The 49180-nt window shown below is 45.7% G+C and carries 35 protein-coding genes and 2 pseudogenes; 19 read left to right on the forward strand and 18 right to left on the reverse strand.

What is annotated here, in order from left to right:
- From RIE73_RS36760 to RIE73_RS36800, 9 genes and pseudogenes are all read left to right on the forward strand, one after another.
- Nucleotides 1–203, forward strand: a 203-nt coding sequence (locus RIE73_RS36760; protein WP_446405871.1) for a zinc ribbon domain-containing protein, incomplete at its 5' end; no start/stop codon positions are given.
- Between the two features lie 233 nt (nucleotides 204–436).
- Nucleotides 437–1489, forward strand: a complete 1053-nt coding sequence (locus RIE73_RS36765; protein WP_446405872.1) for a DnaJ C-terminal domain-containing protein — start codon at nucleotides 437–439, stop codon at nucleotides 1487–1489.
- 743 nt (nucleotides 1490–2232) lie between these two features.
- Nucleotides 2233–6531 (forward strand): GAF domain-containing protein, encoded by a 4299-nt coding sequence (locus RIE73_RS36770; RefSeq protein WP_446405873.1) that lies wholly within the window; start codon nucleotides 2233–2235, stop codon nucleotides 6529–6531.
- 373 nt (nucleotides 6532–6904) lie between these two features.
- Nucleotides 6905–8572 (forward strand): annotated as a pseudogene (locus tag RIE73_RS36775) (dynamin family protein); the annotation flags it as partial.
- Entirely contained in the window at nucleotides 8508–8795 is a 288-nt protein-coding gene (locus tag RIE73_RS36780; RefSeq protein WP_446405874.1) for a KGK domain-containing protein, read from the forward strand. The pseudogene RIE73_RS36775 and the gene RIE73_RS36780, both read left to right, overlap by 65 nt.
- A 97-nt stretch (nucleotides 8796–8892) precedes the next feature.
- Entirely contained in the window at nucleotides 8893–9369 is a 477-nt protein-coding gene (locus RIE73_RS36785; protein WP_446405875.1) for a KGK domain-containing protein, read from the forward strand.
- A 147-nt stretch (nucleotides 9370–9516) separates the two neighbouring features.
- Nucleotides 9517–9720, forward strand: a complete 204-nt coding sequence (locus RIE73_RS36790; RefSeq protein ID WP_446405876.1) for a hypothetical protein — start codon at nucleotides 9517–9519, stop codon at nucleotides 9718–9720.
- The gene (locus tag RIE73_RS36795; protein WP_446405877.1) at nucleotides 9717–9962 is read left to right on the forward strand and encodes an HNH endonuclease; all 246 of its coding nucleotides are present in this window, start codon (nucleotides 9717–9719) and stop codon (nucleotides 9960–9962) included. Before RIE73_RS36790 ends, RIE73_RS36795 begins: the two co-directional genes overlap by 4 nt.
- A gap of 458 nt (nucleotides 9963–10420) precedes the next feature.
- A pseudogene (locus RIE73_RS36800) lies at nucleotides 10421–13592 on the forward strand (response regulator).
- 349 nt (nucleotides 13593–13941) lie between these two features.
- Here RIE73_RS36800 and RIE73_RS36805 read toward each other — a convergent pair.
- The 3 genes from RIE73_RS36805 to RIE73_RS36815 form a co-directional block, all read right to left on the reverse strand.
- Nucleotides 13942–14142: a hypothetical protein gene (locus RIE73_RS36805; protein ID WP_446405878.1), complete on the reverse strand. Its 201-nt coding sequence runs from the start codon at nucleotides 14140–14142 to the stop codon at nucleotides 13942–13944.
- A gap of 82 nt (nucleotides 14143–14224) precedes the next feature.
- Nucleotides 14225–14830, reverse strand: coding sequence for a cytochrome b/b6 domain-containing protein (locus RIE73_RS36810; protein ID WP_446405879.1), 606 nt, complete (start codon nucleotides 14828–14830; stop codon nucleotides 14225–14227).
- A 682-nt stretch (nucleotides 14831–15512) separates the two neighbouring features.
- A complete protein-coding gene (locus RIE73_RS36815; protein ID WP_446405880.1) occupies nucleotides 15513–16253 on the reverse strand; it encodes an LmeA family phospholipid-binding protein in 741 nt (246 codons plus the stop codon).
- A gap of 198 nt (nucleotides 16254–16451) precedes the next feature.
- Between RIE73_RS36815 and RIE73_RS36820 the strand changes: the two genes are divergently transcribed.
- The gene (locus RIE73_RS36820) at nucleotides 16452–17786 is read left to right on the forward strand and encodes a glutamine synthetase family protein (protein WP_446405881.1); all 1335 of its coding nucleotides are present in this window, start codon (nucleotides 16452–16454) and stop codon (nucleotides 17784–17786) included.
- Between the two features lie 62 nt (nucleotides 17787–17848).
- Here the strand turns inward: RIE73_RS36820 and RIE73_RS36825 are convergent, their stop codons facing one another.
- The 5 genes from RIE73_RS36825 to RIE73_RS36845 all read right to left on the reverse strand — a co-directional run bounded on the left by RIE73_RS36825 (nucleotide 17849) and on the right by RIE73_RS36845 (nucleotide 24183).
- On the reverse strand, nucleotides 17849–17965 hold the full coding sequence (locus RIE73_RS36825) for a photosystem II protein Y (RefSeq protein WP_446405882.1): 117 nt from the start codon (nucleotides 17963–17965) through the stop codon (nucleotides 17849–17851).
- 254 nt (nucleotides 17966–18219) lie between these two features.
- The gene (pth, locus tag RIE73_RS36830) at nucleotides 18220–18840 is read right to left on the reverse strand and encodes an aminoacyl-tRNA hydrolase (RefSeq protein ID WP_446405883.1); all 621 of its coding nucleotides are present in this window, start codon (nucleotides 18838–18840) and stop codon (nucleotides 18220–18222) included.
- A gap of 195 nt (nucleotides 18841–19035) precedes the next feature.
- Nucleotides 19036–19263, reverse strand: coding sequence for a DUF2811 domain-containing protein (locus RIE73_RS36835; protein ID WP_446405884.1), 228 nt, complete (start codon nucleotides 19261–19263; stop codon nucleotides 19036–19038).
- 725 nt (nucleotides 19264–19988) lie between these two features.
- Nucleotides 19989–21665, reverse strand: coding sequence for an HD domain-containing phosphohydrolase (locus RIE73_RS36840; protein ID WP_446405885.1), 1677 nt, complete (start codon nucleotides 21663–21665; stop codon nucleotides 19989–19991).
- 985 nt (nucleotides 21666–22650) lie between these two features.
- Complete coding sequence (locus RIE73_RS36845) at nucleotides 22651–24183, reverse strand: DNA phosphorothioation-associated putative methyltransferase (RefSeq protein ID WP_446405886.1); 1533 nt, start codon at nucleotides 24181–24183, stop codon at nucleotides 22651–22653.
- Nucleotides 24184–24288: 105 nt separating this feature from the next.
- Between RIE73_RS36845 and RIE73_RS36850 the strand changes: the two genes are divergently transcribed.
- Nucleotides 24289–25260 carry an NAD-dependent epimerase/dehydratase family protein gene (locus RIE73_RS36850; RefSeq protein WP_446405887.1) on the forward strand — a complete coding sequence of 324 codons (972 nt, stop codon included), beginning with the start codon at nucleotides 24289–24291 and terminating at the stop codon, nucleotides 25258–25260.
- Between the two features lie 126 nt (nucleotides 25261–25386).
- Here the strand turns inward: RIE73_RS36850 and RIE73_RS36855 are convergent, their stop codons facing one another.
- From RIE73_RS36855 to RIE73_RS36870, 4 genes are all read right to left on the reverse strand, one after another.
- Entirely contained in the window at nucleotides 25387–27123 is a 1737-nt protein-coding gene (locus RIE73_RS36855) for a glycoside hydrolase family 9 protein (protein ID WP_446405888.1), read from the reverse strand.
- A gap of 303 nt (nucleotides 27124–27426) precedes the next feature.
- A complete protein-coding gene (locus tag RIE73_RS36860) occupies nucleotides 27427–29316 on the reverse strand; it encodes a glycoside hydrolase family 9 protein (RefSeq protein WP_446405889.1) in 1890 nt (629 codons plus the stop codon).
- Between the two features lie 462 nt (nucleotides 29317–29778).
- Nucleotides 29779–30267: a hypothetical protein gene (locus RIE73_RS36865; RefSeq protein WP_446405890.1), complete on the reverse strand. Its 489-nt coding sequence runs from the start codon at nucleotides 30265–30267 to the stop codon at nucleotides 29779–29781.
- Nucleotides 30268–30536: 269 nt separating this feature from the next.
- A complete protein-coding gene (locus RIE73_RS36870) occupies nucleotides 30537–30803 on the reverse strand; it encodes a hypothetical protein (RefSeq protein ID WP_446405891.1) in 267 nt (88 codons plus the stop codon).
- A gap of 156 nt (nucleotides 30804–30959) precedes the next feature.
- Between RIE73_RS36870 and RIE73_RS36875 the strand changes: the two genes are divergently transcribed.
- A complete protein-coding gene (locus RIE73_RS36875; RefSeq protein ID WP_446405892.1) occupies nucleotides 30960–33083 on the forward strand; it encodes an NAD(P)/FAD-dependent oxidoreductase in 2124 nt (707 codons plus the stop codon).
- Between the two features lie 76 nt (nucleotides 33084–33159).
- Nucleotides 33160–33300, forward strand: a complete 141-nt coding sequence (locus RIE73_RS36880) for a hypothetical protein (protein ID WP_446405893.1) — start codon at nucleotides 33160–33162, stop codon at nucleotides 33298–33300.
- Here RIE73_RS36880 and RIE73_RS36885 read toward each other — a convergent pair whose 3' ends face one another.
- Complete coding sequence (locus tag RIE73_RS36885; protein WP_446405894.1) at nucleotides 33301–34545, reverse strand: 2,3-bisphosphoglycerate-independent phosphoglycerate mutase; 1245 nt, start codon at nucleotides 34543–34545, stop codon at nucleotides 33301–33303.
- Between the two features lie 467 nt (nucleotides 34546–35012).
- Between RIE73_RS36885 and RIE73_RS36890 the strand changes: the two genes are divergently transcribed.
- From RIE73_RS36890 to metK, 4 genes are all read left to right on the forward strand, one after another.
- On the forward strand, nucleotides 35013–35735 hold the full coding sequence (locus RIE73_RS36890; RefSeq protein ID WP_446405895.1) for a hypothetical protein: 723 nt from the start codon (nucleotides 35013–35015) through the stop codon (nucleotides 35733–35735).
- A 216-nt stretch (nucleotides 35736–35951) separates the two neighbouring features.
- The gene (locus RIE73_RS36895) at nucleotides 35952–36521 is read left to right on the forward strand and encodes a hypothetical protein (protein WP_446405896.1); all 570 of its coding nucleotides are present in this window, start codon (nucleotides 35952–35954) and stop codon (nucleotides 36519–36521) included.
- Nucleotides 36522–36887: 366 nt separating this feature from the next.
- Nucleotides 36888–39902, forward strand: a complete 3015-nt coding sequence (locus tag RIE73_RS36900; RefSeq protein WP_446405897.1) for an HAD-IC family P-type ATPase — start codon at nucleotides 36888–36890, stop codon at nucleotides 39900–39902.
- A gap of 126 nt (nucleotides 39903–40028) precedes the next feature.
- Nucleotides 40029–41219: a methionine adenosyltransferase gene (gene metK / locus RIE73_RS36905; protein ID WP_446405898.1), complete on the forward strand. Its 1191-nt coding sequence runs from the start codon at nucleotides 40029–40031 to the stop codon at nucleotides 41217–41219.
- Nucleotides 41220–41277: 58 nt separating this feature from the next.
- On the opposite strand, the gene RIE73_RS36910 is transcribed toward metK, so the two are convergent.
- Together RIE73_RS36910 and RIE73_RS36915 are read right to left on the reverse strand one after the other, a co-directional pair.
- Nucleotides 41278–42117: a hypothetical protein gene (locus RIE73_RS36910; protein ID WP_446405899.1), complete on the reverse strand. Its 840-nt coding sequence runs from the start codon at nucleotides 42115–42117 to the stop codon at nucleotides 41278–41280.
- Nucleotides 42118–42334: 217 nt separating this feature from the next.
- On the reverse strand, nucleotides 42335–42778 hold the full coding sequence (locus tag RIE73_RS36915; RefSeq protein ID WP_446405900.1) for a hypothetical protein: 444 nt from the start codon (nucleotides 42776–42778) through the stop codon (nucleotides 42335–42337).
- Nucleotides 42779–43092: 314 nt separating this feature from the next.
- Here RIE73_RS36915 and RIE73_RS36920 point away from each other — a divergent pair, with 314 nt between their 5' ends.
- Nucleotides 43093–43335, forward strand: a complete 243-nt coding sequence (locus RIE73_RS36920) for a helix-turn-helix domain-containing protein (protein WP_446405901.1) — start codon at nucleotides 43093–43095, stop codon at nucleotides 43333–43335.
- Nucleotides 43336–43367: 32 nt separating this feature from the next.
- Here the strand turns inward: RIE73_RS36920 and RIE73_RS36925 are convergent, their stop codons facing one another.
- From RIE73_RS36925 to RIE73_RS36935, 3 genes are all read right to left on the reverse strand, one after another.
- Nucleotides 43368–43967 (reverse strand): DNA cytosine methyltransferase, encoded by a 600-nt coding sequence (locus RIE73_RS36925; RefSeq protein ID WP_446405905.1) that lies wholly within the window; start codon nucleotides 43965–43967, stop codon nucleotides 43368–43370.
- Between the two features lie 164 nt (nucleotides 43968–44131).
- Nucleotides 44132–45718 carry a serine hydrolase gene (locus RIE73_RS36930; protein WP_446405902.1) on the reverse strand — a complete coding sequence of 529 codons (1587 nt, stop codon included), beginning with the start codon at nucleotides 45716–45718 and terminating at the stop codon, nucleotides 44132–44134.
- Nucleotides 45719–45925: 207 nt separating this feature from the next.
- Nucleotides 45926–46729: an RNA methyltransferase gene (locus RIE73_RS36935; protein WP_446405903.1), complete on the reverse strand. Its 804-nt coding sequence runs from the start codon at nucleotides 46727–46729 to the stop codon at nucleotides 45926–45928.
- A gap of 626 nt (nucleotides 46730–47355) precedes the next feature.
- On the opposite strand from RIE73_RS36935, the gene RIE73_RS36940 reads away from it, so the two are divergent.
- Nucleotides 47356–49180: putative Ig domain-containing protein (locus RIE73_RS36940; protein ID WP_446405904.1), on the forward strand; the 1825-nt coding region annotated here is incomplete at its 3' end.

The following is a 49180-nucleotide window of genomic DNA, read 5'->3' on the forward strand; positions in this document are numbered from 1 at the left end:
TGTCTCAACGAACCCATGTTTGTGGTAACTGTGGGTATGTTGAGGACAGGGATATCGCAGCTAGTTTAAACATTCTGCAAAAAGGATTAAGTACGGTGGGGCACACCGGAACTTACGCTTGGGGAGATTTGCCCTCTTGGACGGTTGGAGCAATCCTGTCGTCTAACGGCGAGTCGGGGAACCAAGAATCTCCGTGTCTTTAGACCGGAGAGTGTCAACTGCTAACCACACGGAGTTAGATTGTGTGGATATAGCGGCATGATAGAAAAAATGCCGCTGCTTCTGTATTGGAAGCATCAGGTGTGGAAATTGCGATCGCGTGAGTGAGAAAGATCCGAACTTAAACCGACACTGAGGTTTGTTACTCTAGCTTTGAGGTAGAGACCTATTAGCCCAGTTTATCGATTAAATCCTTGGAGTAGAGGAGAAACCCTTCATGGCTGCAACTGACTTTAAAGACTACTATGCCGTCCTAGGAGTGAGCAAGACGGCTAGTGCTGATGAAATTAAAAAGAGTTTTCGCCGTCTGGCGCGGAAATACCACCCAGACATGAACCCGGGTGACAAACAAGCCGAGGCTCGATTTAAAGAAGTGAATGAAGCCTACGAAGTCTTGTCTGACCCCGAAAAACGCAAGAAATACGATCAGTTTGGTCAGTACTGGAAGCAAGCCGGACAAGGTGGATACCCTGGAGCCGGGGGTGCTAATGTTGATTTCGGTAATTTTGACTTTGGTCAATACGGTAGTTTTGACGAGTTTATTAATGAACTTCTAGGACGCTTCAATACAGCCGCAACCGGGACGCCTGGAGGAAGTCGAGGAAATCGTCGAACCTACACTTATCGCTCTACTCCAGGCGGTGCAACGGGTGCTGGCTTTAATGACTTTACCAGTGGCTTTGGTGGCTTTAATGATTTCGCTGGCTATGAAAGTGGCAAAACCGCCGCAGCTGGGGCGGATCGGGAAGCAACAATTACCTTAAGCTGGTCTGATGCCTTCCGAGGTACGCAAAAACGGATTAATTTGGGCAGTGAAGTCATCGAAGTACGGATTCCGCCCGGTGCTAAACCAGGAAGTCGGATTCGGGTTCGAGGTAAGGGTCAAGTGAGCCAATACAACCAGCAACGGGGTGATTTGTACTTAATTGTAGACCTGAAACCTCATGGCTTTTTCCAGTTTGAGGGTGATAACCTTCTGTGTGAAGTACCAGTGATGCCCGATGAGGCTGTATTAGGTGCCACGATTGAGGTGCCGACTCCTGATGGTAAAGTGAGTGTTAATGTGCCAGCCGGGATTCGCTCAGGTCAATCCTTACGGTTGCGCGGCAAAGGCTGGACTCAACCGAAAGGTGGACGCGGTGATCAACTGGTGCGGATTGTCATCGCTACACCAAAAGATATCACGGCAGTTGAGCGGGAGTACTACGAAAAAATTCGGGCAAGCCGTCATTTCGATCCCCGCAGCTATTTGTCTCAAGTCAGTCTTTAGAGCGGTAGGGGGAGTGGTAAGTTTTGAGTTTACTCATTTCGCCCCACTTCGCTCATGCTAACATCTCCCCCATCTGCGGAGTTCCCTCAATCCAGGATGACTGTTTAGGCAGACATGATACAATAGAAGGTTTTAGCCTACAGGGATGCAGGGGCATCCCATTGGGGTTTTTGTAAAGACAAATAAACTTAACTGGATAGTAAATCAAAATACGTAACGGATTTATAACGTTTTCTAAAGTTATTCGTGGATTCTGTCACAGTCGTGGGAATTTGTATTAGCTTATGATTAGATAGTCCAGAAACTTGATGCATTGTCAGATCATGTCTAATTGAACCTGTGAATGAGAAAGGGATGCAGGAATCTGGAGAGACGGAAATAAACCGTGTTTTTTTTAGCAACGTTTAGACATGATATGATCCCTAAGTTCAGTGCGTCTGGGAAAAAGAAACCGTAGAGATGAAAGGCGAGCGATAACCAGTCAGAACAATCGCTGCGCCTGAGTTTCTCTGAAGACAGGGAAAAAGGTTTCAGGGTTAGTCTGGAATTTGATTTGACGTGAATGAATGAGGCTAACTCTTGTCTAAATCTCCCGTTAAAGTTAAATATTTTTTACAAGCATTGCTCTAACTCTGAAAAATAAATAATAATTTGAGAGTTATGATCGAGAAAATGCCTCAACTGATTATCGAATTGGCATTAGTAAACTTATGAAAAGGTTCGAGTTAAAAAAGTCCCAATGGATGAACATTGCCAAAAATAATTATCAGCCTGGGAAATTATCATGGACAGGCAATAGTCCGGATCAACTAAAATGGATGCGGATATTGTATGAAACACTTCCCTGCATCTATTTCACCCATAATTTTGATGGGGTAATTTTGGATGTAAGTCAGTTCGGTGCAGCCTATTTGGGGTATGATTTTTGGGAGCTAGTCCAAAAGCCAATTCATCGGCTTTTTGATCCAGAAAGCAAACACCAGTATCACGCCCTATTGTCTCATCTAAGCCAGCATCCAACTGAAATCCATCGCTGGGAAACTCGATTGATTGGTAAAGATGGTAGGATGATCTGGGTTAAAGCAAGAATCCGTTTGATCCCGATAACTGGCTTAAATTCGGTCATTAGCCTCGTTTGTGAAGAAATGAGGGCGGCTAAGTCAGAAGAAATGGCGGCGTCAATGTCACCTGAGTTGCCCCAAACTACTCTAAGCCAGAATAATGAGACAGTTTTAATCACCAATGACAATGGTGATTTTACCTATATCTGCCCCAATGTCACCTCTATTTTTGGCTATTCTTTATCTGAAGTCCGCGCTCTAGGTAATATTACTCAACTTTTGGGAAACCAGCCCGTGAATTGGCAAGCGTTAGCCGCTACGGGAACTATTCGTAATATTGAGATAAACATTACTGATCAGGCAGGCAAACCCCGTACTTTATGGGTTAATGTTAAGCAGGTTTCGATTCAGGGAGGGACAATACTTTATCGCTTGCGTGATACCACAAATCGGCAATCGATTGAAGATAAACGCCAGCTAGAGGTGGATCGGTTAGTACCTAGCGTCGCTGAGCCGACAATAGAACAACTGAGTGATAATGAATATACCCAAGACATTCTGCAAGAGAGTGAAGCCCGATTCCGCACCATGGCAGATAATGCCCCGGTACTGTTATGGATGTCTGGTACAGATGGGTTATGTACGTTTTTTAATCAGGGTTGGTTAAAATTTACTGGACGCACTCTGGAACAAGAACTGGGTAATGGTTGGGCTGAAGGGGTGCATCCTGACGACTTGTCATCCTGTTTAGAGACGTATCAGCAGGCGTTTAATGCTCGTCAAGCGTTTCGCATGGAATATCGCTTGCGACGAGCCGATGGAGACTATCGCTGGATTTTAGATACAGGAACACCTCGATTTACTCCCGGTGGTCAGTTTTTGGGGTATATCGGCTCGTGCATCGATATTACCGATCGCAAACAAACTGAAACCGCCGTACAACAGCAATATCTGCGAGAACGGTTAATTGGGGCGATCGCGCAACGGATTCACTATTCCTTAGACTTAGACGAGATTCTCAATACCACCGTCGCGGAAGTACGGCAGATTTTGGCGTGCGATCGCGTGCTGGTTTTTCGCCTCCATGGAGATGGGAGTGGTGTGGTAGAGGTTGAATCCGTGGGCGTAAGCTGGAAACCCATTTCCGGAACCATTATCAACGATCGCTACTTTGCCGAAGACTATATCCACCTCTACCAAAAAGGGCGGGTTCAATCCGTCGCAGATATCTATAATGCTGGATTAACCGACTGTCATATTGAATTACTGGCTCAATTTCAAGTTAGAGCCAACTTAGTCGTTCCCATCGTTCATGAGGAACGCTTGTGGGGATTACTGGTGGCTCAACAGTGCCAAACCCCCCGCCAATGGCAACCCTGGGAAATCGAATTACTGCAAACCCTTTCCACCCATACCGCTATTGCCATTCAACAATCAGAACTCTATCAGCAAGCCCAAACTGAAATCCACCAACGCCAAAAAGCAGAAGGAACCCTGCGACAACAGGTTCAGCGAGAACAGTTAGTCGGGGCGATTACTCAACGCATCCGTCAATCGCTGAACTTAGAGGACATTCTTGAACGTACTGTGGCGGAAGTGCGCCAGGTGCTGCAAACCGATCGGGTGATTATTTTACGCTTCAATCCCGACTGGAGTGGTGAGGTGGTGGTCGAATCCGTCGATCCGCGCTGGTGTTCGATTTTAGGCAACCACATCTACGATCCCTGTTTTGAGAAAACCTACCTCTCACGCTACCAACAAGGTCGAGTCAGAACCCTGGATGATATCTATGCAGCCAATCTGAGCCAATGTTATATTGACGTACTCGCCAAATTCCAGGTACGAGCTAACCTGGTTGTACCAATTGTCCACAGTGAAAAACCCCTACCTACTCCACAATCCCAACTCGATGTCCAAACCCCCAGCCAAAGCCCAACCCGCTTATGGGGACTACTGATTGCCCATCACTGTAGCGCCCCCCGACAATGGCAATCCTTTGAGATTGACTTACTCGACGGGCTCGCCTCTCAGGTAGCTATTGCCATTCAACAAAGCCAACTCTACGAACAGGCAAAATCTCTGTTCTGGCGAGAGCGAGTGATCAATCAAGTGACTCAAGCCATCCGCCGTTCGTTGGATGTAACCACGGTTTTTGAGACAGCCGTTCAAGAGATTGGCGAACTGTTACCCGTGGATCAGGCGGAAATTGTCCAATATTTGCCAGAACGCCAGTCTTGGTTATCCGTAGCAGACTATCGCCGCTCTCCCTCGGATCAGAGTACGCTGGGACAGGAAATTCCCGATCAAAGTCATCCCCTAGCCGAACGGCTCAAGCAATTAGAAATTATTACGCAGGATAGGAGTCCATTTAACCAAGACGTTCCGGGGGCTTGGTTATGGGTGCCCTTGCAGTTTAATTCCCAGATAATCGGGAGTTTAAGCTTAGGCAAAACCCGTCATCCCGATTCCTGGCAAGACTCCGAGGTCGAATTAATCGCCGCCATTGCCGACCAAGTGGCGATCGCGATCGGTCACAGTAAACTGTACCATCAGGCTCAGTATCACCTCAAACGAGAACAAGTGATTAATCACCTGACTCATGAGATTCGTTGTTCCCTAGACTTAGAGACAATTTTTTCCACCGCCACCCAGGAAATTGAGAACCTGTTGCAAGTTGATCGCGCTCTAATTTGCCACTATATACCCGATCTCAAGCTGTGGTTGAATGTGGCAGAGTCGTGTCACCGTGAATGTTTACCAAAAGCCTTGGGTGTAGAGATTCCCGATGAAAATAACCCAATCGCGGAACGACTCAAAGGCTTAGAAGTGGTGCGGATTAATGATAGCCGGTGTTTTGTAGACGCCACCAATACAGCCATCGCGCAACAGTTTCCGGGAGCGTGGTTGTTGGTTCCTCTGCACTGTGGTAACTCCGTTTGGGGCGCTCTAGGGCTGATGATGGACAATCGAGCCTACGATTGGCAAGACGCCGAGGTGGAGTTAATTTGTACCATCGCCGAGCAATTAGCGATCGCACTGCAACAAGCTGAACTCTACGAACAAAGTTGCAAAGCCCAAGCCAAAGCCTTAACCCACGCCCAACAGCTTGAGCAAACCGTCGTCCAACTCCAGAAAACCCAAGCGCAGTTGGTGCAAAGTGAGAAAATGTCCAGCTTAGGACAGTTAGTCGCGGGAGTTGCCCATGAAATTAATAATCCGGTGAACTTTATTTATGGTAATTTAGTTCATGCTAGTGACTATGCTGCCGATCTATTGGGGTTAATCGAACTCTATCAACAGCAATATCCCCAAGTCACCCCCGAAATCCAGTCCGAAATGGACGCGATCGATCTGGAATTTTTGGTGGAAGACTTACCCAAACTGCTAGATTCAATGAAAGTGGGAGCCGAGCGGATTTGTGAAATTGTCTACTCCCTGCGGAATTTTTCCCGTATCGCTGAAGCGGAAATGAAAGCCGTCGATATTCATGAGGGCATTAATAGTACCCTGATGATTCTGCGAAATCGAGTCAAAGCACGAGGCGAGAATCCGGGAATTCAGATTATTAAAAACTATGGTGATCTGCCCAAGATTGAATGTTACGCTGGACAGATTAATCAAGTATTTATGAATTTGTTAGTCAATGCCATTGATGCCATTGATGAGCAAAACAAAAAGCGGTCACTGGACGATATCAAAACCAATCCTAGCACAATTCGAGTTCAGACCGAACTCTTAGAAAACCAAGAGGTAGCAATCCGAATTATCGATAATGGACCCGGAATGACCAAGCAGGTTCAGCAACAACTATTCCATCCCTTCTTTACGACTAAACCAGTGGGAGAAGGCACAGGTTTAGGATTATCGATTAGCTATCAAATCGTCGTTGAAAAACATAGCGGTCAGCTTTTCTGTCACAGTCAGTTAGGGCAGGGAACCGAGTTTGTGGTTCAGATTCCAGTGCGTCAATTCCGGAAATAAGTGAAAGAAACCCGCTGGTTTAGAGAATAGCTATATCGGCTTTTTACAAATTGGAAATGCCCCAAGTGTGAGTTTACGGGTCATATCATGTCCGGTTGAATACCCATACCTACTTAGAGTAACTCGGATCAGATGATAGGCTCCTTAGTTATCAATGATGGTATATTCACTAGGTTTGAGCCATTCTTTTTTAAGTCAATTGAATCGCTTAGATTCAATTAAAATCAGAGTTGGTCAATTCTGTTTCTGGAAAATTTTCCACCCATGCTATATCTGCTGTGTACATATTCTGTTCACTTTGTCAATGCGTAAGGTCTAAATTAAACTGGCGATACAATCAAACTAAACACCTTTTCGCTCAATCGCTACCATCATGACATCCACGCCAGCTCAATGTGAAAACCTGCAAGCCCAAGTAGACAGTCTTCTGCAATTACTACATCAAGAGCCATCATTACGCGCATCCCCGGATATCACGTCTGTGCAAGCCTCTCTACAAAAAGCCATTTCTCCCACATTTGAGATTGTCTTTGCAGGTGCATTTAGTGCGGGGAAATCGATGCTAATTAATGCACTATTAGAACGAGAACTACTTTATAGCGCTGAGGGACACGCCACAGGTACAGAATGTTATATCGCTTATGCGGACACAGATCAAGAACGAGTGGTGCTAACATTTTTGAGTGAAGCAGAGATTCGGGAACAGGCGGTAGCTTTATGTCAGAAGTTGGGATTATCCGCCGCCGCAAAAGCCGCGAATCATATTCAGCAGCCGGATGAAATTAACACGTTGCGTCAAGGATGTCAAGAGATTATTCAACAGGAAGGCGGAGAAAGTAAGTCAGAACGCGCCAAACAAGCAAAGGCATTGGACTTGCTAATGGCAGGGTTTTTAGCAAACCGCGATCGCATCCATTCTACCAGCCATGCGACGTATTCGATGGAGCAGTTTGATTTTTCTAATCTTAAACAAGCAGCGGGTTATGCGCGTCGGGGAAGTAATAGTGCGGTTCTCAAGCGGATTGAATATTATTGCCATCATCCCTTGTTAAAGGATGGTAATGTTTTAATTGATATGCCAGGAATTGATGCACCTGTTAAGCAAGATGCCCAGTTAACCTATACCAAGATAGAAAATTCAGACACCTCCGCCGTGGTTTGTGTATTGAAACCCGCCTTAGCCGGGGATATGACAACGGAGGAAACGCAACTACTGGAGACGATTCGCAGTAATCCAGGAATTCGCGATCGCGTCTTTTATATTTTCAATCGTATTGATGAAACCTGGTATAACAGCCAATTGCGACAGCGACTCGATGATTTAATTCGTCGCCAATTCTGGGATACACCCAAAGTTCACAAAACCAGCGGATTACTGGGATTTTATGGCAGTCAGATTAAGCATACCACAGAACGCGATCGCTTTGGCTTAGATTCTATTTTAGCCGAGGCTGTCAGAGGGACGGGTATTCAAGAGGAAACGCCACAATTCGTGAATGAATTTAATCGGTATTGTGGTTCGGGTAAGTTTGTGGGAAGTGAATTTAAACCTTCTGTCCGAGGGTATGAAACGCCAGCAGAGAACTATGTGCGGATTCTTAGTGAATGGGGACTACCACTGATTGAGAAACTGATTCAAGATAGTGGGATTGAAGAGTTTCGCACATCCATTACGCGCTATCTTACCGAGGAAAAGCGTCCACAGTTATTTGCCAATCTAGCGGATGACTTACAACCCTTATGTATTAATCTCAAGAAACATTATCTGGGAATTCAGCGAGATTTAGACAGTCAACCTCACGAAATAGAGGCGATGAAAGCCCAGGAGTTAGAACGGCTGAATCAGGAATTGCAGCAGGTAGGAAGGGAGTTTTGTATTCACATCGCTGAAGAAGTAAATCAGGCGGTAACGAATAGTTGTAATGCCTTTGAGATGGAATTTCGCCAACTTCAACATCAAATGATTCAACGTCTGGATGGGTTACTTAATACATTCTCCGTCGCCCAAGCCTATAGTCACAAGACGACGAGACAAAAAAGAGGCAAATGCTTGGTGGAATGAGGGAATACAATGTCAAGTTCTCACCCATGAAGGTAAAGGTTGGCAGAATGGCAAAGTTAGACTCACTCTAGAATTCTGTCCGGATGAACCTGAAATTGAAGAAACATCAACCAGCAATAGACTTGAAATTCCCCAGCCAGAATCGCCGCTTGATGATTTGCGTCAGAGGATCAACCAAGACAATCAATCAGACAACCAGTAAACAAAACGCCACCAATTTCCATTTATTGTAGGGGCGCAAGACTTGCGCCCGAAACGCCCATGAACAGCGGCAATGCAAAATTCAACTGATACTTGACATGGACGATAATTTCAAAATACTGGATCTTAATGATGAAGATGTTTTGTATTTTAGTGATGATTCATTATTTAAATTTGGTTATTTTAAGAAAAAAATTAAAAGTGAAATACAAACGAGAACAACAAGTCAAAGAACAATAAATGCTATAAGAAATCAGTTTACAAACTGGAGCATAAATAACTTCCATGGATGTCAGGCAAACGATATAACCATAAAAGTTTTATTGCCCAGTGATGCAAAAGAGTGTGAAATTTTAAGATTGGGCTATCAAAGATGGCAAAAAGGAAAACTTCTGGTTGAAGTAGATTTGAACTATAGTGCTGTTTCTGATGAACCTAACAATCAACCACAATGGGAAATTCAGGAAATTAACTTCTATTTTAAGCCTGATGAACCCGAAATTTCCCAGCCAGAATCGCCGCTTGATGATTTGCGTCAGAGGATCAACCAAGACAATCAATCAGACAACCAGTAAACAAAACGCCACCAATTTCCATTTATTGTAGGGGCGCAAGGCTTGCGCCCGAAAAAACCATAAACTCAGGGATGTTAACCCAATCTTTTTCCCAAGAGTCATACAGTGGAACAGTTAGGTAAATGACTGATAATTGTGGAGATAAATATGGAAGATAAATTCCAACCTTTAGACAATGAAGAAGTTATCTCTGTAGCCAATAACGATAAACTTCTTTCTGATTCAATGTTTACAAGTGGACAACTGGTATCAACCATAAAACAGATAGCCAGTAATTTCCCCAATGCCAAACCAATTCCCATTTATTGTAGGGGCGCAAGGCTTGCGCCCGAAACGCCAGAAAACCCATGAAAAAAACGCCACGAATTCCCATTCCGCCAGAAGTGAGAAACTATGTATTTGAACGCGACAATTACCAATGCCAAAGCTGCGGTAAAACCCAACTAGACACCAAACTGCAAATTGATCATATTATTCCCCTTGCCCGTGGAGGTCAAAATGACATCAGCAACCTACAAACTCTCTGCCGTTCCTGTAATTTAAAGAAAAAACATCATCTTGATCCTCGCTTCCGGCGTCACTTCAGTAGCTAAGATAGCCTACAATTTAAGGCTGAACCGTTACTTAATAACAGATCCCCCTCTTCCCTTTTAGATCCCCCTTCCGTCCCCCTTTTAGATCCCCCTTCCGTCCCCCTTAAAAAGGGGGAGACCAGATGTTGCTTCGCTTTTGGTTCCATGGGGGAGACCAGATGTTGCTTCGCTTTTGGTTCCATGGGGGAGACCAGATGTTGCTTCGCTTTTGGTTCCATGGGGAAACCAGAGGATGCTTCGCTTTTTGTTCCATGGGGATTTAGAGGGATCTCATTGCATCATCAAGTAAATTCAAAGTAAAACATAGGAAAAACGTATAGATAAACCGCTACCCGCAGGTTAGGCATAGCGCTTTTTCTTTCCATCGACTAAAATAGGGAAATTCCCAAACTAATCACTTAATCATTTAGCTCAATGAATAAACCTTTAACCCCCTAAAAAATAGCTCAATTATCCCGATGGTAATACATGGTGTCAAAAGCGGAGTGGCAAAGATTTCTAGGAAAGTCAACTTGCAAACAGTTTTTGTCATACCGTTTGTCTTACAAATCGTCACCGCTGTTGGACTAACGGGGTGGCTATCCTTTCGCAATGGACAAGAAGCGGTGAATGAGGTGGCGACTCAACTGCGTCAAGAAATTACCGCACGTATTGAACAAAATCTACGAACTTATATCGCGACTCCCCATCAAATTAATCAAAGTAATGTTAATGCCATAAATCTAGACTTATTGACACTCAACAATTTACCGCCATGGCAACGGTATTTATGGCGTCAAGTGCAACTACAAAAATCAATCGGTATTGTTTTAATTGGCAATGAACAAGGAGAACTTATTGGTGTGCAACGGCGTGATAATGGCAAGCTGGAGATTCGCGTCGCTGGAGAATCAACGAATAATAACTTTTACGTTTATTCTATAAATAATCAAGGCGATCGCGTTCAACTCCTCAGCATTACAGAAAACTTTGATCCACGCCAGCGCCCTTGGTATAAAGCCGCCGTAGCCGCCGGAAAACCCACCTGGAGTGAGATTTATACCCACTTTGTTGAAGAAACCCTGCAAATTGGTGCAGCACAACCGATTTATGATCAAAATGGTAATCTCTTGGGTGTGGTAACCAGCATTCTGCGTCTCTCCCAAGTCGGGGATTTTCTGGGGAGTTTGCAAATTGGCAAAACGGGACAAGCGTTTATCATGGAACGATCCGGTTTATTAGTCGCAACTTCTACAACTGAAACCCCATTCCGTAACCACAACCGCCAACTGAAACGATTTTTGGGTTCTGATAGTCGGAATTCCCTCACCCAAGCAACCGCTGAATATTTAACCAATCACTTTGGTGACTTACAGCAGATTCAACAGACTCAACAGTTAGAATTTCAACTCCATGGTAAACGGCAATTTGTGCAAGTGTTACCCTTGCGGGATGACTATGGCTTAGATTGGCTGATTGTCGTGGTGATTCCAGAAGCTGACTTTATGGAACAGATTGAAGCCAATACACGTTCCACTATTCTATTATGTCTGGGAGCATTAGTTGTCGCGATCGCGGCGGGAATTCTCACGGCTAAATGGGTGATTCAACCGATTGTCCGTTTAAATAGGGCGGCGAAAGCCTTAACATTAGGTCAATGGGATTATCAAATAGAGGTTGAACGTGCCAATGAATTAGGAGAACTTGCCCACTCATTCACCACTATGGCGCAGCAATTACAAACCTCCTTTGCTAGTTTAGAAGCTAAGAATCAAGAATTACAACGCCTCGATAAAATTAAAGATGAATTCTTAGCCAATACCTCTCACGAATTGCGGACTCCCTTAAATGGTATGATTGGCATTGCTGAGTCCTTAATTGACGGTGCAGCAGGTTCCTTGTCGGAATTACAACAGCAAAATTTAGCCATGATTGTCAGTAGTGGACATCGACTGGCTAACTTAGTCAACGATATCCTCGACTTTTCCAAACTCCGCTATCAAACCTTGGAATTGCAACTCAAACCTGTGAGTGTGCGAGAATTGGTGGAAGTGGTTCTTACCCTCAGCCAAACCCTAATTCGCGGCAAATCGTTACAACTCATTAACGCCATTCCCCCGGATTTACCCGCCGCCAACGCCGATGAAAATCGCTTACAACAGATTCTGCACAATTTAATTGGCAATGCGATTAAGTTTACGGATAAAGGGGTGATTGAAGTTTCGGCAAAAGTAGTTACCGCCGCAAAACCGGATGAATTGATAGAAGTGAATTCGCAAAAATTACCCCAACCAATCCTGGCAATTACCATCTCTGACACCGGGATAGGTATCCCTGAAACTAAACGCGATCGCATCTTTGACTCCTTTGCCCAAGCAGACGGTTCCACGGCGAGAGAATACGGCGGTACAGGATTGGGATTAACGATTACTAAGAAGCTAGTCGAGTTGCATGGAGGGAGTATCTGGGTAGAGTCTCAACTCGGCGTAGGTTCTCAGTTTCATTTTACCCTACCCCTGGCGAATAAATCCCCGGTTAGTATCAATAAACGTTCCCCAATTAACCGTCGGATTAACTCAGAAACGGGAGAATTATCTGTGCTTCCGCTTCCCTGTGATTCAGCCTCTGGCGGACATTCATTTACCATCGCCACAGCTAATAAACCGGGAACCCATCCCTTTAAAATTTTGATTGTTGATGATGAACCCGTGAATTTGCAGGTACTGGTTAACCATTTATCCTTGCAAAATTATGCCATCACCCAGGCGTCGAATGGTATTGAGGCATTAGCAACCATTGAAAACGGCTTTAAGCCTGATTTAATTTTACTCGATGTGATGATGCCCCGGATGACTGGTTATGAAGTTTGCCAAAAAATCCGCCAACAGTTTCCGGCTAATGAATTACCTGTCGTCATGCTAACGGCTAAAAATCAGGTATCGGATTTGGTGATTGGTTTAAATGTCGGGGCAAATGATTATTTAACCAAACCTATCTCTAAACACGAATTGCTTGCCCGGATTAAAACTCATTTGCAACTGTCTAATATTAACATCGCCTATAGTCGCTTTGTTCCCCATGAATTTCTGAAACTGCTGAACAAAGAAAGCATTATTGAGGTGCAATTGGGGGATCAAGTGCAGAAAGACATGTCTATTCTGTTTTCGGATATTCGCAATTTCACCACCCTCTCAGAACGGATGACGCCGACGGAGAATTTTCAATTTATTAATTCCTATCTCTCGCGGATGGAACCCGCGATTCGAGAAAATCACGGCTTTATTGATAAGTATATTGGTGATGGGATTATGGCACTGTTTAATAGGGGTTGCGTTGTTAATTTCCCATCATACTTTTTCTAAATTACAGCATCCAGCGGATTATGCCATTCGTCGGATTGATCAGGTTCACGTTAAGGGGAAATCAGAATTAGTGACGGTTTATGAAGTCTTTGATGCTGATCTGTCAGAGGAGAAAGCGAGTAAGTTAGCGACGTTGCAACTGTTTACTGAAGCATTATTTTATTATGATCAGCAACATTTTTCAGACGCTGTTCAACTCTTTCAGGCGGTGTTGCAGATTAACCCGACTGATCAAGTTGCCCAAATTTATTTGGAACGTTGTTTGAGAAAGAATTCGGTAGAGTTTTGAGGTGGAGATATTAAGTTGTAATCTAGTGGCATGGCACACCTAATTTGATGAATTATTACGCCCGGAAACCGTAGGGGCGCAAAGCTTTGCGCCCTTGGCAATGTACCTATTTTTAACGCAGAGGACGCAGAGGGTAGCGCAAAGGGGCGCAGAGGGGGGTTAGAGTAGTTGAGGGAAAAGTGTATAGAATTGGAGAAATGACTGGAGATGAGGTGATTGAGGCTAGTTTACTTGCCCCTGTAATTGATGTTAAACTGGTGTTGAAGAATCCTTTTCAGTAGGGTGGGTTGAGCGAAGTCGAAACCCACCAGCCTCATCTGAGTGTACCATTCGATTAAGGCTAGTCTATTTACCCCTGTAATTGATGTCCAGTCGGCATTATCAAATCTTTTTCTTTCTCGATTGTTCCAGAGATTGCTGGTAATGTTCCTGCAAGATGTATACTCTGTTCCGGTTCCTCTGAGGGAAATAATAAGGGGGCAATCCAACCAAATAGAATCCCGCCAATGACGATAATTTCTATAACAATAAGTAGCGTATTTCGCTTCATATCATGCTTATCTAAACAGTTATAGCACTACGCTTTACTCCTTAGCTTCTGCCATCTGCCTTCTGCCTTTCGGGATATGATATTATCTGTCCTCACGCTGGACGAATGAACGCACTGTATGAATCCACCGTTTTGGAGAATCCTCTGGACGATAGTTTAGCTTAAACATAGATACCCAGAATGGTAATCCTCCTACCTTGGCACTGATTAACAAGTGCATCGCTAAACATCCAACTAATATCACCCATCCGGTTAAGTGCAGATAATACCAAATATGATTTAATTCCCCATTGGGTAACCATTCTTCTTTGACCATACTGCCAGTCACTAAGGAAAAAGTAACCGCTAATAACATCACCGTATTAACAATCCGATGCAGACTATACCAACCGATAGGTTTACCCAGTTGCCTGAGTTTTTGAAACGAATCGGGTTGAACCAAGCGTTTAGACCCTAAATGGAAACTGTATAAGGCAAACGCTGGCATTACGGCTAGCAGTAAGGTTTTGCCAAATGTACCATGAATGCCAATAATATCCGGAATTTGGGGCAGAGAGAGTTGACCAAATCGTCCATCGTAGGTGTCATAAACCCAGTAGGACGTGATGATGGCTAAAATGACAATTAGCCCATTGATACCATGCAACAGTCTCAGAAGTAATGGTTGATAAGGGGTAGCACGAGACATGGTTTACTTTATCTCGATCAAAATATAATATTTTATAGAATAACATTGGCTTAGCAAGAGGAGGCGATTAAAATCGCTGCTACACAAACAAAGTCCGCCTACGCGGACTGAAAGGGGCTGCTGAATAAGTGTTGTGGTGAGGGGAAGCTGGGGAAGCCAATGTAGAGACGTGCCATGGCACTATGGCGAGCTGGGGGAGCAAGGGTACATTTTTCCTGAGCAAGGTGATGCCATACTTATGAAGAATGTCACTGACTTAAGGCTGGTGGGCAATGCCCACCCTACGATAGATAAAGGCTTTTGGCGCTCCCCAAATGCTTATTTCAGTGCTATTCTACTTATGAAGAATACTACCCGATTTCCTTGAATCAAACCTTCTGTCAATAAAGCTCAAAGTATTGATGGGCTTTGCGGTTTTGGCTTTGTGCAGCAAGCCCGAATTATAACAGCGGTGACTAACCCGGATGGGGTAGGAGTGCTTTGGGAGGCTGATGAGAGGGGTTGGGTGTGGCTTGGCTCGCCGAAACCTTGATATACCGTAGGATGGGCATTGCCCACCAACATACCAGTCAGTACCATTCACATTAAGGTCTAAATGCCGAACAACTGTTAAGCTGTTCGGATTTTCTCCACATCCCAACACCCAGTCGCTTTTTTAGCGTTCTTAGCCATCCCTTCAGCATCATACGGATGGAAATTGCGTCACATGCGCTACGGCTTGCAGGGTGAGTTGACCTTCTGTCACCTCCAAACGATGCATCTGTAGCGATATCCCTGGCATTTCAAAGTGGCTTAAGTGTAATATCTTACCCGCCTTGGCGACTAAGGCTTGAGTAAGTTCGGGTGAGAGTTCTTTTCCGTGGGCGTATTCCACCTTCTCTAGAACAACACTGCGCCCGTCATCACTGACTCTCGGAGTCGTAGTAAACGACACTCGTTGCGTTTCATCACTTTGACTCAGCCGGACATCAGCATCAAGACCCACTCGACCTTCGGCTAATAGGCGACAATGTACCTGGTTGACGTTGAGCGTTTGCGGCTTACCCTCAATCTGAACCTGGAGTGAACGAAGCTGAGTCCCTAACACATCGGAGTTGAAGGCGCGGTTAAGATCAGCTTGGGCAATGACAATCCGGGCTTTCCCGTCTGTGGGTTGGGTCAGTACAATATTGCCCGTTAAAGCTTTGAAGGGAGCAACCGCAATGGTTTCTAGCCGAATCACCATCTCTTGTAGACGGATATCCTGTTCCATGATTAATCCCTCACCGTAAATCGCTAGGGATTCTAATTGACCCTTAGCTAGCAGGGAGGGGTCTGTTTTCACTCGCACATCAAGTTTTCTGGCATCATCGAGTTGGCTGGACAGCGCCAACGTCGCAATTCGGTTAAGAGTTTCTTCTCCAAGGCGGTCTAGGGTTAGCACGCGATCGCTCCTTTATATCAGCCGTGTATTTTCTCATTATATTAAGAACTGTTAATTTGTGGATCTACTCTGAGTTAGAAACCCAGAAAATTGAGCGATCGCGCTGGGATACGTTAAATTCAGAAAGCGTTGTGCCGGATAGGTTGCCAGCATCGATCAACTGGCTCAAACCCCAGTCGCTAGCCCACCCAAAAATGCATGGAAAAAGAACAACTCAAAAACCTTGACCAGCTTGGAATTCAATTTGTCCGCATTCTCTGGTGCGACAATGCCAATATTATCCGGGGTAAGGCAGTCCATCGGAAAGCCTTATCCGAATACCTTAGCCATGGTGTGGGTATTTCGGCGGCTCAACAAGCCGTTCCGGTCATGTATGATGCGCCTGTGGCGGGAAGTGGGTTTGGACCGGTGGGTGAAATCCGTCTCGTGCCAGACTGGAGTACGCTGAACCCTTTACCCTATTGCCCAAGTCACGCCCGTGTTATGGGCGATATGATGCTCAATGGTGTGCCTTGGAGTCTCTGTCCCCGTCATTTTCTCAAACGTATGGTTGCGGAGGCGAACCAAGAGGGGTTAGAGGTGATTGCCGCCTTTGAGAATGAGTTCTATCTCTTGCAGCGAACGGCTGAGGGCATTGCACCTGCGGATGAAACCGTATTTGCCTCGACGATGGCGATGGATTTGCATCAAGGGATCATTGATCAGATGGCGGAAGCGTTAATCGAGCAGGGAATGCTGGTTGAGCAATATTATCCCGAATCCGGTTCCGGTCAACAGGAAATCTCCATCCTCTACACCAACGCCCTCAGTGCGGCAGATCAACAGATTGCCTACCGGGAAACCATTAAAGCGATCGCACTCCAACATTATCGTATCGCCTCATTCTTACCGAAAATCTTTACTAATCAAGCAGGTAGCGGTTGTCACTTGCACCTGAGTCTTTGGCGAGAGGGGGAAAATCTCATTCCCCATCCAGAAGGGAATGGCGAACTGTCCGATATTGCGCGTCATTTTATCGCCGGAATTCTGCACCACCTACCCGGTTTGATGGCGCTGACAACACCCACTACCAATTCTTACCGCCGCCTTTTACCCCAGTGTTGGAGTGGGGCATTCCGGTGTTGGGGATGGGATAATCGGGAAGCGGCTGTGCGTGTCCCCACGCATCCTGAACCCCCGAGTCCGTCTCATTTTGAATTCAAAACCATAGATGCGACAGCGAATCCCTACTTAGCATTAGGGGCAACGATCGCAGCAGGACTTAATGGTATCCGCCAAGGCTTAGAACTGGCAACGCCTGTATCGGTAGACCCCGGTACGATGACGGATGCTGAACGCCAAGGGGCTAAGATTGAGCGATTGCCCAGTACCTTAGCCGAGTCGATCGAACAGCTTAGACATGACTCCGTACTCCTCGACGCCTTGGGTGAGGATTTGGCTCATGTTTATTTGGCAGTCCGACAAGCCGAGTGGGAGGCGATGCAGGATTTTGATTTAGACGCCGAAGTCAAACTTTTATTAGAGCGATATTAGACATGTAGAGGCGTAGCATGCTACGTCTCTACAACATGTATTTGTGTCTATCCAGTACCTGTTCAGGATTTATTCAGAAACGCCTGAATTTGACCAATAGCCGCTGCACCAATATTGAACAAAGCCCAGCCTGCGGCTAAGAGGATAGGCAACAAGACAATGAGTAACCGCCAATCCATAGTTTCACCTACCTCGCTTAATGCTTAAATTTATGTGAAGGATTCTCATATATAGTTTTAACCAAATTATGCCCCCAAAAGTCAATAGGTGACAGTTTTTTTTCCGAGCCTATCGGCTTCTACGTCTCCCTACCCCCCCCCTGACAGGACTTTGCTGGCGAATGTTACCAAAGAGCGTGAAATCCAATAAAATAGTTAGCCGCTCTAACCTATTTCGGTCATTCTAGGGCAGAATGTTAAATTCGCCAGCAGTATCACGAAGTAGGGCGGGGTTCATCAATTATCCGGCTATTGTAGAGGCTCATTGCCTTTTCGACTCCTTGCTTAAGCGAGAGTTCTATGGCGTCAACGGCGAGTGGAATGACTTCGGCAATGATCTTAGATTCTTCAGGAGAGAATTTGCCCAAAACGTGACCGACGGTGTTCTTGTCTGGGTCAGACTTGCCAATTCCAATACGTAGGCGGGGGAAAATTTGGGTTCCCAGATGGGCGATCGCAGATTTCATGCCGTTGTGTCCTCCCGCAGAACCCGACAGGCGTAGACGTAGCCGCCCCACAGGTAAATCAAGTTCGTCGTAGACAATTAAAACTGACTCTGGGGGCATTTTATACCAGTCTATGGCAGCGCGAATCGCTTGCCCAGAACGATTCATGTAAGTCAGGGGTTTGAGTAAACGTAGTTTGTCACCCGTTAAGCTACGTCCTTCTGCCAACAACGCTTGGAAGCGACGATTTTCGCTCCAAGAGATTTGCACCCGACGGGCTAGCTCATCGACGACTTCAAAACCAATGTTATGACGGGTTTTGTCGTATTTGGGTTCGGGATTACCCAAACCTACAATTAGCTGAGGAATCACTAAACTGTCATTTGTCATTTGTCATTTGTCATTTGTCATTTGTTAGGGAATAGGGAACAGGGAACAGGGAATAGGGAACAGGGAACAGCTTATGATCTTATGTCATTGGTGAGCAGGGAAATTCTCCCTTGTCCTCCCCTGCTCCCAGACGTGCCATGGCACGTCTCTACATTGCTTCCCCAGTTCCCTCAGCTCTCCATCTCACTACTTCACTCAGGCAGGAGGAGACTGAAATAGGGATTCTAGGTAGACACGAGCGCAAGCCCGATAGGTCTGGGAGGCTTCGGGTGTCTTACCATTCCCATTTTGGAGCAAAAACAGCGATAGCGCTGCGGCAAAAACCCGGTCTTGATCCCAAGTGGGATGGGTTTCTAGGTAGCGCTTGAGGGACTCGTGTAGGTCTTCAGGGATTTCTGCCAAGATGCTGACGGTTGCGTTCATAGTTACCTCTCTATCGAATAGCGTGTTGGGACAAAAGCCACCTTGCTCGCTCTCTACATGTCTGTGGAAATCGGCTACTGTAGCTAAAACCTGGCGGCAAATAGACTTAGACACAGCACCCACTGCTCTTATTGCTTTGAGATGTCTCAAGTTTTTTTATGGGTAGGTCGCACTATTCTCAACTGAGATGGGGTGGGGTTGTCAATGATACGAAATATTACAAGGTCACTCAAATCGCCAAAATGCTAACGATGGAATCAGCCTTTGAAGCCGTTTTTTGTTACATTAGTTTACACAAATTCAGTCTAGTATCGTCTCCATCGCCTTGATGGGGAAAATCCCCAATAGGAGGGGATAGGCTCGATCCCGCCGTTCATGCCTGTGGAAAACTAGGGGTAATTTGTGGAAAACTTGGAAATTTCATGTGGAAACACTGGGGAATCTGGTGGGGAAAACTCGGCGAAAAGATAAGAATTGCAAATTGTTGGTCTGAGCGTTTTTGCCGATGTGATAACTGTGGGACGAGAAAGTGACCGAGACTTGAACCCATGGTTCCATTTGGACAGGTTCCCTAGGGACACGGCGGTGCCGTGTCCGTACAGGTGGGGGAGGACAAATGACAAATGACGTAGCTTGCTTCTCGCTGGCGCGAGTTCTCAACCGTTAGCTTTTATTTTTATTGTGTCCACCTGTCCACCTACTTATTGGTAGGTTTTACAGAGATTTTACGTAACGGAATGACCCAAAACGCTAAAAACCTGACGTTGCTCAAATAACTCCACTAAGTCGCCGTTAATTTTATTTTTGGCAGCTTCTTGTCGCAGGATTTTCAGTGCTGTTTCTAGGGGGAGCCGACGCTTGTAGGGGCGATCGCTGGCAGTGAGGGCGTCATAGATATCAGCAACGGTGAGCATCTGGGTTTGGATGGGAATTTCATCTTGCTTTAAGCCTCTGGGGTAGCCACTGCCATCGAGTTTCTCGTGATGTCCAAACGCAATTATCGGAACGTCTTTGAGGTGCTTTGTCCAGGGAATGCGTTGGAGAAAATGGTACGTGTGAGTAACATGAGATTCAATGCCCAGACGCTCTTCAGGGGTTAAATTTCCTTTTGGCACAAGCAATTGAACCATCTCTGCTTTGGTAATCAGGGGTTTGATTTGACCATCCACATCTCGATACGTGTATTGGGAGAGGGTAGTCAGTTGAGTTAATGTCTCTTCTGTAAATGCCTGAAAATCGCGAGTGAGCAGTACTTCTGGCTCATTGAGTTTTTGCACAAATTCCCGATAATGCTTGATTGTTTCAATGGCTTGAGCTAGTTGTGTATCAAGCTGTTCGAGTTTTTGGCAGTGAGGACAGCTTGAGGTTGAGTTGTTATGGTCATGGCGATGGTCAGGATGTTCGAGTAAATACTTGAACTTGTTGTGAGCGCATTCCATTTCTAGAGTGCGCTGCGCTAGGGCAAAGCGATGGAGAATCACCTCTAGCTGGGAGGGATAGAGTTTTTTGCGCTTGCCCAAAATGGCTTCTGGGACTCCCACTTTGCCAAAGTCATGTAATAATGCCGCATAGCGGAGTTCTCGGATTTGGCGATCGTTCAAATACACCGAACTCAGAGAACCCTTGGTGATTGCCGACGTCTCTTCACAGAGTCGCACGGTGAGTTCTGCTACCCGTTCCGAGTGACCCGAGGTTGTCGGGTCTCGTGTCTCAATAATTTGCACAGAGGCTCTGACAAAGCCCTCAAACAGATTTTCGATACTTTCTTGGAGATGATTCCGTTCAATGGAAATCGCCGCCTGAGACGCCAGCGATCGCACAATCCGCTCTTCCCAGTCTGAATAGGGCTGGGTTACGTCCACAGCGTTTTTGGGTGTGAGCATGACATCGGGGCGGCGCTTGCGATTAATCAGTTGTAAGACGCCAATAATTTCCCCGTCTGGTTTTTGCATCGGCAACACTAATACCGAGCAAGTCCGATAGGGCATATTGGTGTCAAAACTGCGGTCAAGGGCGTAAGGCACATTGGCGGGCAATTGATACGCATCCGCCAAGTTTAAACTTTCACCCGTTAACGCTACGTATCCTGCCAAACTTTTACGGTTCAGAGGCATTACGAACTCGTTAAATGGCTTGTTGGGTAGCGAGTCATTCTGTGCCACCTTGAATAACAATTTCGGCTCCGCCTGAGTGTGATCGATCAGATACAGACTTCCTGCATCACTGAATGTAATTTCCCGGCTTTTGGATAAAATCAGTCTGAGTAGTTCCTCCAAATCATTACTACTCGAAAGGGCTGTACCAATTGCCAGTAACTGCTCAATCAGTTCTACCCTCTCAGCGGATTCGTGTAAAAATTCTTGATTCTCAAGGTTTGAGATATGGATTGGCGCTACTTTCATAATTTTTCCACAGATATAAATGAACTCATTTTAAAGACTTGTAGATGATTCAATTTTTTGACCAACAAACCCTTGTATCACTCCTTTGATGGACATAGATTCTTCTCTATTCAAATGTTAATTTTAATGAAATCATCAAAGATCTAGTATACTCACTAAATTTACCAAATAAATCAGCCAAATCTTGTATTTTTTCGATAAATATGCGCTTCATTATTCTCTTATAAAAGAAAAAACGCCCTTAATATTTTCTAGTGTCATTGGAAAATGGCATTATTTTATGTTCGTATATTAAGCGAATTTGTAAGGGTTTTGTTATCGATTTTCTTTAACAATACTATTGGGTGATTTTCAAAAATGATTAAACCTAAATTCATCGACAACAAATAAACACGATAGATAAATATTCTTATCCATAAATGGCATACTTCGCTAAGGTCCATAGCCATGCTATTAGCCGGATAGTTGATGGCTCGGCATAATCAGTCATTGGCATCAATAAAATGCCACGTAATACCCTTATTCAAAGGTTTTGACAAAAACTCCGGACATTCAGGAAAAATTATTGACCACCCTTGAACAATCAACCCAGAAGAAAATCCCCTGGTCAGTGGTTAAACTGCCAGGGGTATCAAACTCCCAATGTATTTTTCGGTCTCAATCATGAGCCTACTGGTTTCACCGACCGAATGAGATCCGTAAATTCTGGGATCTTTGCCAATATCCTGTTTGATAATTCCTTAATTTCCCGGATTCTCTCGGTGTCCCCGAATAGCTATCCTATAAAGGCAACGAAAAAATGCAAGCTCTCAGTTGTAGATGGCAATCCCTGGTGGTATTCTCCGACGACCAGGGATTTTCTTTAGAGCTGTTGCCATAAAGGTTAGGACTTCTTGAATGGCTCAAATAAGCACGTCTCTACATTGCTTCCCCTGCTTCTCTTAACCGAACAGTATTTCTGCCCTTTGCCCTACAGCCTTCTATTTCAGGATTTCGGTTTAACCTTACGTTGACGGTGTGCTGCTTGTCGTAATTTAAGGCGGTACGGATCAGCATCTTTGCGCCAGATGACGCGGTGTCCTTGGAGTTGGGCGCAATGGTCAATCAGACATTGTTGCCAACCTTTGCGTGTACCAATCGTTTGAGTATTCTCCAGCAGTCCCCAGTCTTCTTCCTGACGAGTGAGTTTGGCAAATTTTTCGTACAGGGGATAATCAGGGGTGACGAAGGTTTCTTTACGGTGCAAGACCGGGGGATTTTTGGAGGTATCGTAGTGGTGATAGGTTACCTGTAAATCTTGCAAGTCAATGTTCATACTTGTGTGTAGTTCGGGATGCGGTTCAGTGTCGAAATTGGGATAAAACAGGTAGGATATTTTGGGTTGATTAATATGAAACTTGACTAAGGTTGCCTCTTCTAAGCGACCAACAGTCCGGCTGGCACACCCTTCGTAGAGTCGGAGTGGGGCTTCGAGGGCTTCGAGGGCACAAACGTGGACGTAGAGAGCGCTGGGGAGACGTTTACCCACTGGAGAGCGCTTGCAGCAATTGGCAATTAAGCTGGGATTACCCACACTCAAGAGGATTAAGTCAGCCGCAGCACAGGCTTGTTGATAGTTACCAAAGAAGGCTCTAATATCGTTTTGGACTAAGGGATCTAATTGACCAAACTTAGGACGACCATTGAATTTAGCTAAAGCGAGATAGACGAGGAAATCATGGCGACGTTTATCTGCGATCGCATCCCATTCGTTTTGCTCAGTCACTTGTAAAATAACTTTAAATGCACGGCGTAGGGTGCCGAATTCTTCCAGGATTTCTTCGGTATTGGCGAGTTCCAGGGGACTGGGAAGGCGTCCCCGTTCGGTGACAAATGCCATCAGAGGGGCAAGCATATCTTTGTAGTCCTCGAACCGCTTCACGCTAACCCGGATTCTGGGGGTAATGGTACGAGAACGGAAGCGGGATGCCCGGAAGCTTTCGGCTTGAGTGGCATCTCGGAAGATAAAATAGATGCCCAAGTCAACGGGAATAGCATCAACCCCTAATACTTGATCAATGTAGGCTTTGAGTTCTTCTTGTTCGTAGTATTTCTGAAACGTATTCCGGCGAGTGACAATACCATCACCATAAGCAATTTGCCCAGAACTACGGTCATCAATTAAAACTTGGGCAGAGACAATCAGCACCTTTTGGGTGAGTTCCCAGGCTTTTAGTAAGGCTTGGCGACGTTCTCCTGGCTTTTCAATCACGTTGATTACGTAGCCTAGGTTAACGATATCAGCGGGGACTAGAGAATTGCCGCCATGGTAGTAGGGGTCCCAACCCGCAGTGGTATAGTCTTGCCTAGCTAGACGGTTAATGTCACTACCACGACCGCAGCCGTAGTCAAAAAAGGAAGTCTCTTGAGTCAGAATTGCACTTTCTAGGGCTAATCGCACTGGCTTGGACAAGTTAGTGCGGACGATTGCAGCCCTGTGACGCTCGATTTCAGTATTGTCTGGGATAGGAGCAACCATAGCTGAGTCAGCGAGCTTTTTGACTAATATACTCGGAAATCTCCGTGAGCGCTACTCTTTATAATACGTTAATTCATCAGTGTTAGTTACAAGCCAGGAGGTGTGATGAAAGCCCTAGTCACTGGAGCCAATGGATTTACCGGTTCTCATTTAGTGAAAGCCTTGGAACAACGGGGGGATACCGTTGTCGGTTTTGTCCGCAAGTCTAGCAACCTTCAGCGTCTCTCAGATTGTCAAGTTCAACTGGTTTACGGCGATATTACTGATCGCGACGCCCTAAAAACAGCCATGACTGGGGTAGACTGGGTATTTCACACCGCTGCGTATGTGGAATTAGGACTCGTGGATGCCAAGGAAATGGAACGGGTGAATGTGCAGGGAACCCGCGCTGTTTTAGAAGTGGCTCAAGCCGTTGGTGTATCCAAACTCGTCTACTGTAGCACCATTGGCGTCTTTGGCGATACCAAAGGTCAAGTGGTGAATGAAACCTTTCAACGCCAACAAATTGATTTTTCTGGGGCTTATGATCGCACCAAATACCAAGCCCAACAAATTGTAGACGACTTTGCCGCCCCAGGCTTACCTGTAGTGAGTATCCTTCCGTCTGGTATCTTTGGTGCAGATGACCCCCATTTTGGTCCAGTGATCAAGCAATTTCTCAAAGGCGGCTTGAAGGTATGGGCGGGGGGCGATCGCATTACGGGCATTGTCCACGTTGATGACTTAGCCAATGCCATGATTCTAGCAGCCCAAAAGGGTCAACCGGGAGAAAAATATATCATTTCAGCGGGCGATCTGTCCACCCGTGACATGTTCACCCTTCTCAGTCAAAAAACCGGAATTCCGGTTCCGGCGGAAGCCCCCAAACCCTTGGTGAGACTCGCCGGAAACATCCTTGACCCCATCGGACGCCTGTTGAATTGGCAACCACCCTTGAGTCGGGAACGAGTTCATTACATCTATGATCGTTGTGTGCGCGTCGATGCGACTAAAGCGCGTCAAGACTTAGGCTGGAATCCGCGATCAGTATCCCAAACCCTTAGCGAGATTGTCAGGATTATGACCTCCTCAGCATGATACGATCGCAGGTGTATTTTAACCCGCGCAGGCGGGTTTTGTTTGTGTAGCTGCGGTTTCTAACCGCCCAGCTAAATTGTTTTGGGGAATAGGCTTTCTGTTATCACAATCCTCATCAACGGGATGCTATGAACCTTCCACCATCACCATCCCCATCAGTGCGATCGCGGAAGCATTATAATCAATGGCATATTCGTTGGTGGCGTAGGATCGCTGATCATCGACATAACTTAATAGTCCCAATCCTTTGGGGGCAATTCCATCTTGGGCTTCTGTATTCGCCCCCCCTACCATTAATCCCGGAATCACCGTTTTTTTTGCGACAGCAACTCGGTGATGCACATTGCGGACTGAATTTGACCCCACAGCCGTAACAAAGGATAGATTAAAATGATTGCGTCCTAACAAATAATCTAACTGATCCAGCGCCGCCTGAAAATAGGCTTGATTTCCGGTCAGTTTATAGGCATAAAACAGGGTAATTCCTTCCTCCGCTACCATCTTATTCGACGCCCAAGTAAATTTATCAATGGCTAAACGGTAGCCACTGCGATTCACCGTCTCCAGCAACCGATCTGCCCGTTCTAATAACTTCTGCTTCATTTGCGCCTTGAGAGTCTCTGAACCTTGTTGACGCGGTTGCAGCAGATAATCTGCCATTCCTAATGTTGAGGGATCTTTCCATTCAAATAGAGTATACGATAACCCAGGAAGCTCTTGCTCTAAATACTCCGCAAAACTTGCATCCCCTGCCGTAATCAACAACTCCGCCGCCGCCCAAAAACGGTCATCTTTATCTGTCTTTAACGAGGCTTCTGTATCCCACTCTCCAGCCAGATATTTCCCGGAACCACTATCATCCCCCTCAACCCAATCCACACGCATAGAGGGTTCACGTTGTAAAAAATTCCATGCTTTTTGCGCCGCTTTTAAATAATTCTTTGCCAATAATACATCATAAGCTGAATACACTCGCGCCGCCATGGCTAATGCGGCGGCAAATTTCGCCGTTTCTGGTGTAGAAATTCCATAAATATAACGCGGTTGGGTATCTTCATTCGGTAGAATCATGGGGGGCCACTCTTTTCCCGAAAGCTTCCGATAAACGGCACCATCGCGCCGTTGCATGGTCAGCATCCAATCCAATCCCACCTTCATTTCATCCAGCAAATCGGGTCTGCCATTGCCACTTTCGGGAATTATCAATTGGCGGTCAGAAAATAGCGCTGGATATTGCTCATATAAACTTAATAAACGACCCACAGTTACCGCCGTTGGTCCCACATATTTGCCAAAATCTCCTGCATCATGCCAACCCCCTTGGGCGCGTTTCATTTCACCCGCCCGATGCATATCATCGGTATGGGCAAAGGTGCCATCATTTAAATGGCAGGGAGAATGACCAATCCCATTGATAGAATCCCGTATCGCCACCCCACAGCGTTGTAAATAGTAGGAACGCAGCATTTTATTGAAAGCATCCTGATAAATATCCTGACCAATTTCAAAGGGATAGGACTGAATTTCTCCCGATTTCAGGTAATAGCGTCCGGGGCGGTTAAATGCGGTGAAATCAATCTTATGGAGAGTATCTTGACTCGCTGCATCTTGGATTGGTGCTGACAACTCCACCTCGAAAACGGGGCGATTAGTACGGACGTTAATTAATTGGACGGGATTGGTGGCAGAATAATTGGAATTGAGTAAAAAGGCTACCTTAGGATGGGTTTGGGAATAGCCGACTTGATTAATTAACAGTTTACTTGGGTTATCTGGGTTTACCGTTTGCGCTTGTCCCTTAGCCCAAAATCCATACACCATCGATATTGCCCAACCGAGGAAAAAACGTCTATCGATTTTCATGACATTATTCCATCCTATTCATTTACAGAGTTTAATCTGTAGACACACCTTGAATTCCTCAAAAATTAATCACCTAAAGGTTTGAGGAGAGGGCGACCCGAGCAAATTGAGTGGACTGGATGTTTATGCAAGCGGATAGCCCCTACATGACCCCAGATGCCTTTCTTTAAACTCAAAGCGAAGGGTCAAGTCAGGGCGGGTTTTGTACAAATGTTATTATCAATAGCTGCACGAAAGTCCCTAAACCCGCCCCTACACACTCACGCGCCATGTCCTCGAAGGTTGTGAAGCATCAAAACTATTTCACCCCTCCTTTGATGGTTCAACTCCCCAAATTAATTGTCCACTATTATAAACCGGAATATGAGTGCGCTTGCCCTTCCCAGCTTGTTCTAGCATCTCTTGGTATGACCAATCATTAGTCATAGTCCAGATACCTGTCGGCATACTGATTTGAAACTGGACATCTTTTTTATAGTAGGCTTCTCCCCCAGGATAAAGTTGAGTTCCATCGACATCCACCTGGATATAGTAAATTGTTGGCGAATTTTGCCAAGGCGTGAGGTCAGATACCGTTATTCCCGATTCAGGACTAGCATTAACTTTGATATCGCTTGGGTTGACTCCGGCTTCAATCACCTCACTACTATCAATAAAATAGCGAAACGATAAATTAGGAATAATCCGGGCGGGCCAGGCGGATTGGTTATAAATAGTGGCTTGAACCTCCATTAAATTATCACTCAGTTGATTCACTTTTGCCTCGACAAAAAATTCATCACCTCGTTGTTCTGGTTCCGGAAAATTGGCTAATGGTTTGCCCCCATAGTTCTGATAAAGTTTCGCCACGGCACCCGTAAATCCGGCATTATAATCGGTAGCCACTTCAGTCATTTGAAAATTAGACCGTTCATCGATATAATTATCCTGCTGATCCGGTCCACCCACTAAAGCGCCATACAAAATATGCCGCGTTTCTTCCGGAATTTCTTTGCTATTCGCCCAAGACGCATGGGCGGTTCGATGATGAGGTTGTCTGGGTGGGTTATTGCCAAATCCAACCACATAGCTGCGCTGATCTGGATTAGAGCCTAACATATAATTAATCTGCCGTTCGGCAAAAGCATGATATTTGCGTCGTTTCCAAGTCGAGTCTACGGAGTCCCCATAAATAAAGGCTAGAAATGCCGTTTTTGCCGCATATCTTAACGAACCCCATTCACTCAGCCAAGCCAGTCCTCCTGGAGTATAGGAGACATGTTGCCACTGACAGCGATCGCACCAATAGTCTAACCAGCGTTCTGCGTCTTGTCGATACTTATTTTTCCCGGTTAATTCCGCTAATAAGACATAACTGCCATAAGATTTATCATCCCAGGTATGCGTCCAATTATAAGCGAGGGTGGCATTGGGTTGATCCCTTAACTGCTCATAATAAACTTCAGCTTTTTGTAAATACTCTGGCGCTTGGGTTGCTCGATAAAGCCATGCTGCCCCCCAAACCAGTTCATCGGCATACCCACTGGATTGATAATACTCCGCCGCCTCGGTAATACAATCCGAATAGATACCCGGATATTCCTCAGCAAAATCGTAGAGTTCCTGGGCATGTTTGAGCAATTTTTGGGCATAATTCGCATCAGTTGATTGAAAAACAATAGCTGAAGCTGCCATCGCCGCAGCCGTTTCCCCAGCTAAATCCGAACCCGGACAAGTGGCATCAATTTTATAGGAAGGACGCTCCATCGGCATCACTTCCGCCGCCCCCCACCAGCCATGATCTAAACTGCCTTTACCCACCTGACCCCACAATACCGTTGGCGCAGGATGTGCTTTAATAAAATAGTCATTAACCCAGCGCAAATTATCCAGCATGGCGTTATATTGACCACTTTGTTTATAAGCGTCTTCATATTCAATAACACCCCAAGCCAGAAGTGTGGTTGAAGCTGCCATGGGAAAGCCAAATTTGAGATGATCCCCGGCATCATACCAGCCTCCGGTTAAGTCAATCCCATTATCCGCACCATCGGTTAACGCTGAATCTCCCCGCCATTCCACCCGATTATTGGCAGGCAGTTTTCCGGAGCGCTGCACATCATAAAAATAGACCGCTTTCTGCAATACCTCACCGTAATTGTACTGATTGCCTGCTAGAGAGTCTTGACCGAGAATATTGAAGACACCGAACATCCAATAATGAAGGCAATTAAAGGTTAAAATAAAGACCGTCAGTAAAAAAATGATCAGGAATTTAATCAGAGTACGGACTTTAAACATAGCATTGGGGTTAACCAGATTAATCTCATCCTAGCTTAGTCAGTTCCTGAAGCCATCAGAGAATTCACTCAATTGCTAATTTTTTATTAAATCTTTAATTAAGATATATTTCACTGGATAAAGGAAAATTCGTTGACCAAACCTGGAGGATAAGCGGTCATGCCTTTAAATTAGGTATTAGTAGCGAGCAAGATGCTTGCACTACAAGAAGGATGTCGCCATTATTGATATGGTGTACTATTGGGATCTACCTTTATCCTTCATAACCGTCCGGATAGTGGGATACCAAATCTGCTTCAGGAATCCCCTTTATCCCGTGCGTAATTTTTCCTTGAAGCCCTTCTACCATCTGCCTTCTACACCGTGCCATCCGACTCAACCCCCATCTATCAGCACTTCTTCCAGGGGGCGACGTGGCGAAGTGGGCATGGCTTGAGCATAACCAATCCGTAGTAGTAATAGGGGTTGTGCTTCCTCTTCTTGTAAATCTGTCACTGGGATTTCCCGACTATCATAAGCGCAACGAGTGGATTGACGTTTAGGAATAGCGTGGAACAGGGCTGTATCCGCCGGATGGGAATTCGGGTGTAAATGAACCAGCAAACAGTCCTGATCAGGAAAATACTCAACATCGCCGTTGAAACCGCTATGCTGTGCGGCAATTAACAGATTTTCTAAGGCACAACCTAGACTGATAAACAGCGCATGGTTATCGGGATCTACTATGGGTAAACGACGAGAATAGTCCGGGTAGATACGGATAATAGTGGCATCAATAGAAAATTTCCAGGGTTGAGTATTATGTCCCGATGGTGCTAAGGTGGCGAGGCGAATCAGTTCTCTGGCTTGTGGCTGAGAAATCATGGTCAAAGTAGTCGGTACAATGAACGTAAAGTGGTGAGTGTCGTTATTGTAGTATTGTCATGTTGTCGGTTGGGTTGACGTAGGAAACCCAACAAACTCTAGGCTCGCATCCCTGACTACGAACCGTGACAAAATTGGTGGCAAATACCCACTAACCAACTGTCAACAGCCACCAGTCATCAGCCACCAGCCAGCCGTCAACACTAGAATTACAATAATGACGCGATCGCAACCTGAGGTCAAGCGATGATCGACACCGCTTGACATCCTCAAGACACCGAGATACTCCCCACCGCCTCTGCGGATGGCAGAATGTTCCAGGCTTGGGCGACAATATCACTAAGCCAGCGTCGTTGTGCCTGATCTAAGACACTATCTTCCGCTAGCACTTCGGCGGTCAGCTCGTCTAGGGACTGTCCCTGAGAACGGGCAATCTGAATGACACCGGCTATTGCCGCTGCCACTAATTCTTCATTCACTGGTTTTTGACGGAGAGCCGCCATTTCTTGCGGACTAACTGGGATGGGATAATTCATGGCGAGTTAACAAAAGCACCCTAATTGACTGACAATGAGAAGTGTGTAAACTTTTTTTACTAATATTAAATCAATCAGTACCCGGAAGTGTAGCGTATTTTGCTTCAAGTCACCTCCGTCATCTTGCGTAATTCCTCAGCGAATCAGATCACTCCGATGAAAGAACTTCTCTACGTAGAAATACCGAACCCCGATACCGACGCTGTTCGCGCTTGGTTGCAGCAGGACTGGCACTTTGAGCTGGGGAAGAAAACGATAACCCCGGATGGTATCCTGGTACAAATTGAACATGCGCCTTCAGCCAATTCATCTACACCGATTTGCGTCCCGATTCCGGAAATCTCCATTTTTGTGTGGTCGGTGCAGCGAACCACCTACTTGAAAGCCTTTCGCGGTGGCGATCGCGCGATCACGGGAGAACGGCAATTGCTGCGGAAGCTGACGGCGGATTTACGCGATCAGTTTCCCTATCGCTATCCTGAACCCCCAGAGGTGGATTTATCGCAACAGTCTATCTTTGAAGCATTAGCGCCCTATTATCCCCAGACGGTTCATTTCTTCCAAAAAATGCCCAAAGGGGAATATGACCTCAACCGCGTCTATTGGTGGGAGAAACGATGGCGCGAAGGGGTGCGGCATCCGCAGCAGCCTAAACAGGTTTTATTTAAGACAACCGAGGAACCGACACAGCTTCTAGGAAGCAGCCGCTCAAAGTCCACCTATGATCTGATTTATATCGGTGGCGCCCTGGGAGTCATTCACGCCGCTGTGATGGCACAACGGGGGTATCGAGTCCTACTGGTAGAACGGTTACCCTTTGGGCGCATGAACCGAGAGTGGAATATTTCCCGGGCTGAGTTTCAGAGTCTCATCGACTTGGGGTTATTTACGCTGGATGAGTTTGAAGCCATGATCGCTAGAGAATATATCGATGGCTTCAACAAATTCTTCGATGGCAATAATCCTCCTCATCTAAAAGCACCTGTATTACATACACCAACAGTGCTGAATGTGGCAATTGATTCAGAGAAATTGTTACAACTCTGTGGAGAAAAGTTACAAAAAGCTGGCGGCGACATCTGGGATGAGACGGAGTTTATCCGGGCGGAGATCACGCCAGAGGAAGTTGTCGTCAGTCTACAGCATTTGCCCAGCCAAACCTCTCAACAAGTCAGAGGGCGGCTTTTAGTCGATGCTATGGGTACCGCCTCTCCCATCGCTTGGCAACTGAATGGGGGCAGGGCGTTTGATAGCGTCTGCCCCACCGTCGGTGCAGTGATTGCCAGTGGGTTTGAGCCAGGGGTGTGGGATTCTAACTATGGAGATGTTCTCAATAGCCACGGCGACATCTCCCGGGGACGGCAGTTGATTTGGGAACTGTTTCCGGGGGCGGAGGAGGAACTGACGATCTATTTGTTCCATTACCATCAGGTACATCCTGAAAACCCTGGCTCTTTATTAGAAATGTATGAAGACTTTTTTACAATTCTGCCAGAGTACCGCCGCTGCGACATGGAAAAATTGGTGTGGAAGAAACCCACATTCGGCTATATTCCCGGACATTTTAGCCTAGACAGTCGCGATCGCACGGTGGCATTTGATCGGCTGGTTGCCATTGGGGATGCGGCTTCGCTGCAATCACCGCTGGTATTTACGGGGTTTGGTTCCCTGGTGCGGAATTTGGATCGCTTGACCGACTTATTAGATAACGCCTTGCGGCATAATCTCTTGAGTGCCAAGGATTTAAACCAAATTCGCGCTCATCAAAGCAATATTTCGGTCACCTGGCTTTTTTCCAAAGGCATGATGGTACCTACCGGGCGTCATTTGCCTCCCCAACGGATTAACGCGATGCTGAATACCTTCTTTGGGCTTTTAGCGGATGAACCGCTAGAGGTGGCTGATACCTTTATTAAAGACCGTTTTGATTGGTTAACCTTCAACCGACTGGCATTAAAAGCCGCTAGACGGAATCCTGCCCTGATTTTTTGGATTTGGGACATGGCGGGGGCAAAGGATTTCTTCCGTTGGATCGGTAGCTATTTCACGTTTACTCGACATGCTGTAGTGAGTGGATTCCTCAAAGGATGGTTCCCTGATCTGATTCATCGGTTACAACCGTGGATTGAGCCGCGTTACCCAGGACTATGGTTACGATTGTTAGCCCAACGTTATGCGATGACATCGGGGATGGGACATCCGGAATTGGTACAGCGTGAGGCATCGAATCAAGATGAATTAGTGACCCATTCGGGTCAAAAGAAAGCCTTTGATTCTTGAGGATCGTGTTCACCAACACAAACATTGTAGAGACGTTGCATGCAACGTCTCTACAATCTGGGCGGAGAAAGGATTTATGCTAGCGGATAGCGGATTGGATATCCACACCTATAAATTTTCCATCTCCGTTTTTATGAAATTTATCTTCAGTCTCTATCCTGTTGAGAATCACGAGAGCCAAGGGCGCACGTCGGTGCGCCCCTACGAGTCCAATTAATCATGCTCCATACTTGCGTAATCGTCCCGCATGTGCTAAAGCTAACCCGATCAACTGCACTCCAGGACGCAATCCTAACATCCCCCGCCCACAAGCATATTCATCAAATGTCGCGACATCATCCACTTGGGCATATTTCCCATGAATCATCACGGGGACAGGATGCCAACTATGTTGTCCCATTACCGCCGGGGTGGAATGATCCGCACTTACGACTAACACATCGGGATTGAGTCCAGTAACTAAGGGCAAAAGCTGATCCACTTCTTCAATGACCTTTACCTTACCCTCGAAGTTACTATCTTCTCCCTTACTATCGGAATGCTTAACATGAAGGAAATAAAAGTCGTATTTCTCCCCATAAACCTCTTGTAGCGCTTGAAACCGTTGTTTCATGCCACCGGGACGCGGGACAACATCCATGCCGATTAAGCGACTCACGCCGCGATACATGGGATAATCAGCCACACAAATCCCATCAAGTTTAAAGCGATCGCGGATGGCTGGCAAGGGTTGATAGCGTTCAAACCCGCGCATTAAAATCCCAGTAGCTTGGTCTTCATCGGCTAAAACCTGCTGTACCTGATCAATAAACGATCGCACTAACTCGGCGGTTTTCTGGGAGTCCTCTGATTCAGGTGTCGGATCTTTAGCGGGAACGCCTGTGGTTTGCGGATCAGTATCCGGTAAATTTCCCCCTAATCCCTGACCCCGCAACACAAATACCGCCCGGTGTTCGCTGACGGTTTCAAAGAAATAGTCCCCTTCAAAATCCAAGCTAACCTTGTCTCGAATCTTTTCACAGAGACGACGATTCACATCCGTGGCAATTCGACCCGCCCGTCTATCGGCAACATTACCCTGTTTATCAATCGTGGCAAAATTCACCCGCGCGGCGATATCATTTTCCTTCAGGTCAAACTCGATTCCCAATGCCGATAAAACACCGCGACCCACATTGTATTTCAGGGGATCATAACCAAATAAAGACAAATGACCCGGACCACTACCCGGTGTAATTCCCGGACCAACAATTTCCAATAGACCACAACTCGATTCTTTTGCCAATTGGTCTAAATTCGGCGTCTGGGCGACTTGCAATTCTGTCCCACCTTTATCTGGATCAGACAATCCGCCCACCCCATCTAGAATTAAATAAACAATCTTACCACCTTGTTGCCAAGCTAAGTCTTCCCAAACTGTACTAATATCCATAATAATTCGTTTCCCTTGAGCGTCCCTCACTGGCATTGTTAACTGAATGCAGCGAAATAGGCAATTCAACTTAAGGTAGAAACATGATTGAATGTTGAATTTTAAATTCTTTGCTGTTCCCTGTTCCCCAATTACTTAGGGGCTGCTGAATAAGTGGTGTGGTGAGGGGGAGTAGGGGAAGCCGGGGAAGCCGGGGAAGCTGGGGAAGCTGGGGGAGCAAGGGTACATTTTCCTGATTTACCCTCTACCTTAAGGTAGATATTATGTTTTTCTCTGGGTAGAAGTCAAACAAACTGATCACAGGTAAGCTTCTTTTAGCTAAATCTAGCGAATCGTGCCATTTTCTTCCAAATTTGGTAGCTAAGGATACCCGGAAGCCTTAATAGCACGTTTTTAAATGATTTCTTTACTCAGAAGGTATACGTGTGAATAGTTTCGCTTTCAGACAAACTTGTTCTTTGGTAACTACTGTCGCGTTGATGATAGTGTCGAGTATATTGTCAGTTCGAGCACAAACGGCGGAATCCTCTCCTCACCAGGGAATGGATTCACCTTATCCGTGGCAAAATGTTTCCACCAGTGCGGAGAGTTTAAAACGTCCTGGGAGTGCAATTTCTTTCGATGAAAGGAAGTTCCCTACCAATCCTTTAGAACTCAACCCAACTCCCGACACAGGAAACAGACTCTCCGCGACTCCCCCACAAAACCTGGCTCAACAAACCGTACCTCCACCGGATGCTCCAACGGAACCCCTGGACATTGATACAACAGAGGTATCGCCAGGTAGAGCAACTCGTTCAGGTTCCAGCTATATCGGAATTGGCGGTAATATCGGAGTGGGAGATGGTGATACGGCGCTGGGTGAAGGAAGCTTCGCTGTCTTCAGCAAAATTGGCTTAACCAGCAATGTATCGGTTCGTCCCTCAATTTTAATCGAAGATGATCCGACGATTCTGCTACCTGTCACCCTAGACTTTACCCCTGGCGTCACCGACGTGACTGTGGATGTAACTGAAGACGTGGGCGCTAGAGTATCTCCTTATGTTGGAGGTGGGATAGCTATCTCGACAGGGGATGACAGTTCAGTGGATTTGCTGGCTACTGGAGGTGTGGATGTACCGTTGACGACTCAAGTAACAGCAACGGCTTCCTTAAATATCTCGCTGTTTGACAACCCGGCTGTGGGATTGTTGTTGGGAGTCGGCTATAACTTCCAATAATTGTCAGGGTTGATAGTTGAAGGTTCATCGTTCATCGCCATCAACCATCAACGATGAACCATGAACATCCTCGTCTTGCTCAAGCAAGTTTGTGATCTAGTTAACATAGGTTTGTCCGGAAATCTTTTCTAATCTAAATCTAAATCTAAAGAGTGATGAATTCAAAAATGAATTGAATTACAGTTCCTCTGTGGGTAAACCAGAGGAGGCTTGATCATGGCGTCAGACTATGAGACTCAAGACGCAACAGAGACATTAACGATAGAAGGACTCAGTGCGATCGCACTCGCACCAATTGTACTTCCCGCCGCCGCGATACTGGAACAGCCGTTAGCTAAAGCTGCACTTAAAGAAAGCATTGCTTTTTCCCAACGCTGTCAGGAAGCCGTAGCCCAAGCCAGAGAACGCCTCGATGATGCAATGGCGGAGATTCAGGCGGATTTAGGGGAACAACAGCAAGCGGAAGCCAATGGGAAAGCCGAACCCACTTATGTTCCTCATACAAAAGCCCAAGCATTTACTGAGGTCATGGATTCAATGGATGACCTCAATGAACAAGTGAAACGGTTAACCAATGGGGTAGCCGATTTACAGGTGTTTTTATCCATAGGATTTGGCGCGTTGGCGGTGCGACAATTACTGACCAAAGGATTACAACTAGATGACGTTCCTTGGATTACGTTTGCTTGGTATTCCTTTGATAGCTTTGTGAAACTCCATGATCGAGATAAATCGCCATTACCTCCAGGAAAGGAGAAAGCTAGGATGATGGCGGATGAAGCATAAAAATGTAGGGGCGGGTAGAGAGCTGGGGTAGATGGGGAAGCTGGGGTAGATGGGGAAGCTGGGGAAGATGAGGGAGATGGGGAAGATGAGGGAGATGAGAACAGTCATGGTAGAAACGTACCATGGTGTATCTGTGTGTAGGGGCGGGTTTAGGGACTAATATTGATGGTTTTCCTTAGAGTGGCTGCAAAACCCGCCCTGACCAAATGACGAATGATATCATGTCCTAACGATTACCCATAATTAGGACAGACGCTCCAGACACGGATAAATTTTTATGAGGGGTGTTTGACCGGACATGATATAACGAATGACAAATGACCAATGACCAATGACCAATGACCAATGACCAATGACCAATGACCAATGACCAACCACATTCAAGCCATTCATACTCGCGTCAAGGGAAGGGCAAGATATAAAGTTAATGCCCTTTACCGTTCGCCATCCCTGAAGAAATACCTAGAACGACAACTCTCAGATCGGGAAGAAATTCAGCAGGTTTCGGCTAGCGCCCTAACCGGAAATCTTCTGGTTTTATTTAATTCTGATCAACGTCACAATCAAATCGCCTCACTGATTGAAGACGTGGTATTAGAGTATGACAAAAAACCGAAATATGAATCAAAACCCCCTCAATCCAAAGCCAAATCTGAGACAAAATCAGCGGTTGAACCGAGTGAAGATCAACCAACCAAAGACTGGCATTTGATGGACGTTGAGGCGGTATTAGAAACGTGGAATACCTCAAAAGAGTCCGGATTATCGCCAGATCAAGCAGAAGAAAACCTGAACAATTATGGCACAAACACCCTAGCCGAATCCGAGTCTCGTTCGGATTGGGAAATCTTAAGTGAACAGTTTAACTCCTTACCTGTCGCCTTACTCGGTGCAGCCGCCGGTATTTCGCTGTTGACGGGCGGATTTGCCGATATGTTGGCGATTGTGGGTGTGATTGGCGTGAATGCGGCGATTGGCTACACTACAGAAAGTCAGTCGGAAAAAATCATTCGTTCTCTCAAGGGCGATCACGACTTATCCGCCTGGGTGATGCGAGAGGATAAACAGCAAGAGATTAATGCGGATACTCTCGTTCCCGGTGATATTTTAGTCCTACAAGCCAGTAATTATGTCGCGGCTGATGCCCGATTAATTGAATCAGATAATTTGCAAATTGATGAGTCGGCTTTAACGGGTGAAAGTCTGCCCGTTCACAAAACCATAAAAGCGCTAGAAAGTCAAGACATTCCCCTGGCTGAACGGGAAAATATGGCGTACAAAGGCACATTTATCACCGCCGGGAATGGATTAGCGGTGGTTGTCGCCACGGGGAAATTTACCGAAATCGGCAAAATTCAGCAAATGGTGGGTGAAACCACAGCAACGGAAACTCCTCTGCAAAAACAACTAGATGAGGTGGGATCTCAACTGGTGATGCTAGGGGGAGGAATTTGTACCCTGGTATTTGGTTTAGGGTTGCTGCGAGGGTATGGTTTATTACCGATGCTGAAAACCTCCATATCCCTAGCCGTAGCGTCTGTTCCCGAGGGACTTCCGACAATCGCCACCACAACATTGGCATTGGGAATTCAGGATATGAGAGAGCATAACATCCTGATTCGGGGTTTGGATGCAGTTGAGGCATTGGGTTCAGTGCAAACGGTTTGTTTAGATAAAACCGGCACCATTACCCAGAATAAGATGATCGTGGCAGAAGTGCATACGGCGATGGGGATTATTACCCGATCTGAAGATCACTTTGTCACGGAAGATAATCAACCGATTAATCCCCAAGATTATCCAGAACTGTTCAAACTGATTCAGGTATCAGTACTCTGTAGTGAAAGTGAGGTAAATCGAACTGAAAACGGTGACTATGAGGTTAATGGATCTGCTACAGAAAACGCCCTGATTTATATGGCAATTCAATTTGGGATTGATGCGATCGCACGGCGACAGGACTATCCTTTAGTCACCATGAATCCCCGCAGTGAAGGGCGGAATCTGATGAGTACGGTTCACAAAACCGATGAATCTCACAAATTTGTCGCCGTGAAAGGGAGTCCGGCTGAAGTCTTAGAACGCTGCAAGTCTCGGATGAAAAATGGGGAAATTCTCCCCTTGAGTGATGAGGATAAACAAGCATTAGAACTGGAAAATGAACGCATGGCGGGTAAGGCGCTACGAGTGTTAGGAGTGGCGTACACCACGATAGAAAATCCCGACGAAGACGCAGAAACTGACCTAATTTGGTTGGGACTTACGGGAATGGCAGATCCGATCCGCGAAGGAGTCCCCCAGTTAATGGAAGGGTTCCATCAAGCGGGAATGAATACCGTGATGATTACCGGGGATCAAAGTCCCACCGCTTATGCGATCGCCAAAACCTTAAATCTGAGTCGCGATCAGCAATTAGAAATCCTGGATTCCTCGGATCTTGCTCATTTTGACCCCGAAAAGATGCAAGCTTTATTTGATAAAGTCGATGTCTTTGCCCGAATTAGTCCAGCCGATAAATTGCAAATTGTCCAAGCCTTACAAGCATCGGGACAGGTTGTGGCGATGACAGGAGATGGAATTAACGATACTCCCGCATTAAAGGCGGCGAATGTGGGAGTCGCCATGGGTTCCGGCGGCGGTGAAGTGGTTCACGAAGTTGCGGATGTGGTGATTGAGGATGACAACCTACAAACCCTAATTAATGCCGTGAGTCAGGGACGCACGATCTACAACAATATTAGAAAAGCCGTGCGTTTTCTCCTCTCCACCAACCTGAGTGAGATTATGGTGACGACGATGGCGACGGCGATGGGATTGGGAGAACCCCTGACTGCCATGCAACTGTTGTGGTTAAATTTAGTCAGTGATATTTTTCCTGGACTTGCCTTGGCATTGGAACCGCCAGAACCGGATGTCTTGGAATCACCCCCTCGTGATCCAGAAGAACCGATTATCAAGGAATCAGATTTTGCCCGAATTGCCTCGGAATCGGCGGCAATTTCCCTGAGTGCGATGACGGCTTATAGTTATGGTCTTTTAAGATATGGTATGGGGCAACGGGCAAGTACAATTATTTTTATGAGTCTAACCCTGGCACAAATTTTACACACCCTAAGTTGTCGATCCGAAAGCCATAGTATTTTTGATTTTGATCAAGATCCCTTGCCACATAATCCTTACATGGATGGGGCAATTATTGGTTCCTTTGCGATTCAACTTTTGCCGACAATGGTTCCAGGGTTAAGAACGTTGTTAAATCTGGCGCCAGTGGATGTTCTTGACTGTCTGGTGATTGGGAGTAGTGCTTTAGTACCTTTCGTGGTGAATGAAAGCACCAAGAAGCAAAGTTTTGATCTCAAAATGTCACAGCAGGAGGCTTAATTTGTCATTGGTCATTGGTCATTGGTCATTGGTCATTGGTCATTGGTCATTTGTTTGCTCCCTTTGCTTCCCCTGCTCCCCCTGCTCCTCCATCTCCCTGTTCCCTATATTCCTAGGAGAAAGAATATGAAAAAAAACTTCATGTTCACATCCGAATCCGTGACCCCAGGACATCCGGATAAACTGTGCGATCGCATCAGTGATGCTATTGTAGACCGTTTATTGCAGCAAGACCCTTATGCTAGGGTGATTACCGAATGCGCCGTATCTACCGGAATTGTCTTCCTTGCTGCCCGATTTGAACCCAATGCCAATGTTGATTTCACTAATATTGCCCGAAAAGTTATTGCTGAAGTGGGATATGACCGACCAGATTTTAATAGCAAAACCTGTAGTATTTTAACCAGCTTGGAAGAATTACCACCCGATAAAATCCATAATTTTGATGAGAAAAAGCTATCGGATGCCGAAATAGAGGAAATCCCGGTTAAGAATCAAGTTACTGTCTTTGGATTTGCTTGTAATCAAACTCCAGCCTTAATGCCTTTACCGATATGGTTCGCCCACAAACTAGCACGACAATTAGATATTGCCCGACGCGATAAAATACTTCCCTATCTCGCCCCCGATGGCAAAACCCAGGTTGGGGTTGAATATAAAAATCGTCAACCGACTCGCATTCATAGCCTGACGATTATTGCTAGTCAAAATAGTGAGACAAAACCTAATCTCCAGCAACTGCGCCATGATATTCAGGAGGCGGTGATTCAGCCTGCGTTAAACGACGAAGCGATTCACCCGGATGAAAACAGTCGCATCTTCGTGAATCCCGATGGTTTGGTGATTGGCGGCGGACCCTCACTGCATTCCGGATTGACGGGACGCAAGAACGCGATCGATACCTATGGGGAATATTCTAAACATAGTGGTGCGGCATTAAGTGGAAAAGATCCAATTCGGATTGATAGAATCGGCGCGTATGCTGCGCGATATGCGGCGAAAAATGTGGTGGCGGCAAATTTAGCCGATGAATGTGAGGTGCAATTAAGTTATACGATTGGACTTTCTCGACCGGTGAGTGTTGAAGTGGAAACCTTTGGCACAGGTAAAGTTGATGAACAGGAAATTATTGCTCGTTTAAAGGATAATTTTGATTTTCGTCTGGCGGGAATTATTCGCCACTTTAATTTAAGATTTCTGCCGTCGTTGACTAAGGGCGGATTTTATCAAAAGTTGGCGGCTTATGGTCATGTGGGCAGGATGGATCTAGAATTACCTTGGGAAAAAACCGATAAGGCTGAATTTTTGAAGGGGTGAGAAATGAAACGGTTGAGAATGCCCTAAAAATCCTGTAGAGACGTTGCATGCAACGTCTCTACTCTTCTTCTGATTGACTTTTGTAATTAATGTAGTCTTCATGATAGTTTCTCTGTTCGAGTAACCTTTCTACTCCATCAATATTAATTGTTTTTAGCATATCTCTTGCAACTTGCATACCTTTTTTAAACAGGATAAGGCTATCGCCAGTGGTTGAACGTTCTAGGAGTCCTTCTTTTTCTAACTGAGCAATTATATCATAGTCAAATCCATTGTAAAAACTGACACCGATAAAATTTTCTATGCCGCGTTTTTTTGGGCGACTTTTCAGATAATCATAGTGTTCATCCCCACCCGACAGATATATAAGCATTAGATATAAAGGCTTCAAAACCTGGTAATGCTCTATAAACCTTCTGTATTTTTGTGACTGTTTTTCATTTTCATCGACAAGATTACAAGCTCTACTGTAAGCTTCTTGTGAAGTTTCAAATAACTGAGTGGTTAGTTTAGCTCCTGAACTTTTCGTACATTCAGCAACAAACTTATTTCCATGTTCGTCTGTTTCGAGAAGCTCGAAAACAACAATTGTCCAGTCATTTCTATTTTTAGAGTCAAATTTTTTCTTGTTGGATAGTAATCTTTCCATTTCGGCTTTCTCTCTCGCTATTTCTTCTGCCAAAGCTTGTTCCCTCTCCACTTTCTCTCTAATTTTTCGTTGATCGTAGGCATTGTCTGGAATATTTAATTTTCTGTTAACCTCTATCCAGAATTTATCATCTTTCGCGTATATACCGTTTGCTGTTAACGAATCAACGAATTCTTGACCGCACAGTTGAATAGCATTCTTTTTGAATGGATTTAGATTGGTAAAAGCCTTAAAGTTTTTCTTTTCCATGTTCAGTTTCTCGATCATTTTCTTAAAGTTGACATCTTGCCCACCTGGGCGAGTTCCCCAAAATAGTTATAGGTGGGCAAGGACGATACAGCTTGAAGTACTTATTCTATCAAGGCTGCCTTATCCTTGCGATCGCTAACTGGATTAAGGGCGCAAGCCTTGCGCCCCTACGAACGGGATATATTGTTTGAAGGAGGTATATTGGGGAAAACTTTTACTAGGAGACAGCTTCAGGATGTTGTTCACAATAGCGGCGATCGCAATACATTGTCCAGGTTATTCCACAGATACCTGTCAAGGAACCCGTAATTGCCGCAGAAACCCCCCATCCTGCTACTCCCAGCCAGTCCATAATCTCATCCAATAGGGCGGTACTGCCTTTGGCGACGACATAAGCTGCTCCCGTCGCCGCAACCGTTATTAGACCTAATTCGGTTAGCATCTCCATCAGTTGCTCTTGGGATAAATCCTCCTGAAAATAAATCTTCCAGATTGACATGTACATTAAAATATCCGATGCAGTTAAAACAATTTGTGTGGGGATTTCTGCACAGGGAGTTGGCGCGGCGGAAACCGTACTGCCACCCGCCGCGTAACTAGCGACTAGGGAAATCGCTTCTAATCGTTTCTGACCCAGAAGATTCACATTTCTATTTTGCATAACTATAAAGTTAGTGGTGATTGAATTTTCCGAATAAACAGCCATTCTCTTTCAAAAGAAAGCCGTCAATAAATTTGGCAAAAAAACATCTAACTTACGAAACTTGATAAAAGATGGGGCAGTATTATTCTTATGTTGGAATACCTGTCTGGAAATAGCGACTACCCAACGATAGACATTTAGATTGGGTGATTCAGATGATTTGGTTACACCGACTGGTATTCTAGGGGTTAATCATATTGACAAGGAGTTGAGATGGGGTTGAATACTTTAGTCTGTAGCACTATTGTATTCAAGGCATTAACTTACCTTTAATGCCACTCAAAAAACTAGATCGTCTTTTAGGTACTCAGATTAAGCGCTTTCGCACGGCGAAAGGTTGGTCACAGGAGTACCTTGCAGAGGTTGCAGATCTGCATAGAACGTATATTAGCCAACTGGAAAGAGGATTAAAAAGTCCATCTGTCCGGATTCTCTATCAAATCACTACTGCCCTCGGCATAACGATGAGTGAGCTGCTAGAAATAGTAGAGGAATCTCTGAATGCTGACGAATGATGAAGTTGAGAGACTAAGAGAAGCTATCACGGCTACACAGGATTGCAATCTACAGGGAGTAACCAATAGTTACGAAGGCATTCTCTGTAAGAAGAAAAATGCCATTGATTATGTGTAAGATGATGATGATGAGGATTTCTCTGGAGAATAGAATCAGCGATCGCTTTCGCCAATAAGGGAGGTACTGATTCTCCAATTTGATCAGCCATCTGAGTATATGAACCCAGAAAGTGAAATTTATCGGGATAAGAATGTAACCGTGCCGCTTCACGAATCGTAATCGTTCGATTTTGGGTGGGATGAAAAAATCTGCCTGAACCCGGATGAAAAACCCATCGAGTAATCGTTCTAGCAGGTTTATCCCAGAAAAGCCTGCCATAAGCGCCACTGTAATGCTTCTTCGGAGCTAGTTTTGGCGGTAAATCTCTGGCATCTTGCCCTTCTGTTAAGACTTTAGCTCTGGACATTTGTATAGGACTTAATTGACGAGCAATGTGATTAACTAGCTTACTACTACCACGACGTAGTAACCTTTGATAGTCAGTTTTTGGTTCACAAATATAAGTTTGTGCAGTATATTCCTGTCCAGCGTCTAATACGGGCAAATCTCCAATAGCATCTCTTACCGTCACTATTGGCAAGGCAATCGCTGGTAAAATACTCAGTTGAAGACATATAGCAGCTACCTTGACAGGTTAGGACATTCTGTACTGTTCCCTGTTCTCTGTTCCCTGTTCCCTGTTCCCTCTTGGGAGCAACTGATGTCCTTTCCGTACTTCGTAATGCTATAAGACAATTACAAAATCGTCCCCTGCAAACCAATCAGTAATCCACTCACCACCATAGCAGGCGTGCTAATCGGCATCGAGTTCAGAGTCGGTGTCGCTGTTGGTTTATTGAAATAGTCATAAACCGTGCGGGAAAGATTGCGAATTAACTCCGAAGCATTCCCATCATTGTGGGAACGTTTCACCAAGGTGACGATAAGATACCGTTTACCTGTAGGCATATCCACAATACCTACATCTCCTAACACTGAACCAATATCCCCCGTTTTATGGGCAACCGTCGCCCCTGCACCCAATCCTTGAGGAATTAGGGAATTATTTACTGTACGCTGCATGATATCCAATAAACGATCGCGCGATCGCAGACTCAATAATTCCCCTTGATTCACCTTATACAGCAAGTTTGCCATGTCTCTGGCATTGGTGGTATTCGTTCCTTCTAAATCCGGTAAGGGGTTATTGATTGCCGTTGCGGTTAATCCCCAGGAGATGAACCGTTGATTAACAGCTTGGATACCGCCGAGGCGATGAATAATCATATTGGTGGCAGTGTTATCACTAATCGTGATCATCTTGGTTGCCACTTCCAAGGCGCTATACTGTGTCCCAGGTTTTTGATATTGCATGTCCCCTGAACCTTTGGCGATCATTTCCGGTTCCATGGTGAGGGGTTCATCTAAGCGAATTTTGCCCGCATCAACCTCTTGAAAAAATGCCACTAGAATCGGGACTTTAATCGTGCTGGCGGCGGGAAAGATAGAGTGACTTTCCCAGTCTAAGTAGGCACCCGTATCCAAATCCACCACAAAAACACCCGGTTGCAATTTAGGATTTTTGGCGACTAAGGTTTGGACTTGGGCTTTCAGGGGGGAGATTTCTTGGCGCAATGGGAGGGCTGGAGTAATATTTTGATTCGTCGGGCTTTCTTGAGGGTTTTCCTGCGCCGCTTCACTGGAGCGCATCGACATTTTGCTAGTGGGATCTAATACTGATAGTAGAGTGCCTGCGATCGCGCCAATACCCACGCCGAGAATTAGGAGGCGGATAATGTGAATCCATATCCCCCCCCGTTTTTGGGAACGCCGACTGCGCCGGGATTTCCTCGTCTGAGTTGGTTGAGAACGAGGCGATTGACGCTTCGGTTTCGCCTCGGATTGAGTGGGAACCGTTGAACGCCGCGTTTGCCGACGGGAGTTATTGTCTCGACGTGGATTCAAGGGTTGGGATAGGGGGGTTGCAGCCGGAGGGCGATAATTTCGACTCCGATTCCCCAGAGGCGTTTCTCTGATGGGTATCCCGTTAATCGTCCGTAGTTTGGGGAGTTTAAGATTTGGGTAAATCGAGGGTTCACTGAGATGCCGATTAGAACGGTTTAGGGGTATGGGTTTGGGGCGATTTTGATTTGAGGAATTAGGCTCAACCGCACGCAGTTGAACGGGGCGTAGGCGGCGTGGTGAAGGGGAAGAGGAGGGAGGATTAATATCCTGGGTTTGTCGAGGGCGACGTTGACGAGAAGCCCGACGAGAACGATAGATTCCTCGTGGTTTGGACTCGTTGCGATCGGGTTTATACGGATTGCCCCTAGACACTGCCACTGAAAATACCTCCAAACACAACTAACGTCTAAATCCTTACTCTTTGGACTTTGGACAAATAGGATGTTTACACTGCATATAGCGTCCGCTTTCTGAATTTTTACCCTAGATGTAATGCCTGTAAGCGTTTTGTCCAAAGTCCAGTTACTCTTCAACCTGGCTATTTTGCCAATTTACCGGCGGAAAGTCTATAGTCTCAGACAGCCACTAGGATTCTGAATCATCCGGTTCTGACCTCGGCATAAATTGTACCGCCCATTCTGTCTGACGGAGAATCCCTCTGAGCATGGCGACGTCCTCTGGGGTAAGCATAGCTCGGTAATACAAGCGTCTGAACTTTTCCATGCGGGATGTCGCGGTGTGGGGATGTAAGTAGCCAATCTTTAATAATACGGCTTCTAGGTGTTGGAAGTAAGCCTCTATTGCATCTAAGGAAGCGGTGGAAGATGAGGAAGGTGGGGGAGATGAGGGAGATGGGGGAGATGAGGGAGATGGGGAGGCGAATTGAAACAGTTCATAACAGCAAACGGCTACAGCCTGAGCTAAATTTAACGAAGGATACTCTGGATTAGCTGGGATACAGACAAATCGCTGGGCATAGTTGAGTTCATCATTACTTAACCCCCGATCTTCGGGTCCAAAAATCAGGGCAGAGGTGATATTCTCCTCCAATAACCAGGGTAATGCCAAGCGTGGCGGTTCCAGAGTCGTCGGCAAATGACGAGTACGGGCAGTGGTTGCGATCGCGCGTTGACATCCCTGTAACGCTTCCGGTAACGTTGCCACCTGTTGGGCTGATGCTAAAACATCGACACCATGAACCGCCATCTGCCGCGCTTCTGATGCCCTCGGATTACAATGAGGATTGACCAGCCATAACTGGTGCAACCCCATATTTTTGATCACCCGGGCAACTGATCCTACGTTCAAAGCACCTGCGGGTTCGACTAAGATAATTCGTATATTCGCTAATGTCATGTCTTGTTGGGCAGATAGTCTGCGATTAGGCATCTCCCATAATTATGCTGTAACCGTTGCCAAAACCAGGTTTGCAGAAAATGTCTGTGGGATGAGCAAACTGAATGCTGCCCAGGAGTAATTTTCCTGACCATTACCCTACTGGAGTTTAGACTAAATTCAAACGTCCCGTTTGTAGGGGCGCACGGCGTGCGCCCATAGCCCATAATCGAGGCTCAACTAGATTGGCGAAAGCTTTCTGCTGAGAAGTCTGGCAAAGTTTGAGTACATTCATCATCTTCAAGGAACAAGGTGGCTCAATTACAATAAGGCACGGAAATGAAACCTTTGCTGTCAACGGAGATATTCCAATCATTCTCCACCCGATCACTTTATTCCACGCTGGCTTTATAAAGCTTTCATGACGCTTGTAAAAAGTATTGATAAAGACTTATTAAAGACAAACAAATACAGTGGCATGAACCTTTAAAAGTACCCTATTAATAGATATAGATCTTTCGGTAAATATGTCAGCTTATAGCGAGAATATAAAGCCGATTTACTTCTCTGGATAGAGAATAATAATCCCGGCAATATTACAGCACAATACTCGCTAATTTAAAGGTTGCTGACAACAGCCCAAAAACATAACTTAACCAACTATTCTCGGAGATTGAATAATGCCACAACAGCTTATTGTTACCAACACACAAGACAATGGCGCTGGTTCTTTAAGAGAAGCACTGACTTTAGCCCAATCGGGAGACACGATTAAATTCAGTTCCAGTATCGCCGGAGACACGATTACCCTGACCACAGGTCAACTAGAAATTAGCCCAGGGAAAGATATTACCATTGATGGGGCGGACGCTCCTGGTTTAACCATTAGCGGGAACAAAGAATCCCGCATTTTTTATGTCAACTCGAATCAAGATTTCAACGCCAGCCTGACCTTAAAAAATCTTAATCTCATCGACGGGTATACCGCCGAACGGGGTGGCGCTATTGAAATCACTCATCAAGGCACATTAACGGTCGATAATGTTCAGTTTAAGAACAATGTCGCCGATAACGGTGGCGGCGCAATCTATAGCGCCTGGGAAACCGAATTAACAGTTGATGCCAGCACCTTTGATAATAATAAAGCCGTTGCCGGAAATGATGAACGCGGCGCTGGTGCCATTGCTTTTGTCAGTCCCAGAGAAATCACTGTCACCAATAGTGAATTTACCAACAACCAAGGGATTAACGGCGGAGCAATTAATAGTCTCCAAGGCAAATTAACGATTGAAAACTCCACGTTTCTCAACAACGATACTACCGCTGCATTTTACGATACGGGAAACCAGCGTCCATTCTTGAGAGGTTATGGTGGTGCGATTTACACAGACCGCGCCAGTAATGGAAGTGATTCAACCTCTGGCACAATTCAGATTATCGATAGTGTTTTTGAAGGCAATAAAGGTCGGGGTGAAGGCGGTGCGGCTTACCTCTACACGGGGACTCAAGACAATGTAATTATTGAAGGTAGCCTCTTTGAAAATAACGAAGTTTTAGCACTTCCTGATGGCGGAAATAAAGGGAACGGAGGTGCCGTTGTTCAACTCAGCAATGGACTCAACAAAGGATTAGTTGTTCGTGACACAACTTTTGCAAATAATACAGCAGCAAATCAGGGCGGTGGTTTATGGACCTATGACGCCCCAGCGAAAATTATTAACAGCACGTTTTCCGGGAATCAAACCACAGGAGATACATCGGGGAGTGTAGGTGGTGGAATAACATTGTACAGTCCCACCGAAATTATCGACTCGACCATTGCTTACAATAACGCTAGCTGGGTTGGTGGCGGTGTATCGGTTGGTAAGAATGCCGATGTTAGCGTTCAGAATACCATCTTTTATGAGAATACAGCCGATAATGGCACAAACGATTGGGGGATTCAGCAACACACGAGTAAGGAATTAATTGACAACGGTGGGAATGTCCAATATCCACCCAAGTTGACCAATAATTGGAACGATTATAACGCAACTGCCACGATTACAATACTCGATGCCCAACTCGAACCTTTGCAGGATAATGGCGGTTCAGTTCCGACACATCTTGTGGGGAATCCAGATATAACAGCAGGGGCTTTCTTTGACGATTCAGGTTCAACAGGTGGCGGTGAAATAATAAATAATGACCCCACCTTAGTCTCGCCCATCGCTGACCAAAGCGTTGAGGCTGAAGACTCTTTCAGTTTAGATATCACCAATAACTTTACTGATGCGGATGGGGATAATTTAACCTACTCTGCCACATTAGCAGATGGAAATGCCCTTCCTTCTTGGTTAACTTTTGACTCACAAACTGGTACATTCAGCGGTACACCAGATACAGGTGATGAAACTTCGTTGAATATCTTGGTGACAGCCTCGGATGGACAAGGAGGAACACAAACTGATGGGTTTGAGTTAGATATTACTTCTGCACCTGTGGTTAACAATGACCCCACTTTAG

This window comes from Coleofasciculus sp. C1-SOL-03 (genome assembly GCF_040220555.1).
Classification (GTDB): Bacteria; Cyanobacteriota; Cyanobacteriia; order Cyanobacteriales; family Coleofasciculaceae; genus Coleofasciculus.

Coding starts and splice junctions, on each gene's coding strand:
- RIE73_RS36765 (WP_446405872.1), top strand. CDS start 437: ATGGCTGCAACTGACTTTAAAGACTACTATGCCGTCCTAGGAGTGAGC.
- RIE73_RS36770 (WP_446405873.1), top strand. CDS start 2,233: ATGAACATTGCCAAAAATAATTATCAGCCTGGGAAATTATCATGGACA.
- RIE73_RS36780 (WP_446405874.1), top strand. CDS start 8,508: ATGGGTTACTTAATACATTCTCCGTCGCCCAAGCCTATAGTCACAAGA.
- RIE73_RS36785 (WP_446405875.1), top strand. CDS start 8,893: ATGGACGATAATTTCAAAATACTGGATCTTAATGATGAAGATGTTTTG.
- RIE73_RS36790 (WP_446405876.1), top strand. CDS start 9,517: ATGGAAGATAAATTCCAACCTTTAGACAATGAAGAAGTTATCTCTGTA.
- RIE73_RS36795 (WP_446405877.1), top strand. CDS start 9,717: ATGAAAAAAACGCCACGAATTCCCATTCCGCCAGAAGTGAGAAACTAT.
- RIE73_RS36805 (WP_446405878.1), bottom strand. CDS start 14,142: ATGAAGCGAAATACGCTACTTATTGTTATAGAAATTATCGTCATTGGC.
- RIE73_RS36810 (WP_446405879.1), bottom strand. CDS start 14,830: ATGTCTCGTGCTACCCCTTATCAACCATTACTTCTGAGACTGTTGCAT.
- RIE73_RS36820 (WP_446405881.1), top strand. CDS start 16,452: ATGGAAAAAGAACAACTCAAAAACCTTGACCAGCTTGGAATTCAATTT.
- RIE73_RS36825 (WP_446405882.1), bottom strand. CDS start 17,965: ATGGATTGGCGGTTACTCATTGTCTTGTTGCCTATCCTCTTAGCCGCA.
- pth (WP_446405883.1), bottom strand. CDS start 18,840: ATGACAAATGACAGTTTAGTGATTCCTCAGCTAATTGTAGGTTTGGGT.
- RIE73_RS36835 (WP_446405884.1), bottom strand. CDS start 19,263: ATGAACGCAACCGTCAGCATCTTGGCAGAAATCCCTGAAGACCTACAC.
- RIE73_RS36840 (WP_446405885.1), bottom strand. CDS start 21,665: ATGAAAGTAGCGCCAATCCATATCTCAAACCTTGAGAATCAAGAATTT.
- RIE73_RS36845 (WP_446405886.1), bottom strand. CDS start 24,183: ATGGTTGCTCCTATCCCAGACAATACTGAAATCGAGCGTCACAGGGCT.
- RIE73_RS36850 (WP_446405887.1), top strand. CDS start 24,289: ATGAAAGCCCTAGTCACTGGAGCCAATGGATTTACCGGTTCTCATTTA.
- RIE73_RS36855 (WP_446405888.1), bottom strand. CDS start 27,123: ATGAAAATCGATAGACGTTTTTTCCTCGGTTGGGCAATATCGATGGTG.
- RIE73_RS36860 (WP_446405889.1), bottom strand. CDS start 29,316: ATGTTCGGTGTCTTCAATATTCTCGGTCAAGACTCTCTAGCAGGCAAT.
- RIE73_RS36865 (WP_446405890.1), bottom strand. CDS start 30,267: ATGATTTCTCAGCCACAAGCCAGAGAACTGATTCGCCTCGCCACCTTA.
- RIE73_RS36870 (WP_446405891.1), bottom strand. CDS start 30,803: ATGAATTATCCCATCCCAGTTAGTCCGCAAGAAATGGCGGCTCTCCGT.
- RIE73_RS36875 (WP_446405892.1), top strand. CDS start 30,960: ATGAAAGAACTTCTCTACGTAGAAATACCGAACCCCGATACCGACGCT.
- RIE73_RS36880 (WP_446405893.1), top strand. CDS start 33,160: ATGCTAGCGGATAGCGGATTGGATATCCACACCTATAAATTTTCCATC.
- RIE73_RS36895 (WP_446405896.1), top strand. CDS start 35,952: ATGGCGTCAGACTATGAGACTCAAGACGCAACAGAGACATTAACGATA.
- RIE73_RS36900 (WP_446405897.1), top strand. CDS start 36,888: ATGACCAACCACATTCAAGCCATTCATACTCGCGTCAAGGGAAGGGCA.
- metK (WP_446405898.1), top strand. CDS start 40,029: ATGAAAAAAAACTTCATGTTCACATCCGAATCCGTGACCCCAGGACAT.
- RIE73_RS36910 (WP_446405899.1), bottom strand. CDS start 42,117: ATGGAAAAGAAAAACTTTAAGGCTTTTACCAATCTAAATCCATTCAAA.
- RIE73_RS36915 (WP_446405900.1), bottom strand. CDS start 42,778: ATGCAAAATAGAAATGTGAATCTTCTGGGTCAGAAACGATTAGAAGCG.
- RIE73_RS36920 (WP_446405901.1), top strand. CDS start 43,093: ATGCCACTCAAAAAACTAGATCGTCTTTTAGGTACTCAGATTAAGCGC.
- RIE73_RS36935 (WP_446405903.1), bottom strand. CDS start 46,729: ATGCCTAATCGCAGACTATCTGCCCAACAAGACATGACATTAGCGAAT.